This window comes from Sulfitobacter sp. HGT1, assembly GCF_013282155.1.
GTDB lineage: Bacteria > Pseudomonadota > Alphaproteobacteria > Rhodobacterales > Rhodobacteraceae > Sulfitobacter.
In genome coordinates this window covers 628,438-685,786 of record NZ_BLWI01000008.1, presented here as the reverse complement: position 1 = coordinate 685,786, position 57,349 = coordinate 628,438, and the positions used below count along the sequence as shown (strand labels likewise).

At 58.4% G+C, this 57,349-nt stretch carries 50 protein-coding genes, 1 tRNA gene and 1 pseudogene (2 of these 52 running past the window's edge); 32 read left to right on the top strand and 20 right to left on the bottom strand.

Annotated elements, in window-relative coordinates:
- On the top strand, positions 1-813 hold the 3' portion of the coding sequence (locus HGT1_RS09510) for a SulP family inorganic anion transporter (protein ID WP_176249667.1). It extends 849 nt beyond the left edge of the window; the window shows 813 of its 1,662 coding nt (coding positions 850-1,662); its start codon lies beyond the left edge, outside the window; its stop codon occupies positions 811-813.
- 63 nt (positions 814-876) lie between these two features.
- On the opposite strand, the gene HGT1_RS09505 is transcribed toward HGT1_RS09510, so the two are convergent.
- Positions 877-1,482 (bottom strand): flavin reductase family protein, encoded by a 606-nt coding sequence (locus HGT1_RS09505; protein WP_176249666.1) that lies wholly within the window; start codon positions 1,480-1,482, stop codon positions 877-879.
- A gap of 93 nt (positions 1,483-1,575) precedes the next feature.
- Between HGT1_RS09505 and HGT1_RS09500 the strand changes: the two genes are divergently transcribed.
- Both HGT1_RS09500 and HGT1_RS09495 read left to right on the top strand, forming a co-directional pair.
- Complete coding sequence (locus tag HGT1_RS09500) at positions 1,576-2,055, top strand: GNAT family N-acetyltransferase (protein ID WP_176249754.1); 480 nt, start codon at positions 1,576-1,578, stop codon at positions 2,053-2,055.
- Between the two features lie 50 nt (positions 2,056-2,105).
- Complete coding sequence (locus HGT1_RS09495; RefSeq protein WP_176249665.1) at positions 2,106-2,885, top strand: EcsC family protein; 780 nt, start codon at positions 2,106-2,108, stop codon at positions 2,883-2,885.
- An 11-nt stretch (positions 2,886-2,896) separates the two neighbouring features.
- Here the strand turns inward: HGT1_RS09495 and modC are convergent, their stop codons facing one another.
- From modC to modA, 3 genes are read right to left on the bottom strand one after another with little or no spacing between them, the layout of a single operon-like run.
- A complete protein-coding gene (modC, locus tag HGT1_RS09490; protein WP_176249664.1) occupies positions 2,897-3,985 on the bottom strand; it encodes a molybdenum ABC transporter ATP-binding protein in 1,089 nt (362 codons plus the stop codon).
- Positions 3,982-4,671: a molybdate ABC transporter permease subunit gene (gene modB, locus HGT1_RS09485; protein WP_176249663.1), complete on the bottom strand. Its 690-nt coding sequence runs from the start codon at positions 4,669-4,671 to the stop codon at positions 3,982-3,984. Before modB ends, modC begins: the two co-directional genes overlap by 4 nt.
- Positions 4,668-5,399 (bottom strand): molybdate ABC transporter substrate-binding protein, encoded by a 732-nt coding sequence (gene modA, locus HGT1_RS09480; protein ID WP_176249662.1) that lies wholly within the window; start codon positions 5,397-5,399, stop codon positions 4,668-4,670. The genes modB and modA overlap by 4 nt, the downstream gene beginning before the upstream one ends.
- A gap of 107 nt (positions 5,400-5,506) precedes the next feature.
- Between modA and HGT1_RS09475 the strand changes: the two genes are divergently transcribed.
- The 12 genes from HGT1_RS09475 to HGT1_RS09420 all read left to right on the top strand — a co-directional run bounded on the left by HGT1_RS09475 (position 5,507) and on the right by HGT1_RS09420 (position 19,947).
- Positions 5,507-5,977 carry an NUDIX hydrolase gene (locus HGT1_RS09475; RefSeq protein WP_176249661.1) on the top strand — a complete coding sequence of 157 codons (471 nt, stop codon included), beginning with the start codon at positions 5,507-5,509 and terminating at the stop codon, positions 5,975-5,977.
- Positions 5,978-6,054: 77 nt separating this feature from the next.
- On the top strand, positions 6,055-6,510 hold the full coding sequence (locus HGT1_RS09470) for a DUF1178 family protein (RefSeq protein WP_176249660.1): 456 nt from the start codon (positions 6,055-6,057) through the stop codon (positions 6,508-6,510).
- Between the two features lie 46 nt (positions 6,511-6,556).
- Entirely contained in the window at positions 6,557-7,201 is a 645-nt protein-coding gene (locus tag HGT1_RS09465; protein ID WP_176249659.1) for an SDR family oxidoreductase, read from the top strand.
- 152 nt (positions 7,202-7,353) lie between these two features.
- Positions 7,354-8,592, top strand: coding sequence for an aspartate kinase (locus HGT1_RS09460; protein WP_176249658.1), 1,239 nt, complete (start codon positions 7,354-7,356; stop codon positions 8,590-8,592).
- Positions 8,593-8,753: 161 nt separating this feature from the next.
- Entirely contained in the window at positions 8,754-11,015 is a 2,262-nt protein-coding gene (ptsP, locus tag HGT1_RS09455) for a phosphoenolpyruvate--protein phosphotransferase (RefSeq protein ID WP_176249657.1), read from the top strand.
- A 298-nt stretch (positions 11,016-11,313) separates the two neighbouring features.
- Positions 11,314-12,354 carry an aromatic ring-hydroxylating dioxygenase subunit alpha gene (locus HGT1_RS09450; protein WP_176249656.1) on the top strand — a complete coding sequence of 347 codons (1,041 nt, stop codon included), beginning with the start codon at positions 11,314-11,316 and terminating at the stop codon, positions 12,352-12,354.
- 88 nt (positions 12,355-12,442) lie between these two features.
- A complete protein-coding gene (locus tag HGT1_RS09445) occupies positions 12,443-13,609 on the top strand; it encodes an efflux RND transporter periplasmic adaptor subunit (protein WP_176249655.1) in 1,167 nt (388 codons plus the stop codon).
- Positions 13,606-16,668, top strand: a complete 3,063-nt coding sequence (locus HGT1_RS09440; protein WP_176249654.1) for an efflux RND transporter permease subunit — start codon at positions 13,606-13,608, stop codon at positions 16,666-16,668. Before HGT1_RS09445 ends, HGT1_RS09440 begins: the two co-directional genes overlap by 4 nt.
- Before the next feature lie 135 nt (positions 16,669-16,803).
- Positions 16,804-17,964, top strand: a complete 1,161-nt coding sequence (locus tag HGT1_RS09435) for an iron-containing alcohol dehydrogenase (RefSeq protein WP_176249653.1) — start codon at positions 16,804-16,806, stop codon at positions 17,962-17,964.
- Entirely contained in the window at positions 17,964-18,398 is a 435-nt protein-coding gene (locus HGT1_RS09430) for a thioesterase family protein (protein ID WP_176249652.1), read from the top strand. The genes HGT1_RS09435 and HGT1_RS09430 overlap by 1 nt, the downstream gene beginning before the upstream one ends.
- A gap of 166 nt (positions 18,399-18,564) precedes the next feature.
- Positions 18,565-19,725 (top strand): glutamate 5-kinase, encoded by a 1,161-nt coding sequence (proB, locus tag HGT1_RS09425; protein ID WP_176249651.1) that lies wholly within the window; start codon positions 18,565-18,567, stop codon positions 19,723-19,725.
- A 148-nt stretch (positions 19,726-19,873) separates the two neighbouring features.
- Positions 19,874-19,947, top strand: a tRNA-Cys gene (locus tag HGT1_RS09420).
- 408 nt (positions 19,948-20,355) lie between these two features.
- Here HGT1_RS09420 and HGT1_RS09415 read toward each other — a convergent pair.
- Both HGT1_RS09415 and HGT1_RS09410 read right to left on the bottom strand, forming a co-directional pair.
- Positions 20,356-21,366, bottom strand: coding sequence for a tyrosine-type recombinase/integrase (locus tag HGT1_RS09415; RefSeq protein WP_176249650.1), 1,011 nt, complete (start codon positions 21,364-21,366; stop codon positions 20,356-20,358).
- Positions 21,353-21,526 carry a hypothetical protein gene (locus HGT1_RS09410; RefSeq protein ID WP_176249649.1) on the bottom strand — a complete coding sequence of 58 codons (174 nt, stop codon included), beginning with the start codon at positions 21,524-21,526 and terminating at the stop codon, positions 21,353-21,355. The genes HGT1_RS09415 and HGT1_RS09410 overlap by 14 nt, the downstream gene beginning before the upstream one ends.
- 771 nt (positions 21,527-22,297) lie before the next feature.
- On the opposite strand from HGT1_RS09410, the gene HGT1_RS09405 reads away from it, so the two are divergent.
- Together HGT1_RS09405 and HGT1_RS09400 are read left to right on the top strand one after the other, a co-directional pair.
- Complete coding sequence (locus HGT1_RS09405) at positions 22,298-24,409, top strand: AAA family ATPase (RefSeq protein ID WP_176249648.1); 2,112 nt, start codon at positions 22,298-22,300, stop codon at positions 24,407-24,409.
- Positions 24,410-24,838: 429 nt separating this feature from the next.
- Positions 24,839-25,138 carry a hypothetical protein gene (locus tag HGT1_RS09400; RefSeq protein WP_176249647.1) on the top strand — a complete coding sequence of 100 codons (300 nt, stop codon included), beginning with the start codon at positions 24,839-24,841 and terminating at the stop codon, positions 25,136-25,138.
- A gap of 233 nt (positions 25,139-25,371) precedes the next feature.
- Here HGT1_RS09400 and HGT1_RS09395 read toward each other — a convergent pair.
- A pseudogene (locus HGT1_RS09395) lies at positions 25,372-25,715 on the bottom strand (transposase); the annotation flags it as partial.
- A gap of 165 nt (positions 25,716-25,880) precedes the next feature.
- On the opposite strand from HGT1_RS09395, the gene HGT1_RS09390 reads away from it, so the two are divergent.
- From HGT1_RS09390 to HGT1_RS09375, 4 genes are all read left to right on the top strand, one after another.
- Positions 25,881-26,570: an FkbM family methyltransferase gene (locus HGT1_RS09390; protein ID WP_176249646.1), complete on the top strand. Its 690-nt coding sequence runs from the start codon at positions 25,881-25,883 to the stop codon at positions 26,568-26,570.
- Positions 26,571-26,757: 187 nt separating this feature from the next.
- The gene (locus HGT1_RS09385) at positions 26,758-27,411 is read left to right on the top strand and encodes a protein-L-isoaspartate O-methyltransferase (protein ID WP_176249645.1); all 654 of its coding nucleotides are present in this window, start codon (positions 26,758-26,760) and stop codon (positions 27,409-27,411) included.
- Between the two features lie 55 nt (positions 27,412-27,466).
- Entirely contained in the window at positions 27,467-28,906 is a 1,440-nt protein-coding gene (locus HGT1_RS09380; RefSeq protein ID WP_176249644.1) for a TolC family outer membrane protein, read from the top strand.
- A 75-nt stretch (positions 28,907-28,981) separates the two neighbouring features.
- Positions 28,982-29,992 carry a hypothetical protein gene (locus HGT1_RS09375; RefSeq protein ID WP_176249643.1) on the top strand — a complete coding sequence of 337 codons (1,011 nt, stop codon included), beginning with the start codon at positions 28,982-28,984 and terminating at the stop codon, positions 29,990-29,992.
- A 193-nt stretch (positions 29,993-30,185) separates the two neighbouring features.
- Here the strand turns inward: HGT1_RS09375 and HGT1_RS09370 are convergent, their stop codons facing one another.
- Entirely contained in the window at positions 30,186-30,506 is a 321-nt protein-coding gene (locus HGT1_RS09370; RefSeq protein ID WP_093915679.1) for a DUF6280 family protein, read from the bottom strand.
- A 220-nt stretch (positions 30,507-30,726) separates the two neighbouring features.
- On the opposite strand from HGT1_RS09370, the gene efp reads away from it, so the two are divergent.
- Positions 30,727-31,290, top strand: a complete 564-nt coding sequence (gene efp, locus HGT1_RS09365; RefSeq protein ID WP_176249642.1) for an elongation factor P — start codon at positions 30,727-30,729, stop codon at positions 31,288-31,290.
- A gap of 87 nt (positions 31,291-31,377) precedes the next feature.
- On the opposite strand, the gene HGT1_RS09360 is transcribed toward efp, so the two are convergent.
- Both HGT1_RS09360 and HGT1_RS09355 read right to left on the bottom strand, forming a co-directional pair.
- Positions 31,378-31,569, bottom strand: coding sequence for an oligopeptide/dipeptide ABC transporter ATP-binding protein (locus HGT1_RS09360; protein ID WP_255200158.1), 192 nt, complete (start codon positions 31,567-31,569; stop codon positions 31,378-31,380).
- 468 nt (positions 31,570-32,037) lie between these two features.
- Complete coding sequence (locus HGT1_RS09355) at positions 32,038-32,973, bottom strand: LysR family transcriptional regulator (protein ID WP_176249641.1); 936 nt, start codon at positions 32,971-32,973, stop codon at positions 32,038-32,040.
- Positions 32,974-33,071: 98 nt separating this feature from the next.
- On the opposite strand from HGT1_RS09355, the gene HGT1_RS09350 reads away from it, so the two are divergent.
- Positions 33,072-34,697, top strand: coding sequence for an amidohydrolase (locus HGT1_RS09350; protein ID WP_176249640.1), 1,626 nt, complete (start codon positions 33,072-33,074; stop codon positions 34,695-34,697).
- Positions 34,694-35,569, top strand: coding sequence for a GTP-binding protein (locus HGT1_RS09345; RefSeq protein ID WP_176249639.1), 876 nt, complete (start codon positions 34,694-34,696; stop codon positions 35,567-35,569). The genes HGT1_RS09350 and HGT1_RS09345 overlap by 4 nt, the downstream gene beginning before the upstream one ends.
- Before the next feature lie 62 nt (positions 35,570-35,631).
- Here HGT1_RS09345 and HGT1_RS09340 read toward each other — a convergent pair whose 3' ends face one another.
- A complete protein-coding gene (locus HGT1_RS09340) occupies positions 35,632-36,375 on the bottom strand; it encodes a folate-binding protein YgfZ (RefSeq protein WP_176249638.1) in 744 nt (247 codons plus the stop codon).
- A gap of 66 nt (positions 36,376-36,441) precedes the next feature.
- On the opposite strand from HGT1_RS09340, the gene HGT1_RS09335 reads away from it, so the two are divergent.
- Positions 36,442-37,116, top strand: a complete 675-nt coding sequence (locus HGT1_RS09335) for a TIGR04283 family arsenosugar biosynthesis glycosyltransferase (RefSeq protein WP_176249637.1) — start codon at positions 36,442-36,444, stop codon at positions 37,114-37,116.
- A gap of 29 nt (positions 37,117-37,145) precedes the next feature.
- Here the strand turns inward: HGT1_RS09335 and HGT1_RS09330 are convergent, their stop codons facing one another.
- Complete coding sequence (locus HGT1_RS09330) at positions 37,146-39,002, bottom strand: ABC transporter ATP-binding protein (protein WP_176249636.1); 1,857 nt, start codon at positions 39,000-39,002, stop codon at positions 37,146-37,148.
- A 163-nt stretch (positions 39,003-39,165) separates the two neighbouring features.
- On the opposite strand from HGT1_RS09330, the gene HGT1_RS09325 reads away from it, so the two are divergent.
- Positions 39,166-40,374, top strand: coding sequence for an alanine--glyoxylate aminotransferase family protein (locus HGT1_RS09325; RefSeq protein ID WP_176249635.1), 1,209 nt, complete (start codon positions 39,166-39,168; stop codon positions 40,372-40,374).
- Between the two features lie 43 nt (positions 40,375-40,417).
- Here HGT1_RS09325 and HGT1_RS09320 read toward each other — a convergent pair whose 3' ends face one another.
- Positions 40,418-41,521, bottom strand: coding sequence for a pyridoxal phosphate-dependent aminotransferase (locus HGT1_RS09320; RefSeq protein ID WP_176249634.1), 1,104 nt, complete (start codon positions 41,519-41,521; stop codon positions 40,418-40,420).
- A gap of 94 nt (positions 41,522-41,615) precedes the next feature.
- On the opposite strand from HGT1_RS09320, the gene HGT1_RS09315 reads away from it, so the two are divergent.
- Both HGT1_RS09315 and HGT1_RS09310 read left to right on the top strand, forming a co-directional pair.
- Entirely contained in the window at positions 41,616-41,783 is a 168-nt protein-coding gene (locus tag HGT1_RS09315; RefSeq protein WP_255200157.1) for a Tat pathway signal protein, read from the top strand.
- A 61-nt stretch (positions 41,784-41,844) separates the two neighbouring features.
- Positions 41,845-42,636, top strand: coding sequence for a crotonase/enoyl-CoA hydratase family protein (locus HGT1_RS09310; protein ID WP_176249633.1), 792 nt, complete (start codon positions 41,845-41,847; stop codon positions 42,634-42,636).
- A 227-nt stretch (positions 42,637-42,863) separates the two neighbouring features.
- Here the strand turns inward: HGT1_RS09310 and HGT1_RS09305 are convergent, their stop codons facing one another.
- Positions 42,864-45,785: a valine--tRNA ligase gene (locus HGT1_RS09305; protein ID WP_176249632.1), complete on the bottom strand. Its 2,922-nt coding sequence runs from the start codon at positions 45,783-45,785 to the stop codon at positions 42,864-42,866.
- Positions 45,786-45,971: 186 nt separating this feature from the next.
- Between HGT1_RS09305 and HGT1_RS09300 the strand changes: the two genes are divergently transcribed.
- On the top strand, positions 45,972-48,269 hold the full coding sequence (locus HGT1_RS09300) for a xanthine dehydrogenase family protein molybdopterin-binding subunit (protein ID WP_176249631.1): 2,298 nt from the start codon (positions 45,972-45,974) through the stop codon (positions 48,267-48,269).
- Positions 48,270-48,363: 94 nt separating this feature from the next.
- Here HGT1_RS09300 and HGT1_RS09295 read toward each other — a convergent pair whose 3' ends face one another.
- Both HGT1_RS09295 and metF read right to left on the bottom strand, forming a co-directional pair.
- Positions 48,364-48,849, bottom strand: a complete 486-nt coding sequence (locus tag HGT1_RS09295) for a PaaI family thioesterase (protein ID WP_176249630.1) — start codon at positions 48,847-48,849, stop codon at positions 48,364-48,366.
- Between the two features lie 72 nt (positions 48,850-48,921).
- Positions 48,922-49,788 carry a methylenetetrahydrofolate reductase [NAD(P)H] gene (metF, locus tag HGT1_RS09290; protein ID WP_176249629.1) on the bottom strand — a complete coding sequence of 289 codons (867 nt, stop codon included), beginning with the start codon at positions 49,786-49,788 and terminating at the stop codon, positions 48,922-48,924.
- 95 nt (positions 49,789-49,883) lie between these two features.
- Between metF and HGT1_RS09285 the strand changes: the two genes are divergently transcribed.
- The gene (locus HGT1_RS09285; protein WP_176249628.1) at positions 49,884-50,789 is read left to right on the top strand and encodes a LysR family transcriptional regulator; all 906 of its coding nucleotides are present in this window, start codon (positions 49,884-49,886) and stop codon (positions 50,787-50,789) included.
- A 74-nt stretch (positions 50,790-50,863) separates the two neighbouring features.
- On the opposite strand, the gene HGT1_RS09280 is transcribed toward HGT1_RS09285, so the two are convergent.
- A complete protein-coding gene (locus HGT1_RS09280; RefSeq protein ID WP_255200156.1) occupies positions 50,864-52,399 on the bottom strand; it encodes an MHYT domain-containing protein in 1,536 nt (511 codons plus the stop codon).
- 225 nt (positions 52,400-52,624) lie between these two features.
- Positions 52,625-53,665 (bottom strand): NADP-dependent oxidoreductase, encoded by a 1,041-nt coding sequence (locus HGT1_RS09275; protein WP_176249627.1) that lies wholly within the window; start codon positions 53,663-53,665, stop codon positions 52,625-52,627.
- Between the two features lie 184 nt (positions 53,666-53,849).
- Between HGT1_RS09275 and HGT1_RS09270 the strand changes: the two genes are divergently transcribed.
- Positions 53,850-54,635 (top strand): inositol monophosphatase family protein, encoded by a 786-nt coding sequence (locus tag HGT1_RS09270; protein WP_176249626.1) that lies wholly within the window; start codon positions 53,850-53,852, stop codon positions 54,633-54,635.
- 105 nt (positions 54,636-54,740) lie between these two features.
- On the opposite strand, the gene HGT1_RS09265 is transcribed toward HGT1_RS09270, so the two are convergent.
- Entirely contained in the window at positions 54,741-55,484 is a 744-nt protein-coding gene (locus HGT1_RS09265; RefSeq protein ID WP_176249625.1) for a rhomboid family intramembrane serine protease, read from the bottom strand.
- 60 nt (positions 55,485-55,544) lie between these two features.
- Between HGT1_RS09265 and HGT1_RS09260 the strand changes: the two genes are divergently transcribed.
- Positions 55,545-56,168, top strand: a complete 624-nt coding sequence (locus HGT1_RS09260; RefSeq protein ID WP_255200155.1) for a hypothetical protein — start codon at positions 55,545-55,547, stop codon at positions 56,166-56,168.
- Positions 56,169-56,174: 6 nt separating this feature from the next.
- Here the strand turns inward: HGT1_RS09260 and putA are convergent, their stop codons facing one another.
- Positions 56,175-57,349, bottom strand: the 3' end of a protein-coding gene (gene putA / locus HGT1_RS09255) for a bifunctional proline dehydrogenase/L-glutamate gamma-semialdehyde dehydrogenase PutA (protein WP_176249624.1). Its footprint extends 2,245 nt past the window's final position; only the last 1,175 of its 3,420 coding nucleotides appear in the window; the start codon falls outside the window, past its right edge; it ends in the stop codon at positions 56,175-56,177.

Below are 57,349 nucleotides of genomic sequence, written 5' to 3'. Positions count from 1 at the left end.
CTGCTGACCCTGAACCTGGTCAGCGACATGACCAACACCCGTGGCGGTGCCAGCCAGGAATGTATTGCCCAAGGTGTGGCAAACACCGTGACCGGCTTTTTCGGCGGTATGGGCGGGTGTGCGATGATCGGTCAGTCGATGATCAACGTGAAATCCGGGGGCCGGACGCGGGTGGCGGGGATCGCTGCCGCGATCTTCCTGTTGCTGTTCATTCTGGTCGGATCGTCTGTGATCGAACTGATCCCGCTGGCCGCATTGGTGGGCGTGATGTTCATGGTCGTGATCGGGACCTTCGCGTGGAACTCGCTGACCATCCTGCGCAAGGTGCCGCTGATGGATGCGTTTGTCATTCTGCTGGTGACAGTTGTGACCGTGTACAAAGACCTTGCGGTGGCGGTTGTGGTCGGGGTGATCGTATCGGCACTGGCCTATGCCTGGACCAACGCGCGGCGCATTCATGCAAAAACCTATCTGACGCCCGAAGGGGCCAAGGTCTATCAGGTGCAAGGCCCGCTGTTCTTTGGTTCATCCGAAGGCTTCGCCGAATTGTTCGACGTCCAGCAGGACCCGTCCGAAGTGATCGTGGATTTTGCCGACAGCCGCGTGGCGGACCAATCCGCCCTACAGGCGATTGAAACGATTGCCGCAAAATACGAGGAGGCCGGAAAACGCGTTCAACTGCGCCACCTGAGCCGCGATTGTCACCGCCTGCTGCAAAAGGCCGGCCACCTGATGATCGACAGCGACGACGATCCCGAATACGAAGTCGCCGCCAACTATCAGGTGCGCACAGGTATCCTGGGCGGCCACTAATCCGGCGTCGCCGTTTTCTTTCAAAGAAAACGGACCGGAATTTTGAAAAATTCCGCCCGTGCGTTAGTCGTCCGGGCGGATAATCTCGAACACCTCTGTGACGCGGGCGTAGTCGCGATAGCCCAGCCGTGAAAGCGGTTGATAGGTGGTCACGTCAAAGCGGCCGTCCTTGATGCAATCGTCGCGCATGTGCACGCCGATGACTTCGCCAAACACCACATAATTGCTTTCGCCTTCGATCTTGACCATCTGGGTCATGCGGCATTCGAGGCTCGCGGGGGCATTTGCAACGCGGGCACATGCGATTTCATCACATTCCGCTTTTTCCACACCTGCATGGCCAAATTCATCTGCACCATGTGGCAGTGTCGCCGAAGACGCGTTCATCGCATCGCGCATCGCATATTCCACGATGTTCACGCAAAACACGCCGGTTTCACGGATATTGGCCATGCTGTCCTTGGTCCCGTCCACATCCGCTTTGGTGCCGGTGGACGCAAACATCACTTGCGGCGGGACATAGGCCACGCCATTAAAAAACGAATAGGGGGCCAGATTGTCACGCCCTTGGGCATCGCGGGTGGATATCCACCCGATCGGGCGCGGGGTGACAATGGCATTGAACGGATTGTGGGGCAGGGAATGGCCGTCTTTTGGGCGATAGAACATCAAATTCTCCTCAAGGTTTGCACCTATGGCTAGCGTCATGTTAGAGGCTTTGCTACCTCAAAACCGCCGACAGGGCCGCGTTACGTGTATCAAATGAGACCAGAGACCAAGGCTGACCATTGGGAAGTCGAAGCGCTTTATGACACTTGTTTCGCCCCGGGCCGCGAGGCGTTGTCGTCCTACCGCTTGCGTGACGGCATTCCGCCTGTTGCGGGGCTGAGCTATGTCGCACGGGATGCGGATGGCATTCTTGCCGGTGCGATCCGGTATTGGCCGATACATATCGGGGCGGTTGACGCCTTGTTGCTGGGGCCTGTGGCCGTGCACCCGACGCGTCAGGGCGAAGGATTGGGCGGTATGCTGATTGAAAGCAGCCTGTCCCAAGCCTTGCCATTGGGGTGGACGCGGGTGATGCTGGTGGGCGACGCGCCCTATTACGAACGCTTTGGTTTTACGCTGCTGGAACATGTCGTGATGCCGCCGCCGACCAACCCCGCCCGCGTCTTGGGCCGCGCCTTGGTCGAGGGAGCCTGGGACGGCATCGAGGGTGACGTCAGGCGCTGGACGGATTGAAACGGCGCGCCAATAGCACCACATCTATAGCGAACAGCCGGAGAGACCCTATGCAAATCGAAAGCGACCTGCCAGCGACCGTGGATGTTGAGGTGCGGCTTGACCAGCTTGCGGCCCGCTATAAGGGCGCAGGGGGGGTGGGCATCAATGTGCTGAACCTGATCGGCGGCAGTGCCGAAGGGTTGATCGACAAACTGCCCGGTGCCGTGCGGCGTAATCTGGAAACCGCCACGATCAAGGCATTGGGTCAGGCGATGAAGGCGGCCACTTCGTCGCGGTCCATGGTGCCGGACCAGAAAAGCTGGCTGAACCAGGCGGTGAGTGCCGCGATGGGGGCGGCTGGCGGTGCAGGTGGTTTGCCCACCGCCCTGGCAGAGCTGCCTGTGACCACGACATTGCTGTTGCGGGTGATCCAGGGGGTTGCCGTGGACCACGGGTTTGATCCGCTGGCCGAGAATGTGCAGTTCGATTGCGTGCAGGTCTTTGCTGCTGCGGGGCCTTTATCAGATGATGACGGGGCCGATCTGGGCTTTTTGTCAGCCCGCATCGCGCTGAGCGGTCGGGCCATGCAGGCCGTGATTGCCAAGGTCGCGCCAAAGCTGGCTGTGGTGCTGGGCCAAAAGCTGGCCGCGCAGGCGGTGCCGGTGCTGGGGGCCGTTGCAGGGGCCGCGACGAATTATGCCTATACCAGTTATTACGAAGACATGGCGCATGTGCATTTCGGTCTGCGCAAGTTGGCGATCGACGCGGATGTCCCGCATGAAGAGCTGATTAGCATGTTCCGCGACAAGGTTGGCCGCAAGCGGTTATCGCAACGCGCCAAAGTCTAACGCGCCAGAGCCTAGCGTCCGATGCTGCCGGGGGCCACGGTCGTGGCCTTGAGGATGGCAAAACACTGCATTCCGCGTGAAAGCCCCAATTCCACCACCGCCCGTGCGGTGACGCGGGCCAGCAGCCTGTCGTTTCCTGCGCGCAGTGCAATGGCCGCACCGGGGCCGTCACCGGGGTGGATATCCTCGATCCGTACGGGCAGGACATTGACCGAACTCAGCCCCTCTGGGCGGGTCAGGGACAAGATCACATCCTGAGCCAACACCCGCAGCCGCACCCGCGCGCCGATGGGGGCCTGTACGCCGGGCAGTTCGATCTCTCCGGCGCTGATCCGCAGGGTGGATATTCCATCTGCACCGTGGGCGATCACATCGGCCTCGATGACAGCACCGGCCTCGCGCACACCCAGCAGGGGAACGGCGGCGGGGTTGGACATCACTTCGAACAGCGGACCTTGGGCCTGGATCTGGCCGTTTTGGATCAGCACCAGCCGGTCGGCAAGGCGGGCGATTTCATCGACGGCATGGCTGACATACAAGATGGGCAAGCCAAGCGGCCCGTCGCGCAGCCGTTCAAGAAAGGGCAAAATCTCTTGTTTGCGGGGGGCGTCAAGACTGGCAAGCGGTTCATCCATCAACAACATGCGCGGATGGCTGAGCAGCGCGCGCCCCAAGGCCACCCGTTGCTTTTGACCGCCCGACAGGGTGGCGGGGGCACGGGTTTGCAGGTCCTCAAGGCCGAGCAGGGTCACGACATCGGATAATTCAGGCCCGACGCTGCCCTTGGGCGCATAGCGTGCCCCGAACATCAGGTTTTGCGCGACGTTCAGATGCGGGAACAGGCGGGCGTCCTGAAACACGGTTCCCAGACGGCGCTTGTGGGGCGGGATGAATATGCCACGGGCCGTGTCCAAAAGGACTTCGCCATCGACTGAAATGATGCCGCTGTCGGGGCGGAGCAGGCCGCCGACTGCGTTGATCACAGTGGTTTTTCCCGCGCCGGAGCGCCCGAACAAGGCTGTGATGCCCGGCCCGGCTTCAAGCGCGATATCCAGCGCGAAATCCGCAAAGCGGTGCGAAAGGGACAGTGACAGGGTCATGCGCCTGCGATCCTTGCAGCAACGCGGCGGGCAAGCAGTTCGGACAGCAGCACCGCCGCGATGGCCACGGTGCTGGCCATCACCACCATGATCACGGCCTGACCTTCGCCGCCGGGAATTTGCAGGGCCGACCAGATGGCGCTGGGCAGGGTCTGGGTCTGACCGGGGATATTTGCAACAAAGGTGATCGTGGCCCCGAATTCGCCCATCGCCTTGGCAAAGCCCATGACGGTGCCCGCCAGAATACCCGGCAGGATCAGGGGAAGGGTGACGCGGCCAAAGACCGATGCGCGCGAGGCCCCCAGTGAGGCGGCGGCGTCCTCGAGCTTGGGGTCAACGGCCTCGATCGCAAGGCGCATGGCCCGCACCATCAACGGAAACCCCATGATCATCGCCGCCAGCACCGCGCCTGACCAGTGAAACGCCAGTTGCAGGCCGATTGCGTCCAGCGCGCGGCCCAGCGGTGCGGTGCGTCCGAATGCCATCAGCAGCAGATAACCTGTGACCACAGGCGGCAGAACCAGCGGCAGATGCACGGCGGCATTCAGCAGCGATTTGCCCCAAAACTCGCGCCGGGCCAGCAGCCACGCCACCCACAGCGCCAGCGGAATGGCAAGAACGGTCGCCCAGACCGCCACCCAAAGCGACAGGCGCAGCGCGTCCCATGCAGCGGCGTCTGGGGTCATTGGGCGGTCACGGGCGCAAAACCGAAGCTTGCGAACACAGCGCTGCTGTCCGGGCTTTGCAGGTGCGCCAGAAAGGCGGCTCCGGCCTTGGTCAGGGCGGCGGCGGGATAGGTGATCGGGCTGTGCTGATCTGCGGGCACATCAAAGACCACGCGGACATCAGGTTCGGCCAGCGCATCGGTGCGATAGACTATTCCCAAAGGCGCATCGCCCCGCGCCACAAGTGCCAAGGCACTGCGCACATTGTCGGTTTCTGCAAGACGGGGCTGCAAGGCATCCCATTGACCGGTGGCCTTTAACCATTGGGCGGCGTAAATTCCGGCGGGCACGGCATCGCGTTGCCCCATCGCCAACCGCCCGTCGCCGAGGAAACCTGCAAGGTGAAACGGGTCGGGGTTTGACGAGGTGGCATTGGGGGCGATCAGCACCAGACTGTTGCCCAGCAAATCAACCGGCGCGCCTTGGGCCACGGGGCCGTTTTCAACCAGCCAGCCCATCCAGACGGCATTGGCAAGGATCACCACATCGGCAGGGGCACCGGCGGCAATCTGGCGTGCCATCGTGCCCGAACCGCCAAAAGACAGCGCAACCGGCGCGCCGTATCCTGCGGCCACCTGATCCAGCGCGCCGCGCAGGCTGGCGGCGGCGAAGACCGTGACCGGCGCAGGCTGCGCCTGTGCCGCGACAGGCAGCAAAGCCGCCAGAATGATGAGCAGTCTTGAAATCATGTCACCACTATCCGACAAGCGTATATCGCACGCAAGGGGATCACTGGCCTTAGACAACGCAAGGCGCTAAACAATTCCCTAACGGCTGTATCCTTTTCGAGACCCAGATGATCAAACAACTGCCCATATCGCTGCAAGGTGCCCGCAAAGGCGAAGCCCGTTCGCAATTTGCCGCACTGTGCTACCGGATCAGGCAGGGCAAGCTTCAGATATTAGTGGTCACTTCGCGCAAATCAAAACGCTGGATCATGCCCAAAGGCTGGCCGATGCACGCCAAAACCCCCGAGGCCGCAGTCTTGCAGGAAGCCTGGGAGGAAGCGGGCGTGCGCGGGCGTGTCACCGGGGGCTGTCTGGGGGTATATTCCTATGCGAAGGAAGTGGGCGAGGATTCAGTCCTGCCGGTGCTCGCGTTGCTGTATCCTGTTGAGGTGAAGGCAAAAGCCAAGAAGTATCCCGAAGCCGGGCAGCGGCGGCGCAAATGGGTGTCGCGCAAAAAGGCGATGAAAATGGTGAGAGAACCCGAGCTGCGCCGGATGATCCGCGATTTTGATCCGCGTCCGGGCCTGCCTGACGCTTGAACCTGCGGGCAGGCGCACCATTTTTTATGTAAGAGTTGATTGTTTACACTGATCGAAAAGGGCAAGCTGCGGGTAGGATGATCCAATTTACCTTGAAATGTGACCAGGACCACCGCTTTGACAGCTGGTTCAAATCGGCAGCCGCCTTTGATGCGCTGGCGCAGGCGGGCCATATCAGCTGTGCTGTTTGCGGGTCGTCGCAGGTCACTAAAGGCATGATGGCACCGCGTGTTTCCACAGGAAAATCGGCAGCTCTGGCAGAGCCTCAAGCGACGGGCGATCCGGCGGTGCCGGTGTTGTCCGAACCCAAAAGCGAGATCGAAAAAGCCATCAGCGCCCTGCGCAAAAAGGTCGAAGCCTCGTCGGATTATGTGGGGGCCGATTTCGTCAAGGAAGCCCGCGCGATGCATGCGGGCGAAAAGCCCGAGCGGTCGATTTATGGCGAAGCGCGGCTGGATCAGGCGAAAGAACTGGTCGAGGAAGGCGTGCAACTGATGGCGCTGCCGTTCCGGCCCAAAAGATCAACGCAATAGGCCGGCCCGTCCGGGCAGGCGTTGCGCGACAAAAGGAAGCCGAGACATGACAATTCTGATCACAGGTGCGAGCCGCGGCATCGGCGCGGGGCTGGCCGCGCAGTACAGGGCCAAGGGCGAAGAGGTGTTTGGCACCGGACGTTCGCCCATGGCCGATATCCAGCTGGATGTGACGCATCCCGAAGATCACAGCGCCATGGCCGCAAAACTGGGCGACCGTGCGTTGGACCTGCTGGTGTGCAATGCCGGGGTGTATCTGGACAAGGGCGACAGCTTTGACGACGGATATGGTGCGGATGTCTGGGCGCATAGTTTTGCGACCAATGTGACAGGGGTGTTCCTGAGCATTCAGGCGATGCTGCCACATCTGCGCCGCGCCAAATCACCCAAGATCGCGATTATTTCATCGCAGATGGCGTCCTCGGAACTGGCCCCGGGCGGCAGCTATATCTACCGCGCCTCGAAGGCGGCGGTGTTGAATCTGGGCCGCAATATCGCGACCGATCTGAAAGCCGAAGGGATCGCCGTCGGGATATACCACCCCGGTTGGGTGCAGACCGATATGGGGGGAAATTCGGCCACGATCACCGTGGATGAGGCGGTGCACGGTCTTGTCCAGCGGTTTGAGGCGCTGTCGATCGGGACGACGGGTTGTTTCGAAACTTGGGACGGGCGTGCGCATCCGTTTTAGGCCAATTTGACGGTTTGGTGTTTCTGGCAGAGCGCCGGGGCGTTGCCCCGGACCCCAGGATATTTAAAAGCCAGAGAACGAGGGGTCTGCGTGGGCTTGCTAAGGCTGGCGCTTGCGCGTAAACCGCGCCGGAGTTTTGCAACGGGGGACCTATGCCTGTTCTGGTGATGAAATTTGGTGGCACATCCGTGGCCACATTGGACCGTATCCGCCGCGCCGCCAAGCGCGTGGGGGTCGAAGTCTCCAAGGGCTATGATGTGATTGTGATCGTATCGGCCATGTCTGGCAAGACGAACGAGCTTGTCGGGTGGGTGAACGAGACGTCGCCACTATATGATGCGCGCGAATATGACGCGGTTGTATCGAGCGGCGAGAATGTCACTGCCGGTCTGATGGCGCTGACCTTGCAAGAGATGGATATCCCTGCGCGCAGTTGGCAAGGGTGGCAGGTGCCGGTCAAGACGACCTCGGCGCATTCGTCGGCCCGCATCGAAGAAATTCCGCCTGCCAATATCATGGCGAAGTTCGGCGAAGGCATGAAGGTCGCGGTGGTTGCCGGTTTCCAGGGGGTCAGCCCCGAAGGCCGGATCACCACGCTGGGCCGTGGCGGGTCTGATACCACTGCTGTTGCCTTTGCGGCGGCGTTCGAGGCCGAGCGTTGCGATATTTATACCGATGTGGACGGGGTATACACCACCGACCCGCGCGTCAGCGCCAAGGCCCGCAAGCTGGACAAGATCGCGTTCGAAGAGATGCTGGAGCTTGCATCGCTTGGCGCGAAGGTTTTGCAGACGCGGTCGGTCGAGTTGGCCATGCGCTATAAGGTCAAGCTGCGGGTGTTGAGCAGTTTTGAGGAACAATCGGACGAAGCTGGAACGCTGGTCTGTGATGAGGAGGAAATCATGGAAAGTAATGTTGTATCGGGAATCGCGTTTTCGCGTGACGAAGCCAAGATGACCCTTGTGTCTGTGGCGGACCGCCCGGGCATCGCTGCTGCGATCTTTACCGCGCTGAGCGAGGGTGGGGTGAACGTGGACATGATCGTTCAGAACATCTCGGAGGAAGGGCGCACCGATATGACCTGGTCCTGCCCCGTCGATCAGACCAAGCGCGCTGAAAAAGCAATGGACGACGCCAAGGCTGCCGGCACCATCAATTTCAACGAATTGATCGCCGACACGGATGTGGCCAAGGTGTCGGTCGTTGGCATCGGCATGCGCAGCCACACCGGCGTTGCGGCCAAGATGTTCCAGGTGCTGTCCAACGAGGGCATCAACATCAAGGTTATCACCACATCCGAGATCAAGATTTCGGTGCTGATCGACCGCAAATACATGGAACTGGCCGTTCAGGCGCTGCATGATGCGTTCGAGCTGGACAAAGCTGCCTAAATCCCGTGCAACCTGTTGGTCTGGAGCGCAATTGAGGCAGCCTTTTGGAAGGGTGCTTCTTTTCGTGGCATGAACGCTGGCGGATAAGTGTTTATGACAACAGGCGTTTCATTTTCGAGGGGCCTGTGATCTAAGCTGGCCTTGCGGAGGAGAAATTTACCATGGCCGACGGGTTTGAAACAGAAAGTCGCAAACTGCTTGGGCGGTTGCGCGACGCGATGGCAAGCGACGAAGCCGGTCAGGCGCGGCTGGACAGGATTACCCATCTGATCGCGACGTCGATGGGTTGCGAAGTCTGTTCGATCTATCTGTTTCGCGACGTGGACACGCTTGAGCTCTGTGCCACCGAAGGTTTGAAGCCCGGTGCGGTGCATGAAACGCGCATGAAGCTGGGCGAAGGTCTGGTGGGGCGCGTGGCCAAGCGCAAGCAGATCGTGAATACCCCCAACGCCCCGCAGGCACCCGGTTTCCGGTTCATGCCAGAAACGGGCGAAGAAATTTATTCGAGCTTTTTGGGTATTCCGGTGCAGCGGCTTGGCGAAATGCTGGGCGTGCTGGTTGTGCAATCCAAAGCCGCTCGCGAATTTTCCGCCGATGAGGTTTATGCGCTTGAGGTCGTCGCCATGGTTTTGGCCGAGATGACCGAATTGGGCGCGTTTGTCGGCGAAGGGGCTGCAATGTCGGCCCGTCACAGCCAGCCGGTCTTGCTGCGCGGTACGGTGGGCCAGGAGGGCGTTGCTGACGGCCATGTCTGGCTGCACGAGCCGCGCGTCGTGGTCTCGAACCCTGTTGCAGATGATCCGGTGCGCGAAAAAGAGCGCTTGAACGAGGCAGTTGATGAACTGCGCGTGAGCGTGGACCAGATGATGTCGATGGCGGGCGGGGACAAGGACCAGCGGCAGGTGCTGGAAGCCTACCGGATGTTCGCCAATTCCAAAGGCTGGATGCGGCGCATGGAAGAAGACATCGACCGTGGTCTGTCAGCCGAGGCCGCCGTCGAGAAAGAGCAATCCCTGGCGCGGTCGCGCATGGGGCAGGCAAGCGACGCCTATCTGCGCGAACGCCTGTCGGATCTGGATGACCTGAGCAACAGGTTGCTGCGTATTCTGACCGGGCAAGGGTCTGATACGGGGGCGGAAATGCCTGTGGACCCGATCTTGGTTGCGCGCAATATCGGCCCGGCCGAGCTGCTGGAATATGGCCGTTCCCTGCGCGGTATCGTTCTTGAGGGCGGGTCGGTTGGCAGCCATGCGGCGATCGTTGCCCGCGCTTTGGCGATCCCCTTGATCGTGCATGCCGCGCATATCACCAATGATGCGTTGAATGGCGACCGGATCATGGTGGACGGTGAACAGGGGATCGTGCATCTGCGCCCCGACGAAAACGTGGCATCCGCTTTCCGCGATAAAATCGCGATGCAGGCCGAGGCGCAGGAGCGCTATGCCTCGATCCGCGACAAGCCGGCGGAAACGCTGTGCGGGACGGTTGTGGGTTTGCACATGAACGCGGGCTTGATGGCTGATCTGCCGTCGCTGGACGGGTCGGGTGCCGAAGGTGTCGGGTTGTTCCGGACCGAGCTGCAATTCCTTGTGCGCAGCAAGATGCCAAGAAGGTCAGAGTTATCAGCACTTTACAACCGTGTCCTGGATGCGGCGAATGGCAAGCGTGTGGTGTTCCGGACGCTTGATATCGGGTCTGACAAAGTGCTGCCCTATATGAAACCCAACGACGAGCCGAACCCCGCATTGGGCTGGCGCGCCATTCGGGTAGGCCTGGATAAACCCGGTATCATGCGGATGCAGTTGCAGGCGTTGATCCGTGCGGCAAACGGGCGGCCCTTGTCGGTGATGTTCCCCTTTGTGGCGCAATTCGAAGAATACCGTGCGGCCCGCGCCGAGATGGATAAGACCTTGGCCCGCGAGGCGCGTCTGGGTCACAAGCTGCCGTCGCACCTTGAAATAGGCGCGATGCTCGAGACACCTTCGCTGGCGTTCGCGCCCAAGAAGTTTTTCGAAGAGGTCGAGTTTCTGTCCATCGGTGGCAATGACTTGAAGCAGTTCTTCTTTGCGGCTGACCGCGAGAACGAATTGGTCCGGCGGCGCTATGACACGTTGAACGTCAGCTTTTTGACCTTCCTTGAGGGCATTGTGGCGCGCTGTCGCGAAACCGGCACGCCGCTGTCATTCTGCGGGGAAGACGCAGGTCGCCCCGTAGAGGCGCTTTGTTTTGCGGCGATCGGGATCACGACCCTGTCGATGCGGCCAGCGTCGATCGGGCCGGTCAAGAACCTGCTGCGGCGGTCCAATCTGAATGAAGTCCGCGCGGTGATTTACGAGGCGCGCGACCGTGGCGATCAATCCGTTCGCGCAGCCGTCATGGAGTATCTGCGCCACCAGACAGCCGAAGTGCGCAAGCTGCCCTAGGGTCTGGGGATAAGCCGGATTATCCGTTTTCCGCATTTTACATGAGGTCTGGCCGCAAGTGTTTTGAAAACGCTCGGGATTTTCGATTTGCGTTCAGGGTATGCGTCATGCAGTGATCGGATTGGATTATTTCACTCAGCAGGCCAAGTGGCGCTCGCCTCACATTGTTGCTCCGCTAAATCTTGCAATTTTCGAACTATTTAGGGCGTTTATCAACATCGCGCCGGATTTCGGTCGCCCGCCTTGACGAAAGCCCGTCGAAAAGGGTCTGGTGTCCTCACACTCTGGGGATCGCGATATGTTTTTAAAGAACGCTTGGTATGTGGCCGCTTGGGATCATGAAATCAGCCATGCGCTGACACAGGTCACCGTGCTTGAGAAAAACATCTGCATGTTTCGCACCCAAGCCGGCGATGTTGTCGCGCTGGATGATGCCTGCCCGCACCGCAAGCTGCCGCTGTCGATGGGGCGCTTGCAGGGGGACAGCGTCGAATGCGGCTATCACGGGCTGACGTTTGATTGCGTGGGGCAATGCGTTTGGGCCCCCGGCGGGCGCATTCCGTCAGAGGCACGGGTTCATGCCTATCCGACCCATGAAAAATACGGTCTGGTCTGGATCTGGATGGGCAATCCGGTGCTGGCAGACCCCGAAGAGATTTTCGAGATCGAGAATTTTGACAATCCCGATTGGGGGATGAACCGTGGTGCGGCGATGGAGCTAGACTGCAACTATCTGTTGATGTGCGACAATCTGCTGGATCCGACCCATGTGGCGTGGGTGCATGGCGGCAGCTTTGGGCAGGCCGCTACCAAGGACACCCCGCTGCGGGTCAAGAAAACCGATAACGGTGTGATCGTGCACCGCTGGATGATGGATGTCGAACCGGCACCGTTTTATAAAAAGGTGATTGGTTTCAAGGGCAACTGCGACAGGCTTCAGCATTACGAGGTGCGCTATCCGTCCCATGCGCTGATCCGTGCGGTGTTCACACCTGCGGGGACGGGCGGGCCAGACGGGCCGCTGCACCCCGATACATTCATCATGGACAGCATGAATTTCATGACGCCGACCACCGCTGGCAAAACCCGTTATTACTGGTTCCAGCTGCGCAATATCCGACCCGAGGATGAGGCGCTGTCGCAGATGATGAGCGAGGACGTGCAGCACGCCTTTGAAGAAGATCGCGCGGTGTTGAACGCGGTGCAAAACGGGATGGCAGCCAAGACCAGCCCGCATATTGACCTGCCCATTGATGCGGGGCAACTTCGGTTCCGCCGCCAGCTTGAGGCGATGATTGCCCAAGAAGTGCTCGTTGACGCAAAGATGCAGGGGAACTGAGCCCTTTTGCACCGATTATCCGGTGCTTCGCCATTGCATTTCGATTTGGAAGGCGCAGATGTACACGACCTAAAAGGCGGAGCTTGCAATGAAATTGGTATTGGCACGACACTTGGGGGCTGCGCTTTTGCTTGCCGTCACGGCGCAGACCGTACTGGCCCAAGAGGCTGATTTGAAACGGGTCCCAAGTGTCACCGTTGCCACTGCAACCGTGACGGAGGTGGTGAACCGCATCCCGATTTCGGGCACGTTGGAACCCTACCGCGAGGTTCTGGTCTATCCGCAGGTGACCGGTTACCCGATAGAGGAATTGATGGTGGACATCGGGGCCAAGGTCGCAAAGGGCGACACGTTGGCCCAGTTGAACACCGACACGCTGAAAGCACAATTGTCACAGGCCAATGCCGAATTCGTGCGGGCTCAGGCCGGTGTGCGCCAGGCACAAAGCCAGATCGCATCGACCAAGGCATCGGCAGCGCAGGCACGCAGTGTTCTTGAACGTACCCAACAGCTTGACCGGTCCGGCAACGTGACCCAGGCCGCGCTGGATCAGGCCGTGGCGAACAGCCAGACAGCAGATGCCGCAGCAGCATCGGCAGAAGACGGGCTCGAGGTTGCCAAGGCGCAGGTGTTGCAGGCGCAGGCGCAGTTGGACATTGCCCAGCTTAATCTGGATCACGCCACCATCAAGGCACCCACCGCCGGCATCGTTTCGGCACGCAATGCGCAGGTGGGGGCGATTGCCACCAGTGGGGCGGACCCGTTGTTTCGGATGATTCAGGACGGCGTGATCGAGGTAAAGGCCGACGTCGTCGAAACGGCGCTGGCCCAGATCGGCATCGGTGATCCGGCGCAGGTCGATATCCCCGGTGCCGGTACGGTTCAGGGTGCTGTCCGTCTTGTTGCCCCGACTGTGGATGCCACAAACCGGCTGGGGGATGTGCGCGTGTCGCTTGAGGGCAGCAACGCGCTGCGCACGGGGATATTCGCGGGCGGGTGGATCATCACGGACCGCCACGAAGGCTTGACCGTGCCCACGACGGCGATCCTGACCGATGCCAAGGGCGATTACCTGCTGGAGGTGCAAGACAACACGCTGATCCGGCGCGCTATCACGGCGGGGCTGATCTGGAATGATGTCCGCGAAGTCATATCCGGTCTGGACGACGGGGCGGTTGTGGTGGCCCGTGCCAGCGCCTTCTTTTCGGACGGGGACAAGGTTAACCCGATCCCGCAGAAGGTTGTTTCAGAATGAATATGTCAACTTGGGCGATCCGGTCGCCGGTGCCGTCGCTGGCGCTGTTTCTGGTACTGTGTCTGATCGGTATCGTTGGGTTCTTCCGGCTGCCGGTCACGCAATTCCCCAACATAGACATTCCGATTGTCACCGTGACGATCGGGCAGTCGGGGGCCGCGCCGACTGAAATCGCGACCCAGATCGTCAAGCCTGTCGAAAGCGCTGTTTCTGATGTCACGGGGGTCAAACATGTGACGGCCGTTGCGTCTGACGGCACCGCGACTTTGACCATTGAATTCGAACTGGAAACCGACAGCGCCACGGCCCTGACCGATATCAAGGACGCGGTTGCGGGGGTGCAGGGCGATTTGCCTGAAAATTCGACCGAGCCGGTCATCAAACGTCTGGATGTGACGGGGCAGGCGATCCTGACCTATGCGGTGTCGGACCCGACGCAATCCATTCAGGAACTATCTTATTTTGTGGATGAGATCGTCGCACGCGAATTGCAGGTCGAAAATGGTGTGGGCAAGGTGACCCGCATCGGCGGTGGTGACCGCGCGATCGAGGTTGAGCTGGACGTTGACCGCTTGCTGTCCTTGGGCCTGACCGCGTCCGAAGTGAACAACCAGCTGCGCCAGAACAACATTGATCTGGGCGGCGGGTCCGGTGATCTGGGCGGGCAGGAATATTCGATCCGCGCGCTTGGCAGTGCCGACACCGTGGCGCAACTGGCCGCGACACCGATCACCACGTCGCCGGGGCGTACCGTGCGGCTGGACGATCTGGGCAAGGTCTTTGACGGCTCCACCGAGGCGAGCAGCTTTGCCATGCTGGACGGCCAGCCTGTTGTTGCTTTCGGGATTTTCCGGTCCACCGGTGCCAGCGATCTGGCCGCAGGGGACAATGCCAAGGAACGGCTGGCCGAGCTGGGCGAGGAATATCCCAACGCCAGTTTCTCGCTGATTGATGACGCCACCACCTATACCGAAGGCAACTACCATTCCGCGATGGATACGCTGTATGAAGGGGCCGCTTTGGCGATCATCGTGGTGTTCTTGTTTTTGCGCAACTGGCGGGCCACGATCATCACGGCGGTCGCATTGCCGTTGTCGATCATTCCGACCTTCATGGTCATGCAGTACCTTGGGTTTTCGCTGAACACGGTCAGTTTGCTGGGGATCACGCTGGTCACGGGTATTCTGGTCGATGACGCAATCGTCGAGATTGAAAACATCGTCCGGCATATCCAGATGGGCAAACCGGCCTATGAGGCCTCCGAGGAAGCGGCCTCGGAGATCGGTCTGACCGTTATCGCGATCAGTTTTACCATCGTGGCCGTGTTTGCGCCGGTCAGCTTTATGTCGGGTATCGCGGGGCAGTATTTCAAGCAGTTCGGCCTGACGGTCGCTGTTGCGGTGCTGTTTTCGCTGCTGGTTGCACGGTTGATCACGCCGATGATGGCGGCCTATTTCCTGCGCGACGGGATCGCCCCCGAAGAGGAAAAGGACGGCTTTCTGATGCGCCGCTATATGGCGGTGCTGGGGTGGACCCTGCGCAACCGGACAGCGACCTTGTTGTTGGGTTTGGGCATCTTTGCCGGATCGATCTATTCGGCCACGCTGTTGCCGTCCGAATTTGTGCCTGCCGCAGACCGGGGCCGGTCGGCGGTTTCGCTGGAATTGCCACCCGGTTCGACCCTTGAACAAACCCGTGCAAGCGGGCGCGAGGTGTCGGCGATCCTTGGCCAGATCCCCGAAGTGACAAATGTCTTTGTCGAAGGCGGCACATCGTCTGATACCAAGGCGAATGTCATTGTGAACTACGGCCAGAAAAACACCCGCGACCGGTCTTCTTTTGTCATCGAAGACGATATGAAAGCGCTGTTGCAGGACTTGCCCGACGTCAAGATCAACGTGTTGAAAGACAACGGTCAGCGGGATGTGCAGCTGAACGTGTTGGGCGATACCGAAGCGGCGGCCTCGGCTGCGGCGATTGAACTGTCCAATCAGATGAATGATCTGCCTGACATCGTGAACGCTGCGACAACCGCGTCTCTGGTGCGCCCTGAAATCCAGATCACCCCGCGCCCGCAACTGGCGGCCGAAATGGGGGTCACGTCAGCGGCGCTGGCCAGCACGATCCGGATTGCGACCTTGGGGGATACCGACAGTAACGTGGCAAAATTCAATGCAGGCGACCGGCAAATCCCGATCCTTGTGCGCGTGAAAAAAGACGTGCGCGATGATCTGAGCCGTCTGGCAGGATTGCGGGTGCCGTCCTCTACGGGCAGCCCTGTGCCGATCAGCGTTGTGGCCGATGTGGCGCTGTCATCGGGGCCCAGCAAGATCGAACGTTATGACCGTCAGTACCGCACCAGCGTAGAAGCAGACCTAGCCCCTGACGGGTTGCTGGGGCCTGCGACCCAAGCCGTGATGGCGCTGCCGATTGCGCAAGCCATGCCCGAAGGCACGTCGATCCAAAGTGCGGGCGACGCCGAAGTGATGGGCGAGGTGTTCACCCAGTTCGGCCTTGCGATGGGGGCGGGTATCTTGCTGGTCTATGTCGTGTTGGTCTTGCTGTTTCACAGCTTTGTCACCCCTGTCACGATCCTGTTGTCGCTGCCTTTGGCCATCGGCGGGGCGATCTTTGCGCTGTATCTGAACGGGTCGGCCATCGGGTTGTCTGTTGTCATCGGTTTTCTGATGTTGATGGGGATCGTGACCAAGAACGCCATCATGCTGGTCGAATTTGCCATCGAGGCGATGAAGGACGGGGCCACGCGGTCAGAGGCGATGCTGGAAGCGGGTCACAAGCGCGCGCGTCCCATCATCATGACCACAGTCGCTATGACGGCGGGGATGGTGCCATCGGCGATGGCCGTCGGGGCGGGCGGCGAATTTCGTGCGCCAATGGCGGTGGCGGTGATCGGGGGGCTGTTGTTATCCACCATGCTGTCGCTGCTGTTCGTGCCATCCCTGTTCAGCGTGATGGACGGCCTGAAGGAGCGTATCCGCTGGGCGATGATCGCAGTGTTGGGGGCAAACAGGCCGCGTGACGCAACGTCTGATCGCTAATTCGCGGCGCGTTTCGCTGTGTGAAAGAACTAATCGAACAAACGGCTAGGCGAAGCGGGTAATATTGCCTTTAATGACGGGTGTCTTTGCATGAATGCGCAAAGGCACCCTTTTTTCTGGCAAAGGTGATATCCCGTGACCCCATTCGTGTTCAACACCACCAAATCCGTCGTTTTTGAGAACGGGGCCGCCGTGCGTCTGGCAGAGCTTGCCGGCGGGCTGTTGGGGCGCAATTGCCTGTTGATTACCGATCCGGGCCTGCGCGCCTTGGGCCTGTGCGATCCGGCGATTGCCGCGTTGCAAGCGGCGGGCCACACGGTCACGATATTCGATGCGGTCGAAGCCGACCCGTCGCGCGAGACCTTGATGCAGGCGGTCGAGGCGGGCAGGGCGGCTGGCACCACCGGGGTTATCGGATTTGGCGGCGGGTCGTCGCAGGACGTGGCCAAGCTGGTGGCGCTGCTGCTGGGGTCAGGCGAGGATCTGGACAGCGCATGGGGCGTCGCACAGGCCAAGGGGCCGCGCCTGCCGCTGGTGCTGATCCCCACAACCGCGGGCACAGGGTCAGAGGTGACACCGGTGTCGATCATCACCGTCGGGGCCGAGGAAAAGCGCGGCGTGTCCTCGCCCGTGATTTTGCCCGACATGGCGATCCTTGATGCCGAACTGACGCTGGGCTTGCCCGCACATATCACTGCCGCAACCGGCGTCGATGCGATGGTACACGCGATCGAGGCCTATGCGTCGAAAAATGCGAATAACAATCCGGTGTCCAAGCTGCTGGCCCGCGAGGCATTGCGCCTGCTGGGGGCCAATATCGAGGGGGTCGTGGCGGATGGGTCAAACCTCGAGGCGCGCGGTGCGATGTTGCTGGGGTCGATGCTGGCCGGTCAGGCTTTTGCCAATTCACCGGTCGCGGCGGTGCACGCGCTGGCCTATCCGATTGGCGGCACGTTCCATATTCCGCACGGGCTGTCCAATGCCTTGGTGCTGCCCCATGTGCTGCGCTTCAACGCCCCCGACGCCAGCACGCTTTATGCCGAGATCGCGGCTGATGCCTTTCCCGAACTGGCTGCGGTCGACGGCACACAGGCCCGCACAGCGGCCTTTATCGACGCGCTGGCAGACCTGTCGGCGCGTGTCGGCTTGCAAACCCGTCTGCGTGATGTCGGCATCCCCAAAGACGCGATCGGCAAGATGGCGGCGGATGCCATGCTACAGGCGCGATTGCTGGTGAATAACCCCCGCGACGTCACCCAGGCCGACGCCCATACAATCTATACGGCGGCGTGGTAATGTCAGATCGCCCCGTCGCCCCATCCCGCGCCGATTTCAAGGATTTCTACCCGCTGCAAACCCGCTGGAACGACAATGACGCTTACGGGCACATGAACAATGTCGTCCACTATGCGCTGTTTGATACGGCGGTGAACGGCTGGCTGATCGAACGCGGGCTGCTTGACCCATTAACCAGCCCCGTGTTCGGTCTGGTCGTTGAAACCGGCTGCCGCTATTTCGGCGAGATGCAGTTCCCCGACCGTGTAACGGCCGGGTTGCGCGTTGCCAATCTGGGCCGCAGTTCGGTCAGGATGGAACTGGGGCTATTTCGCAACGATGACGACATCGCATCCGCCGAAGGGTTCTTTGTGCATGTCTATGTCGACCGCAAGGACCACCGCCCGGCGGCCTTGCCATCGGCCACCCGCGAGGCGCTGGAAGCCCTGCAATAAGATAGGCAAAACAGCGCGTGTTGGCCCCTGATCTGGGCTGCCCTGTTGCATCTTGTACTTGTCCACATGTTATACCCCCTCGAATCACCGCGAATTTCTGCTGTGCGGCAAATCATGCTGCGCGTGCATATTGCGCCAACTTTTGAACAACCGGAGCATACTCCCCGTGGCCAAGAAAAAACGTATTGTCGTTAAAATCGGATCAAGTCTGCTGGCAAACGAAGAAAAACTAACATTGCGTTTCGCGTTCATGAACGGTCTGCTGGCCGATCTCGCTGAACTCCAGTCGGAAGGGTACGAAATCATTCTGACCTCCTCCGGCTCCGTTGCATTGGGTCTGAACATGATCGGCAAACGCCCCGAAGATGCGGGCATTCTGGACAAACAGGCCGCCGCTGCCTGTGGTCAGCCCTTGCTGATGAACGCCTACCGTCAGGTGGCGTCCGAATATGGCATGGACGTGGCGCAAATGCTGGTCACCGTCGAAGACATGGAAGAACGCCGCCGGTTCCTGAACATCAAGAACACGATGCTGCGGTTGTTTGAAAACAACATCCTGCCAATCATCAACGAGAACGATTCAATCGCGACGACGGACCTGAAGGTCGGCGATAACGACCGTTTGTCCGCAAAGGTCGCGCAGATGATCGAAGCCGACCAGCTGATCATCCTGACCAGTGTCGAGGGGCTTTATGACCGCGACCCGTCCGAGCCGGGCGCGCAATTCATCGAAGAGATCGAGGATGTCAGCGAACATCTGGAATCCACCAAAAGCGTGAGCGAGCTGGGCAGTGGCGGCATGATGACCAAAATGCTGGCCGCGAACATGGCGCAAAACGCAGGCGTGGAGACGATCATCGCCGAAGGTGTGATCGAGGCACCCGTGTCATCGGTCTTGCGCCGCGAACGCCGTCACACGCGCTGTCTGGCCCGTGACAAGACCGGGTCGCCCCTGATGATCTGGCTAAGCAACCGTTTGCAGGTGGCGGGAACGCTGGTCGTTTCCAACGCCGCCGTTGCCGCGATTTCGGCCAAGGAGCGCGGTCTTGCGCGCAACGATCTTGTGTCGATCCAGGGCGAGTTTTCCAAGGGCGACGTGCTGCATGTCTATGACGAAGAGGGCAACGAGTTCGCCCGCGGTCTGACCAATTTCTCGTCCGAGGAGACGATCCTGATGGCGCGCAATCCGGACATGAGTGTTGAAGACGTGATCGGATATAAAACGAAAAGCGACATCATCGGGTCCGAGAACATTCTCATCCTCGAAGATCACCACCTGCAGCTTGATGCCCCCGAGGAGAATGATCAGCGGGTTGTGTCTGTCTGAAACCGGTTCGGGATCGGCGACAAACCTGGGCTTTTCAAATCGTCACGGGTTTGTCGTAAACTGGGCTAGACAAAGCCCGAAAAAGTCGGGATAAGCCGACACGCATCATGGCATTAGCCCTGCTGCACCACCGCGGAAACGCGGTCGAGGCGAGTTGGCGGAGTGGTTACGCAGCGGATTGCAAATCCGTGTACAGGAGTTCGATTCTCCTACTCGCCTCCATTTAATTTCAAAGAGTTAGCGGATTTTAGGACAGCACGCTTAGTAGGCGTCTAAGCAAATGTCTAAACATTCTGTTTTTGTTCTGTTCACTGTTTCCGTGTACGCGGTTACCGAAAAACGGAACTGGAACCACCAGTTATGACTCTCGCATTCTTAGGGAAGACCAATGATTTTTGTAAAGCTCGGCAAGCTACTCGCTTGGACATTACTTGTTCTGGGAATTTTTCGAGCGGGAACCGCTTGGTATGTGGCCTTTGCCTTACATGATGACCCTGTAGCCCTAGCGGCCGCGACGAGCCGTTACATCGGGTCCGGTGCACCCGGCCAAGCCGCTGATCAGGGGCTAATGTGGGTAGCAATGGGCATAGTAGTTGGACTTTTAGTCCACATTGCGGAACGAGAACCAAGCTAAAGCTTCTTCTTGACCTCGTGCCGCTTTTGTTGCGCCTGCATGGCCCTTATCTTCTGCCTCACCTTCTTGGTGTAGTGCAGGACCATGGCGGGGCTCTGACCTGTAACAGAGGCGACGAGGTCATCGCTACAGCCAGCTTCAACAAGCTCACAGGCCGCGTTGTAGCGCCAGCTGTGAATATCGTAATCTAGCGCGCCAATGGCCTCCCTGACTTTTCTCACCGCTTGCGATGCTCCGCGATAAGACCAGCGATTAATTCCGCGCTCATTTGTAAGGATAAACACCGAATGCCGACTAGCGTCGTCCAACGCCGCTTGCAGCTCGGGCAGAACCGGCACCCAGAGTTCTTTGCCGGTCTTATTTTGCCGAACGACGAAACCGCCGTCCTGAATATCGGACCAGCGCATTTCGAGAACGTCTCCGATCCTCTGCCCAGTGCCAACGCAAAGTTCCATCACCAGTCTCTCGCGTGTCCCAAGCGGACATTCCGCCCGATAGAGCGTCAGTAGATCAGACGGCCACGGTTCGCGCTCCGACTTAGTAGTCTTGAGCTCAGAAACGCCGCGTACCGGGTTGGTTTCGCGCCAACCTAAGTCAACGCAGTGCTCCATAAGAACGCGAAGAACCCGCAATGAGTAATTCGCAAAATACGCCTTTGCCGCGTTCGCATCTCGCAGCCTAATTACGTCTTTCCTTTTAAGGTGGACCGGGTTTCGGTCCCCCATAATCTCTTGAAAGAAATCGAGATATTTGTCGTAGTCCTTACCTGTCCGAGGTTTCAAATTGCGATATCTCGGATTGGCACGATAGCTTTTGATCAAAGCCGCAAATGAACGAGTGGTGACTCTTGGCGCTTGATCCTTGTCGGCAAGGATATCTGCATACTCGCGCCAGAACTCAGCCGTTCCAAACTCATTTTCGATTTTACGGGTCGGCCAACCACGCCTTTGAAAGTACAGGCCATTTCTTTGGCGATATATATACTTTGGAAGCTCACGCTTTGCCATGGGTCATATCTATCCTGTCGTATTCATCAATCTGGCCATGCTCAATCAAGACAAGCTCAATTTTCTTTCCATCAATAGTGACACGTCCAACTGACTTTCCGGCGCGCTCAAACGCAGCAAGAAAACGCAACGCTTTGTCTTCTATTTTTGCTTGCGCCATACCATCCCCCCTGAGGACCCTTTGTTCCAATCTCATTCGCGCATACTGTGTCTGAACGGATATTGATCCGTGCAAAATCGCTTGGAAAAAAGGTAGTGGGTTAGACGGCACCCTACAACATACCAAAGAATTTTCTAAATGTTACAGTTTTGTCTGTCAGTACGGGCCTCGATGTTCGCTGTTTATTCGCCACAGCAACCAGTTGCTTTGAAAGCGACGTCAAACAAGCGCCCCTGTTCACGCGAAATGTTACAGTTTTTCCTGTCACTAGTTGTATACAGGAACAAGGGGAGTGTATCTGGCCCGCCGCCCCAATCCCCCTCCGATACATAAAGTCTCCGGGGGATTGGCACAGCTACCGCTTCGCAAGTCAAGTCAAGTCAGACCAGCCTCAATTCGGTCATTAGCGCCACGCTCGCTAAGCGCGCGCCTGATGCCTATCAGCTCTTTTTGCGCCACCCACACTAGCGGGAAAGCCGATCTGCACGATCTAAGCAGGTCTGAGGTGGGCTGCTAGCCGGCCAGTGACCAACTTAGGTCCTCAGATCGAGAAGAGTGTACTGCCGAAGAACTCCGGTGGGCTCGCATGGTCATCGTGGGCGGAGAGCCACCATTCGCTGCGTCTGCTCTGACTTTGCTGGAAATGTAGAAAGACGGTCATTCAAAATGCCCTCAATTACCGGCTCACCGAACGCACGCCATGGTTGACATTAAGCAATTATAGTTGAACTAGTGGTTGCGTTTTTAACGTCAAATTTTGAGGGCACCCAGTTGGATATTACAATTAAGAACTGCAACAACATCGATGAGGCAAATATTTCAATTAAAGAGAGTTTCCTGAACATCAAGTTCGCTGCAAACGGTACGGGCAAGAGTACAATAGCTAAAGCAATTTCACTAAATGCCACTGATCCCGCAAAGCTGAACAGTCTGACGCCATTCAAATATTTAGATGACGGTAAGATGCTTGGTGATTTCCAACCATCTATATCTGGAGGTGACGAGATTAAATCGGTCGCAGTATTTGATAGCGCCTATATTGATGAAATCTTGTTCAAACCAGATGAGCTGCTAACCAACAGCTTCGAAATCTTCATCAAGAATGACGAATATGATGAGAAATTTTCCGAGATTGAGATGCATTTGGCCGAACTGAAATCCGTTTTTACCAACGATCCGAATATCGAAAAAATGCTTGAGGACCTGAACGGGTTACTCAAAGCTTTTGGCAAAGCGACGAAGACATCAAGTTACTCAGCAGCGTCAGCTATCGGAAAATCGACATCAAAGGGGAACAAGATTTCTAATGTTCCCGCTGGGTTAGAAGCGTACTCTCCATTTCTTCAATCAGACGAAAACGTGACTTGGCTAAAGTGGCAAATGGACGGTAAGAAATTTCTAGATTTGTCCGATGATTGCCCATACTGCACTCAGCCAGCAGTAGAAAAACGTGAAACAATTTTACGGATCGACCAAGAGTACGATGCGAAAACAGTCGAACATTTGAATGCGCTAGTCGACATTTTGAAAAATCTGTCCACCTATTTTTCTGACGACGCAAACTCCAGTTTGACCGATATTACGCATAGTAAGACCGCGTTGACAGATGAGGAAAAGCTATTCTTAGGAGCGATCAAAAATCAAATCGAATTGCTTAAGTCGAAAATTTCAGCACTACGTGAAATTGATTTCTATAGCTTAAAAGATGTGACTGATTATGACGCCAAGATTATTGACCTGAAAATTAATATGGATCTTTTGAAGGAAGTTTCGTCAGCTTCCACTCGAGCTGTTGTCGACGAGTTTAATCGAAAGCTACATTTAATTGGCCAAAAGATTGGCCTTTTGAAAGGAAGTGTTGCCAAGCACAAAAAGCAAGTAGCAACTCTTATAAAATCCAATGAAGATAGTATCAATGAATTTTTACAAAACGCCGGTTACCATTACAGAGTATCTGTTGAAACGGTTGATAAAACCTATAAAATGCGACTAATGCACAATGATTCAAAATCTTTTGTGCAGCAAGGTTCGCAACATCTCAGCTTTGGTGAAAAGAATGCATTTGCCCTAATTTTATTCATGCATGACGTATTGAAAAAAAATCCGGACCTAATCGTACTTGATGATCCGATCTCTTCCTTTGATAAAAACAAGAAGTTTGCGATTATTAAGCGCCTTTTCGTGTCAGCTGATAGTTTTCAAAATAGGACCGTTCTTTTAATGACGCACGATTTCGAACCTGTCATTGACATGATCTACACTTTGCGGAATCACTTTGAGAAAGTTGCCGCACACTTTGTCTTTAACAACGCTTCAACGATTTCTGAATGCGCAATAGAAAAATCAGATATTGTATCAGCATCTCAAGCCTGCATGTCCGCTGTCAACTCCAACGCACACTTCTTGGTAAAATTGATCCATTTGCGTCGCTACTTTGAAATTACGGCAAATAAGGGGAATTCATACAATGTCTTGGCAAGTTTGATTCACAAGAAGGATGAGCCGGAAGAGTTTGATGATAATGGAGGGCTAGTAAAAATGATGGTGGATGACATTCAATCCGCTAGATTGGAGATATTGGGATTATTTCCACAATTCGATTATGATGTTTATCTGAAATTTATTAGAGATGATGCAGAGCTGCGGAAACTCTATTTCGAATTGGAAAACGGATACTCGAAGCTTCAAATTTTTCGAATGATGGGTTTGATCAGCAAGAGTAATTCGACCACTGCCAAGTTTGTAAATGAAGCTTATCACATTGAAAACGATTACATTATGCAGTTGGATCCGACGAAATTTCAGACAATACCAGATCATATTTTGTCTGCTTGCGATAAAATAGTAGATGAGGAGTTTTCTGCGCCCGTGCAAAACGCCTAAAACACGCGGGCATTTGAAGTTTTTCGACTGGTTGGCTTTACGTTGGTAATAAGCGATCCGTGACGTCAATCAGTCTACCTGCTTTTAGGGCCTTTTCTAAGGTTTCCAACGTTATGGGATTAGTCACTTAAACATCTGGCTCATGAACCGGAATTGACAACAGTTACTGGTCGATCCGTAACGTGAAAAAACACATGCACTTGTGAAGTTTGAGGGCTGACCTCAGCGGCCATGAAGTCCGCCGATCAGATTTTGGCATTCCATTAATGCCGGACTGTGAGTGAATGCCCGCTTTTCGGAAGCTGCACCGCAGTGCAGGTCGAAGGTGCGAACGGCAGCTCTGGGCCGAGAGGTTCCCTTTTTTTTAGCCTCGACAGACGAAATAGAGCTAGAAACAAGACTCCCGACTCAACGAAAAGAGATGATTAAATGCCTCTTCCATACAAGATTAACCTGATCGATCACGACCGCTGGCTCTCTTCAGGCTACAAGCGTGCCTTTTCATGGGGGTTAGTACTTGACGCGGCGGCGAAAGAATTGGGTTTTTGGCGGGTCGCCCGGTACAACCCCAACTTGGATACAGAGGGTGGATGCTACGAATTCTCCTTGGAAAAAACTGGGCCAGCAATTGTTTCGGAAGAGTTCGCTTTCCTAGATTCACGGATCAGCAGAGGCATCGCTCTATCTGACTTTGTAGCTAAGATTTCAGACTGGCTAAAGGACCAGTAACTTTAGCGGGCGCGGAGTACTTATTCTAGAACTGCACGTCTAAACATTCGCTCATTGTTCCGCCCTAATTTGGAAGGTGTCTAATCACTTTACCTATACTTTTCAGTAACATGCTTACTCTTGCAAATCCGTGTACAGGAGTTCGATTCTCCTACTCGCCTCCATTTTATTCTAAATCAAAGGGTTGGCGGCTGAACGCTCGAGTGTGACCCAAAGTGGGACACACCTTCTATGATGCTGAGGCAACGGAACATCCTACGCACCGAAAAGACGGGGCGATGCTTTGCCACAAACGCGTCCTTCATCTTGCATCTTGGGCGAAGTACGCGGCTGCCTTGCTTAAGAAATCGCGCTCCTCGGTCATCCGCGCCAGTTCCCGTTCGAGCCGTCGGTTCTCGGCTTCATGATCCACCGACACAGCCTGTGACGTGGCCTTCGCGTACAGCTTCATCCATTTTTACAGCGAATGTGTGCTGACACCCAAACGCTCTGAGACCTCACGAACGCCATACCCCCGCACCGTGATCTGATGCACAGCATCACGCTTGGAATCTTCACTGAAATTTGGCTTCCCCATAACGGCCTCCTTGCCTCAAAATTAGGAAAAAAAGCGTCTACAACGCTAGGGGCTATTCAGTATCTCATTGCCATTGCCGCCATTCATTTATTGCGTCACGGAGTTTGTTAGGGTCTATTTGACCAAAACAAGCCCGTTCAGGGCAAATACGGGATAGGGCAGGGCATGAACACGAAGAACAAGGTCGTTGCGACCTATCACGGGGTCGAGGTTTTGGATGCACCGCATCTGGGGCCGACCATGATCAACAATATGATCGAGGGCAGCTATGAACGCCGCGAGGTCTTGTCTGCGCTGGCGTTCATCAAGAAAGGCGATGTTGTCATCGAAATGGGCGCGGGGGCAGGGGTTGTAGGAGCCGTTGCCGCGAAAAACTGCGCGCCCGCCAAGATCGTGTCCTTCGAGGCGAACCACAAGCTGATAGACCCGATCAAAGCGCTTTATGCCCATAACGGCATCAAGAACAAAATCGAGGTGCGCAACAAGATCGTCATCTCTGATCCTGATGCGCCAAAATCGGTTGATTTCTATATCCGGGGCAACTTTCTGGGGTCCGGCATGACGATCACAAAGGGGATCGAGCGGGCCGAAAAGGTCGCCGTACCCGTCGTGAAATGGGCAACAATCAAGAAACAGATCAAACCGACGGTGTTGCTAATGGATATCGAAGGGGCCGAGCTGGAGTTCTTTCGTCACGCGGATTTAAGCGGGATCAGAGTCATTATCGCCGAGCTGCACCGCCATATCTATCACCGCCCCGGCATGCGCGAAATCAGGGACGGCATCGCTGCCAAAGGCTTTGTCGAGGACAAGGAAGCGTCGGGTGGTGGGGTGTTTGTGTTCACCGCAGTTTGATGTCTGTCAATTCTGAACTGTTAAAATCTGCTAAGGTGTCCAAATTCAACATTGAAGACACTGTGCGATAATACATCATTCGCGGGCGAAATTGCCTCAGTTCAAGGTAAACGGGCATCTTGGCGTTGCTGGAAGGCTTGTGGTGTGGCATTGCAGAGAAAAATATCTGAACGAAAGAGTTTCGCGAATGTCCGACTTTTCCGCCCGCCGCACGATGATGGTTGATACCCAAGTTCGCCCGTCTGATGTGACAAAATTCCCCATTATCGACGCGATGCTGCATGTCGCCCGCGAAGATTTTGTGCCCGCCGCACAGCGCGAGGCCGCATATCTGGGCGAAAACCTGAACCTGGGGGAGGGACGTATCCTGCTTGAGCCGCGGACCTTGGCGAAAATGCTGGATGTGCTGGCGATCAACAATGGTGATCTGGTTCTCGATATCGGCTGCGCTTACGGATATTCGTCCGCTGTCATTGCCCATATCGCCGAAGCGGTGGTTGCTGTCGAAGAAGACGAAGCCATGGCGAAAGAAGCACAGGAAATTCTGATGACTTCGGGGGCCGACAATGCGATCGTTCAGGCTGGCGCGTTGGTCGAGGGTGCCCCGCAGCACGGTCCCTATGATGTGATCCTGATTCAAGGCGGCGTAGAGACGGTGCCGGAGGCAATTCTGAGCCAGTTGAAAACAGGCGGCCGGATCGCGTGTATCTTCATGGACGGTGCCTTGGGTGAAGTGCGGGTCGGATATAAAGACGACCATGGCGTCAGCTGGCGCGCAGATTTCAATGCCGGTGCGCCGGTACTTAAGGGGTTTGCCCGCGAAAAGGCATTCCAACTTTAAAACTTATTAGCCTTATCTCCGGTGAAACGGGGCCCGGCTTGACGGAGTGGATTAGATGGATCTGAAAAAACAAACCCAAGGGTTGCGCCGTACGGTCGTGGCCGCTGTTCTGGGCTTTACCATGTTGGTTCCGGTCGCTTCCGCTGCCGAGACATTGGCCGATGCTTTGGTGGGGGCGTATAACAACTCCGGTTTGCTGGATCAGAACCGCGCCGTACTGCGTGCCGCTGACGAAGATGTTGGCATCGCGAAAGCGGCGTTGAAGCCAGTGGTGCAATGGACAGGCAGCCTGTCGCAGAACGTTAACCGTTCTGTCAGTGCCGGATCGACATTCGTTCCTGCGGGGACGCGCACAAGCACGAATTCGCTCTCTACCACGGTGAACCTGATTGCATCGCTTCTGGTCTATGATTTCGGCGCGACGCGCTATGCGGTCGAGGCCACCAAGGAAACCGTTCTGGCAACCCGCGAAAGCCTTGTCAGCGTGGAGCAGCAAATTCTGTTGCGCGCTGTTGATGCCTATATGACGGTGATCCAGACGCGCGACATCGTGGCGTTGCGCGAAAACAACGTACGGCTTTTGATCCAGGAATTGCGTGCTGCCCGTGACCGTTTCGAGGTGGGCGAAGTGACACGCACTGACGTCGCTCTGGCCGAGGCGCAACTGGCGCAAGCCCGCAGTGGTCTGGCCGGAGCGCAAGGGAACCTGATTTCGGCGAAAGCCTATTACAAGGTTGCCGTCGGCCGCGAGCCGGGAAATCTGAGCAAGCCACCGCGTTTGCCCGCCGTGTCAAATTCTATCAAAACAGCCAAAGCGCTGGCCGTGCGCAGCCACCCTGATATCCGGGCTGTCCAGCATCAGGTCGCCGCTGCCGAACTTCTGATCCGCCGCAGCGAAGCCGCCATGCAGCCGCAGGTTTCTGTTCAGGGGTCTGTGGGTATTTCCGATACGTTCCGCTCAGAAGCCTCAACCCGCAGCGGCGCGGTTGGTGTGCAGATCGGCCAGACATTGTATCAGGGCGGTGCCTTGTCTGCCGGGGTGCGCAAGAACCGTGCGCAGCGCGACGCACAACGCGGCAACCTGCATGTCGTGGTCAAAGATGTCGAACGCGCGGTCAGTGATGCCTATGCTGGGCTTGCCTCGGCACGTGCGCAGATCGAAGCGTCGCAACGCCAGGTGCGTGCCGCCAGAATCGCGTTTCAGGGTGTCCGCGAAGAAGCGGCATTGGGCGCGCGTACGACACTTGACGTGTTGGATGCCGAACAATCCTTGCTGGATGCGCAATCTGCCAGCGTGAACGCGCAGACCCAGATCTATGTCGCGGCCTATTCGGTGTTGCAGGCAACCGGCCAGCTGACGGCCAGTAAGCTGAAGCTGCCCGTGCAGATTTATGACCCTGCTGCCTATTACAATCTGGTAAAAGAAAGCCCGGCCAAGCTGTCGAAAGAGGGCAAGAAACTGGACCGTGTGTTGCGGGCACTGCAAAAAGACTGACAATTTTCACGGCACCATTGTGAGAATCTTTTGTGTCGTCTAGGTTTTGTTTGAGGAACGAGTGGTGGTTGAATTATGTCTGACGCTGTAACCAACGCAGAAGTTGAAGATGTTCTGTCTTCGATCCGTCGATTGGTGTCCGAGGACAGACGTCCCGTAAGCCGGCCCAAGGCCGATGCACCTTCGGAGGATAAACTGGTCCTGACACCGTCTTTGCGGGTGTCCAATGACGCACCTTTGGTCGATGCCTATCGCAAGCCCGAGCCTGTAAAACCGACAGAATGGGACGATGAACAGGCCGCCGTGGAGGATGATCTGGTCGGCGGCGATGCCCTTGATACAGGTTTTGGCGCTGCGGATGATGACAGCATGCACAATCCTTCGGTTGATGGCGGGCAAGACGATCAGGCGCTGTTCCACGATCTTGATGAATTGGAGGACGAGGGCCTGATCCGCGACGCAATGTCAGACCGTTCTGCGGATCGTGACGCGGTTGACCGCCAGACTGAAACGCTTCGGGATACAGATCGCCCCAACACCGTAAGCAGCATCACTGCGCGCGCAGGGATGTTGAACCTTGGCGCATCCGAATTGGTTGAAAGCAAGTCAGCGCCCGGCGGGTCGGATCTGCTTAGCGCCAAGATTGCGGCGCTTGAAACGGCCATCGGGCGTATCCCCGGCGGCTGGGACGCCGAAGAACCCGAAACGCCGAAATTTTCTGTGCCCGAGCCTTTGGCGATGGCATGGGAGGACGATGTGGAACGGGATGCAACCGGTGCGCCGATCCTTGCATCCAGGAAACCAGACCCCAAGCAGCCCCCCCTGAGACAGGTTGAAGCCCCGGTTGAAACTGCGTCTTACGCTGATGCGGATGCCTTTGAGGACGAGGACGCATCCGAGGTTCAGGAGGATCTCAAGGCTTTGGGCGGGGAAGAGTATTTCGACGAGGAAATGCTGCGTGATCTGGTCGGAGAGATCGTACGCGCAGAATTGCAGGGCGCATTGGGCGAACGGATCACGCGCAACGTGCGCAAGTTGGTCCGCCGTGAAATTCACCGTGCGCTCACGTCACAAGAGCTGGAATAAAACGTCGGTTCAGATGATTTAAGGTCGGTTGAAAAGGCATCTGCGCGGGCAGGTGCTTTTTTTTCTGGGGTAACCCCCCGTCCGTGTGGGCCAGTGAAACCGGAACCGGCCGACCCCAACGCCCAATCCCGAAACGGCACAAAAAAACGCGGCCCGAAGACCGCGTTATTTAATTCTGGAACCTTGGGCTGACTTAGGCAGCTTCGGCTTGCTGTGCCGCATGGCGACGCTCTGACTCTTCACGAGACAGGGCAACGGATGTACGGACACCTTTGCCAACAAAATCCATCAGGCCGGATACAACGCGCTCGTTCGGGTCGATACCCGCGCAGCTCAGGACCTCACGACCGTCGCGCGACCGCGCCCAGCGTGCAATCTGTTCAGGGCCATTACCGTATTTCTTATCGTCTGCAATTGCATCGTCCAATGCTGCCAGTACCACGGCGGCAAAAAGTTTCCGGGCACGGTTGCCTTGTTCATTGTTAAAGGCAGTGCCATCAACGAAATCTTTCATCTCGTCGTCCTTTCTATTATTCTTGCTCTTGTCATTTAGGCGTGGAGTTCCTTATGACTGAAAGAGCGCGATTCGGATACACATTTATTGCATATCACCTATGCATTTTACGCATGGCTCTTTGCAGCTGCAGCAGGGGCTAGCCCGCCTTGCGTGACCACGTCGTAGTAGATATAGGTCGCGCTAGTTAATCTTCAACATTTTGCCATGGTGCCACCCTATGCCTAAGATCAATGGAAACGAAATTCGTCCCGGAAACGTGCTGGAACATAACGGCGGGCTTTGGGCCGCGGTCAAGGTCGATCACGTGAAGCCGGGCAAGGGCGGTGCCTTTGCGCAAGTCGAGATGCGCAACCTGCGCAACGGATCAAAACTGAACGAACGCTTCCGCAGCGCCGATAAGGTTGAAAAGGTCCGTCTTGTACAAAAAGACCAACAATTCCTGTATGAAGACGCAGGAATGCTGGTTCTGATGGACACCGAAACCTATGATCAGGTGCAACTGTCCGCCGAACTTTTGGGCGAACGCCGCCCGTTCTTGCAAGACGGTATGATGGTCGTGGTCGAGTATCACGAGGACGAGGCGCTGAACGCATCCTTGCCGCAAAAAGTGACCTGCAAGATCGTCGAGACAGAGCCGGTCGTCAAAGGCCAGACTGCCGCCAACTCCTTCAAGCCGGCGATCCTAGATAATGGTGTCAAAGTGATGGTGCCGCCTTTCGTCGGACCAGACGAAGATATCATCGTAAACACCGAAACGATGGAATATTCCGAACGCGCATAAGGCCCAGCATTGACGTATCGTCATGCCTTTGCTGCAGCGCAGAGCCCCGGGATAACCGGGGCTTTTTGCGTTCTGGGATAGGCGTCCCTAGCCGAGGTAAGAACAGGTGCCCCCGTGATCGTTGCGATTTTGCAACGCCGGCTTTTCCTGACGGCACCTGTCGCGCGCCTTTGGGCAGCGCGTGGCAAAGGCACTGCCCTTGAGCGGGTTGATCGGGCTGGGCGGGTTGCCCTTGACCTGCATGGCGCGGGCGGACCCCTGGCTTTTGCGCCGGTTCAACGATCTGCCCCAGATACATCACCGCCTCGCCCCGGCAGGGGCAGGCCACCAGCCCATCCAAAGCTGGTGGCGGGGTGCCCAACCCAAAAAAGGACTGGCCTGCCTCGAACAGGATCGCAACACCGATGGTCAGGGTCGCCGAGACGATCAAGGGCGGGGCGGCAGTTGGCAGGATCACCTTTCAGATAATGCGCCTGTTCGCTCGGCACCACGGCGTCAAAATTCGGATATTTCACGCCTGTCCTCCTTCATTTTGCCAAATAAACTCCGGGGGTTTGGGGGCTGGCCCCCAAGGGCCGTTTTGTCTGGGTACCGCCCCCCAATCAATGTCCCGTCCGGATACCGGCCTCAACGCCCCCTTCATCTGGGTTCCGCCCAACGATCGCTCAGGTCGGTGATGATATTGACCACGACCACCATAGCCGCCGCGAAAAACAGCACGCCCAGAACCAAGTGGATCTGAGGCACTTAACCCGCGATGCCTGGCCGCAGCTCCAGACTGTCGAATTGTCCTTCGCGCACCAAGTCGTCCGAGATTTTCAGCACCGCTTGCAGCACGGCAGATTTCTCGTTTCCGGCACGATAGGCAAGGCCAAAGTCGGGTTCTTCGAGGTCGCCCAACAAAGGTCTCGTGACATAGCCCGACAGATATTCGGCATCCCCACGGTTGTGAATATTCATCAACGTATAACCCAACCCCGCTGCCACCATGCCGCGCAAGACCGAAGATGATTTTGAGGTATGCACGATTTTCGGGCGCAGGCCCTGACTGGTGAACAGCCGGTTGAAATAGCTTTGCGAGGCGGGCAGATCCAGCATCAGCATGGGCAGGTCGGCCAAATCGTCTAGGGTCAGGCCGGGTTTGGCGGCCAAGGGCCAGTCCGCGGGCAGCAACGCAAAGGGCCGGGCAAAGAACAAGGACCGGAACGGCTGATCCGCCGCCAGCCCGACGTTATAGGTCAATGCCATATCCACCCCGCCATCTTTCAACAGCTGCGAAATTTCCTGCATGTCGCCTTCTTTCAGGTCGATGCGGATAGACGGGTAAAGCGCCGAGATCCGTTTCAGGATCGGCGGCAGGACATAGGGGGCGGAGGGTTCGAAACAGGCCACGCGCAAGGTGCCGGTGGGGCTGCCTTGCAGGCTCATCAGCTCGCTTTCGAAATGGCGGCAGTGCTCAAGAAAGGCGACGACCCGCTTGCCCACTTCGCGCCCCGCATCTGTGGCAACGATGCCTTTGGCGGGGATACGGCGGAACAGGGCGGTGCCGATATTGCCCTCCATCAGGTCAATCGCCGCGGTGATGGATGATTGCGAGATATTCATTTCCTCGGCCGCCCGCGCGATGGAGCCATAGCGCAGCGCCGCATCGAAGTAGCGCAATTGTTTGAAGGTAAAGCGCATCGGTCATTCCCCTAAAATTGTGGGCTTTTCTAGACAGTAAATCTATTTTTCCGCTGAACCAAGCTGCGATAGCTGTGGAACGGAACATAGGGGGCATCATGTCGGATATCGTTGTTTTTTCAGCCAAAAAGATCATCACAATGGACATCAACCGGATGGAGGCGACCCATGTCGCGGTTCGAGATGGGGAGATTTTGGCCGTGGGTGATGCGACCTGTGCGGATCAATGGGGGGTGGTCACCCATGATGACGCCTTCAAAGGTGCCGTGCTGATGCCCGGTTTCATCGAAGGCCACGCGCATATGATGGCGGGCGCGATGTGGGAATATGCCTATGCCGGTTTTCACGACCGGATCGACCCGGATGGCAAGCTGTGGCCGGGGTTAACGGATATTGACGCGGTGATTGGCGGGCTTGCGGCATATGCCGAAACGCTGGAGGACGGCGCACCGCTGGTCGGCTGGGGGTTTGACCCGATCTTTCTGACCTCCGAACGGCTGAGCAAAAAGCATCTGGACCAGATCAGCCCCACGCGGCCCATCGCGATCATGTTCTCGAATTTTCATCTGATGTGCGTCAACTCGGCAGCGCTTGAACTGGCCGGGTTCGACCAGACCACCAATGCCGAAGGGGTGATCAAAGGCCCAGACGGCCTGCCCACGGGCGAGTTGCAGGAAATGGCCGCGATGTTCCCGGTCATGCGGCGTCTGGGGATCGATTTTCGCGGTCTCAGCCAGAAAGAAGCATCCATTCGCGCCTATGCCGATGTGTCGCGCCGGGCGGGGGTGACCACGGTGACCGACTTGTATTCCCAGATGGAGGAAGACGACGTGGCCACCATGTTGCGGGTCACGGGGGCGGATGATTTCCCCTTGCGTGTGGTGCCTGCCTTGGGGGCGATGGACGGGCCGAAAGCCATTGCCGACAAGGCGCAAGCGCTGGCCAAACGCAGCACCGACAAGCTGCGACTGGGCGCGGTCAAGCTGATGACCGACGGGTCGATCCAAGGGTGGACGGCTCGGGTGAAATCGCCCGGTTATGTGGGCGGCCAACCCAATGGCATCTGGAACACCCCGCCCGAAACGATCTTTGCGCTGGTTGACGAATTGCACAGCCGTGGCATCCAGATGCATATCCATGTCAATGGCGACGAGGCCGCCGAGGTGTCGCTGAACGCGATCGAGGCAGCCCTGCGCAAGCATCCGTGGACCGGCCACCGCCATGTCTTGCAGCACTGCCAGATGATGGGCCGCGATCTGTTCACGCGGGCCGCTGATATGGGGGTGTGCTGCAATATCTTTGCCAACCACATCTACTATTTCGGGGATCAGCACGCCGCCTTGACCATCGGCACTGACCGCGCTGAACGCATGGACGGTTCGCGCAGCGCGATTGATGCGGGCGCAAATATCGCGATCCATTCGGATGCGCCGGTAACGCCGATGGCCCCGCTGTTCACTGCGTGGTGTGCCGTGAACCGGCAGACCATGTCGGGGCGCACCTTGGGGGCCGCGCAATGCATCGACGTCGAAGAAGCGCTGTTCGCGATTACCATGGGGGCGGCCTATACGTTGAAGCTGGACAGCGAGATCGGCAGCATCGAGACAGGCAAACGCGCGGATTTCGTCGCCTTGGGTGATGATCCCTTGGCCGTTGACCCGATGGCGTTGAAAGACGTGCCGGTCCTTGGGACGGTGTTCGGGGGGCGTGTGCACCTGCTATGAGATCACGGCTGCCACTGACCGTGATCTCGGGCTATTTGGGGGCCGGTAAAACCACCCTGATCAACCGTTTGCTGGCCGAGGACCACGGGCTAAAGCTGATGGTCATGGTCAATGATTTCGGCGCAATCAACATTGATGCCGCCCTGATTGCCGATGCGGGCGACGATACGATGACCCTGACCAATGGCTGCGTGTGCTGCACCATGGGGGCGGATCTGTTCATGGCCATCGGGGATGTTCTGGACCGCCCGCAGCGCCCCGACCATCTGGTGATCGAAGCGTCCGGCATTGCGGACCCTGCCCGGATTGCCCAAGTGGCGCAGGCGGAACCGGAACTGGTCTATGGCGGCATTGCGACCGTGGTGGACGGCCAAAGCTATGATCGTTTGCTGCGCGATGGCCAGATCGGGGCGCAGGTGGCGGGGCAGGTCAGTGCTGCCGATCTGGTGTTGATCAGCAAGCAGGATGCGCCCGATCCGGGGCTGGCATTGCGGCTGGGGGTGCAGTCGCGGGCGCTGGTGGTTGATCTGGCGCAGGTCGATGATGTGGCACCGGTTGTTTTCGGGGTCACGGAACGCTCTGTCCCCGCTGTAACGCTGGCCCGGCACGCGGCCTATGTGGGGTGGAGCGATCACAGTGATCTGGCGCTGGACCATGCGACCTTGCGGGCGAAACTGGAAAGCCGCCCAAAAGGGGTGTTTCGTTTCAAAGGGTTCGTCGGTCACGATGGGGTCAGCAGCTGGGAAGTGCACTGCGTCGGGCCCAGCGTGAACATCAAGCCGGTCAAGACAGCGCAAGCCACCAGGGTCGTAGCGATCGGACTAAAGGCCGACACCAGCGCAGCAGAGATTTCAGCGTGGTGGCACGGCTGAGGCGCGGGCGGAATTTTTCAAAAATTCCGGTCCAAAATTTTTGGAAAATTTTGATCCCCGCCTCAGCCGTCTGTTACCATCGTCACCGTGGCACCCTCGGCCTGCATTGCCGCTGTGGCCCGGTCATAGCGCAGATAGGCCAGCGCATGGTCCCCCGCTTGGGTGAACACGGTGCCCGCCGGTTTGCCATCCGCCGAGATTTCGGTGCCTGCCTCGACCGGCGCGCTGATCTTGACCTTGGCCAGCCCTTTGCGCAGTTCTGTCTTGTGCTTCATCCGCGCTGTGACCTCTTGGCCCACATAGCAGCCTTTGCGGAAATCAACGCCATTCAGGCGTTCGAATCCCATCTCTAGGATGAAGCTGTCGGGGGTCAGTTCGGCACCTGTTTCTGGGATCATATATGCCACGCGCAAGGCATCCCAATCTGTCGTGTCATCGGTCTGTGGCGCATCGCGGTAGGCACGCCAGCCCATATTCGCATCGCGCGGATCGGCATAGCCGTCGGCGGGCGCTTCGCCCAATCCGCGGTGCAGATGCAGGCCGCTGGCCTCGATCTTCACGTCGGCGCGCAGTTTGTACATGCTCAGCCGTTGCACCAGCGCATCGGCGCTGTCGCCCGCGACATCCAAAAGCACATCATCGCCTTGCGCGGACAAAAAGAAATCGACGATGAACTTGCCTTGCGGCGTCAGGATCGCGGCATAGATCGGCCCTTGATCCAGTTTGTTCACGTCATTGGTGACCAGACCCTGCAAAAAGCTGCGGGTATCTGCGCCAGAGAGTTTCAGGATGCGGCGGTCGTTCATATCGCTTTTCCTTGCGTTTGATGGCATGACATATATCAGGCCGACCAAAAGCCGAAAGGGGCAACCATGCCTGCGCCAATAACCGTGATCATTCCGACGCTGAATGCGGAGCACAGTCTGACGGACTGTCTGACCGCTTTGATGGAAGGGGTCGATGCGGGGTTGATCTGCGAATTGATCGTGTCGGATGGCGGGTCAGAGGATGCCACGCGGATCGTCGCCGACGCTTGGGGGGCGCAGATCATCGAAGGGGCGGCATCGCGGGGCGGGCAGTTGCGCCGCGGCTGCGCCAAGGCCAAGGGCGAGTGGTTGTTGATCCTGCATGCCGACACGCAGTTGGCGCAAGGCTGGACAGGCCCGGTGATTGCCCATCTCAAGGGGCGCAAGGCCGGATGGTTTCAACTGCGTTTTGACAGCACCGGATTTGCCGCGCGGTTTGTGGCGGGCTGGGCGAATCTGCGCAGCCGCTTGGGGCTGCCTTATGGCGATCAGGGGCTTTTGCTGCCGCGCACGCTCTACCAGTCGCTGGGTGGCTATCCCGATCAACCCTTGATGGAGGATGTGGCCATGGCCCGCCTGCTAAAAGGGCATCTGACGCGCATCGACTGCGCTGCGATCACCTCGGCCGACAAATATCACAAGGCGGGGTGGCTGCGCCGCGGGGGGCGCAACTTGTGGAGCTTGATCCGGTATTTTGCAGGGGTATCCCCGCAAGACCTGGCAAAGGCCTATAGCAAATAAACCCGCGCCGATTTACCCGCAGCCCCGATTTACCCGAACAGACGCAGGCCAATCCGTTGCAGAAGGTTTGGCTCAGTCGGCTTGAGCCCCTTTTCCAACGCGCGCAAGGCATTCGAATTGCGCCGGTCCGAAATGGTTTTGCCATCCTCGAATTGCAGCCGGTACAGATCGGCATAGATGCCGCCGCGTGCCAGCAGTTCTTCGTGTTTGCCTTCGTCCATGATGCGGCCACGGTCCATCACCACGATCTTGTCCGCGCCGCGAATGGTGGACAGGCGGTGCGCGATGACGATTGTGGTGCGCCCTTGGGACAGACGGTCCAGCGCTTGTTGCACAACTTGTTCCGACTGGGCGTCCAATGCGCTGGTGGCTTCGTCCAGCAGCAGGATCGGCGTGTTGCGCAGCAGCGCGCGGGCGATCACGACCCGTTGACGTTGCCCGCCAGACAGCGCGGAGCCACGCGGGCCGACGCGGGTGTCCAGCCCGTGTTCCAGCTTGGGAATGAAATCGGCAACATGGGCCGCCTCAAGCACCGATTGCAATTCTTCCTCCGACACGTTTTCACGGCCCAACACGATGTTTTCGCGCAGGGTTTCATCGAACAACAACGCCTCTTGGGTCACGACAGAGAAAAGGCCGCGCAGGTCTGAAATGTTCATGTCCTTTAGGGCGACGCCGCCAATGGTAACGGTCCCCGATTGCGGATCAATCAGCCGTGTCAGCAGGTTAAAGATCGTGGATTTACCGGCACCCGATGCCCCCACCAGCGCCGTGGTCTGGCCCGCAATAGCGGTCAAGGACAGATCGTCCAGCACCTTTGCCTCGCCATAAGACAGGCTGACCCCGTCCAGCACGATGTCAGACGATCCCGCAGGAAGCGCCACCGGCTTTTTCGGGGATTTCAGTGTAACCGGCGCATCCATCAATTCCTTGATCCGCTCAAGGGCTGCCGCCGCCGTTTGCCACAAGCCGCTGATGCCGCCCAGGCGGCGCAACGGGCTAAAGGTGAAACCCATCGCGGTAAAGAAAGTCATGAACTGGCCGATGGTCTTGTCGCCGGAAATGATCTCGGAACCGCCGTACAGGATCACGGCCATGAAACCGATGCCCGACATGATGTCGATCATCCCCGGAATGGCGGAGTTGCCAAAGGCGGCGCGGACTTCGGTTTTCACATAGGTCTTTGTCAGGTCGCGGTATTGGTCGGATTGATAGCGTTCCAGCGCGTTCAGTTTGATCTGCACGATGCCGTGGAACACCTCGTCCAGACGGGTTGACAGATGCGCCCCCAGATCGCGCGCCTCGCGCGAGCGTGCGCGCACAAACCGTTGCGCAAGGGCGGCAGGCATCACCATCAACGGCACGCCGACGCACGCCAGCAAGGCCCAGACCGGATCAATGGAAATCGCGACGCCCAGCAAGACAAACAACCCGATCAGGTCGCGCCCCGTGCCTGTGATGATCGCACGCCACACGTCATTGACCGCGTTCACATCCGATTGCACCCGCTGGATCAGAAACCCCGGCGGGTGGGCCTGATGAAAGGCCCCGTCCTGCATCATCATACGGTTCAGCATATCAATCCGCATATCCGCAGCCGAGGTCTGGGCGATCCGCGTCAAAAGCACCTTTTGACCAATGCCAGCCGCAGCGCGTAGAACAAAAATTCCCACCAGCACCAGCCCGACCCATAGAAGCGCTGATTCATTGCCGGCGACAAAAACCTGATCGAACATGGGCTGCATCAGTTTGGCCAATGCCCCAAGGGTCGACCCTTCGACCGACATGAAAACAACGGCCAAAGCCAGCAGCCACAAGTGCTTTTTCAGGTAGTCGTGCCAAAGCCACGTAAGCAGCTCTTTGGAAGTATAGGTTACATCACTCATAAAAGCGGCCACGGTCCTTTGGGCTAGGTCCTGTATGGTTTACGCAGCCCGGCGGCGCAGGGCAAGCGTGCGGGCCTGAATTGGGGATCGGATTGTCCGATTGACCTCGCGGCGCACAGGGATAAGTTGCCAGTTAACACAGTCCCTGAAAGGCGCATTCCTGATGTCATCCCACCCCAATCTGTCGCATGGGCGCGGCTATCTTGCCATTCCCGGCCCCTCGATCATGCCAGAGGCCGTGTTGAACGCGATGCACCGGCCCGCGCCGAACATCTATGCGGGTGAATTGGTGGATATGATGCCGCCCCTGATGCAGGATTTGCGCGCGATTGCGAAGACGAAACACAACGTTGCCATGTATATCGGCAATGGCCACGCAGCTTGGGAGGCATCGCTGGCCAATGTGATAAGTCCCGGTGACAAGGTGCTGGTGCCTGCGACGGGCCGCTTTGGCCTTGGCTGGGGGGAAATGGCCACCGCTTTGGGTGCAGATGTCGAGGTGATGGATTTCGGCAAGCAATCCCCGATGGATCTGGCCCGCATCGCGGAACGCCTGAAAGCCGATACTGCTCACGAGATCAAGGCCGTGCTGGCCGTGCATGTCGATACCTCGACCTCTGTTCTGAACGATGTGGCCGGGGTGCGCGCTGCCCTGGACGCCGCCGGACACCCGGCGCTTTTGATGGCCGATTGCATCGCCTCCTTTGCCTGCGACCGTTTTGAAATGGACGCATGGGGTGTCGATATCATGGTGACGGGCTGCCAAAAGGGGCTGATGGTGCCCCCCGGCGTCAGCTTTGTGTTTTTCAATGACCGCGCCGCACAGGTGCGCGCCAAGATGCCACGCGTCAGCATGTTCTGGGATTGGGCCCCGCGCGCCAACCCGCAAGAGTTCTATCAATACCACTGCGGCACCGCCCCCACGCACCACATTTACGGCTTGCGGGCCGCACTTGATATGATCCATGCCGAAACGATCGAAGGGGTCTGGGACCGTCACACCGTTCTGGCGCGCGCCGTCTGGGCCGCCTGCGAGGCATGGGGCACCGACGGCACGCTTGCCTTGAATATCAGCGATCCGGCCCTGCGCAGCCATGCGGTAACGGCCCTGCGTCTTGAGGCCCCCCAAGCCACGCAATTGCGTGAATGGGTGCAGGCAAACATCGGTCTGACCTTGGGCATCGGCCTTGGCATGGCCGCGCCGGGCAGTGCGGAAAGCCACGGGTTCTTCCGGCTGGGCCACATGGGCCATGTGAATGGCCAGATGATCATGGGCCTGCTCGGCGGGATGGAGGCCGGAATGGCATCGCTTGGCATCAAGCGGGGCTCAGGCGCGCTGGATGCAGCGGCCAGGGTGATCGGCGGGGCATAACCCCGCCGCCGCGCGATCCGGCAGGTCTGCGGGTGCAGGCTGCTCAGGCCTTGCCCGCGTCCGCCAAGGCAAGGGGCAGGGCAGCGGCAAAGGCATCCAGATTTTCAGGTGTGCCACAGCTGACGCGGATGCAGCGGTTTTGCGGGGCGGCAAAGGGCATGCGCACAAAGATGCCCCGCGCAACCAACCCGTCAAGAACAGCCTTGGCAAAGACCCCGTCGCGCCCGCAGTCAATCGCCACAAAATTCGCGGCAGAGGGCAGCGGCACCAGGCCGTTGTCACGCGCGATCTCGGCAATCCGGGCGCGCGATGTGGCAATCTGCGCTTTCACATGCTCCAGCCAACCGCCATCTTCCAGGGCTGCCAGCGCGCCAGCCTGGGCCGCGCGGTTCATGCCAAAGTGATTGCGCACTTTGCCAAAGGCGGTGATCAGATCAGGGGCCGCAATCGCATAGCCGACCCTTGCACCCGCCAGCCCGTATGCCTTGGAAAATGTGCGCATCCGGATCAGTCGCGGGTCATCTGCCTCCAACACCGGCGCAGTCCCCTCCGGCGCGCAGTCCACATAGGCTTCGTCCAGCACCAGCAGACAGCCATCGGGCAGCGCGTCCATCGCCTCGACCAGATCGCTGCCGGAATGCCAACTGCCCATTGGATTGTCGGGGTTTGCCAGATAGACCAGCTTTGCATCGACCTCGGCTGCTTTGGCAAACAGCGCGGCAGGGTCCTCAAGGTCGCCGCGATACGGCACCTTGTGCAGCACGCCGCCAAATCCGGCCACATGATAGTTGAACGTCGGGTATGCCCCATCCGAGGTGACCACAGCATCGCCCTGCGCCACCATCAACCGCACCAGATAGCCCAGCAAACCGTCAATGCCTTCGCCCACGATAATATGGTCGGGTGTCACCGCGTGATGGGCCGCCAGCGCCTGGCGCAAATCAAAGCTTTCGGGGTCACCGTACATCCATTGCTGGGCCGCGGCCATTGCCTCGACCGCGCGGGGCGAGGGGCCGAATACGTTTTCATTGGCACCCAGCCGCGCGACAAAGGCACTGCCACGGGCACGCTCCTGCGTTTCAGGGCCCACAAACGGCACGGTCGAGGGCAGGGATTGGGCAAGCGGGGTAAGGCGAACATGTGTCATGCCACCCGATTACTGCATCCCTGGCCGCTTGGGCAAGCATTGAAAAACCGGCGCGAGACGCTTAGCTTCTCACCATTCGGAATTGGAGGGCTAGATGATGGCCAAACTCACCCGTCGCGGTTTTGTCGTGACAGCGCTGGCCGCCGGTGCCATCCGGACGGTCCCCCTTGCCGGGGCCAAGCTGGGCGGACGGCGTATCCTCACATTGGTCTACGATAAATCGCTTGGCATGATGCGCGCGGTCGAACGCTGGGTGCCGTAGCGTTTTGCTTTGCACGCCGGCTGATATAGGGCCAGATGCTGAAAAACCTCCGGAGGAACCTATGGCCCGCGTAACAGTCACTTATGTAAACCACATTGCCCATGTGCGCCTGACCCGCGCCGACAAGATGAATGCCGTGGATCAGGATATGATCGACGCCATCATCGCGGCAGGAACCGAAGTCGCCGCGTCTGATGCACGGGTTGTTGTGCTGTCGGGCGAGGGCAAGGCATTTTGCGCCGGCATCGACATCAGCGCGATGGGCGGCCTGGCCGGGGGCGATCCGTCCGAAAAGATGATGCCGCGCACCCATGGCAACGGGACCACCAACCAATGGCAAGAAGTCCCGATGATCTGGACCCGCGTGGGTATTCCGGTGATTGCTGCGCTGCATGGCAAGGTCTACGGCGCAGGGCTGCAATTGGCCCTCGGGGCCGATATCCGCATCGCGGGCCCCGATGCCGAAATGGCAGTGATGGAAATGAAATGGGGCATCGTGCCCGACATGGGCGGCATGGTGCTGCTGCCCAAACTGGTGCGCGGCGATGTCTTGCGGCTGATGAGCTATACCGCACAGCCGATTGACGCCGCACAAGCCGAACGCTGGGGGCTGGTCACCCAGCTTGCCGATGACCCGCTGGCCGCCGCAATGGAACTGGCCGCGACCATCGCCGGCAAAAGCCCGAGCGCCATCAAAGCGGCAAAACGCCTGACGGCTTTTGCCGAAACAAACGGTGCCGACGAGGTCCTGCTGGAGGAATCCCGCGAACAGGCAGATCTGCTGGGCCGTCCACACCAATTGGAAGTCATCGCCGCCGAATTCGGCAAACGCCCCGCGGTTTTCAAAGACTAGAAAACATTCAAAGACCAAAAAACGGGCAGCCCCGCCTGAACGAACAGACGGGGCCTTCCAAATGGACGATCTTCGCTTCCCAGCTAGGACCGCAGATCAAAGATCACTGATCTTGGTTTCCAAATGGTAAAAAATCCTCGCCGAAGGCAAAAAATCTCTTTTGGGGCTCCAGAAGAGAAAAATGCCTTCGGCGAGGATTTAAGTCCATTTGGAATTAAGACCGGTTCCTATCCCAATTCGGCCAGACGATCCAAAGCGGCCTGAAGCTGGTCTGCTTCTTCCTGGCGCGCATCCAGATTTCCTTGGGCTTCGGCGACGACATCGGCAGGGGCCGAGGCGGCGAATTTGGGGTTGTTCAGACGTCCCTTGAGGCCGCCGATTTCCTTGCCCAGTTTGTCCAGTGATTTTTGCAGGCGGGCTTTTTCCGCGTCGATGTCGATCAGCCCGGCCAGGGGCAGGCCAAAGGTCGCGCCGGGGGTCCCGATGGAGACGGTGCCTTTTGGGAAGTCATCTGTGCTTTCAAGGCTTTCAACGCGGGCGAGGCGTTTGATCATGGCCTCGTTACCATCCCATGCCGCTTTGGCAGCGGCGTCCATCGCGGTGCAGAGCATGGGCACTTTGAGGCCTGCAGGCACGTGCATTTGCGCCCGCGCCGAGCGGATCGATTCAATCAGTCCGATCACCCAGTTCAATTCGCGGTCGGCATCTGCGTCCAGCATGTCGGCCACGGTATAGGTTGGCCAATCGCCGTGGATCAGCATTTTGCCGCGCGCATCGGTATTTTGCCACAGCTCTTCGGTGACGAAGGGCATGATCGGGTGCAGCAGGGTCAGGCATTGGTCCAGCACCCATTTCAGGGTCTGGCGGGTTTCGGCCCCTTCCGGTGCATCGTCTTGCAGCAGGGGTTTGGAAAGTTCCACGTACCAGTCGCAGACCTTGCCCCAGACAAAGGCATAAAGCGCGTTGGCGGCATCATTGAAGCGGTAGTTTTCCAGCGCCGCATCGACTTCCTCGCGCACGCGGGCGGTTTCGCCGATGATCCATTTGTTCAGGGTGTGGCTGACCTGGGTGTGGCTGGTGTAGTTCACCGCTGGCACGTTGTCTTCGAACACGCCGTTCATTTCCGCAAAGCGGTGCGCGTTCCAGATTTTGGTGCCGAAGTTGCGGTAGCCTGCGATGCGCGCGGTATCGAGTTTGAGCGCGCCGCCCAGGGATGCCATCGCCGCATTGGTAAAGCGCAGGGCATCGGCCCCGTATTCATCAATGATTTCAAGTGGGTCGATCACGTTGCCCACGGATTTCGACATTTTCTTGCCCTTGGCATCGCGCACGAGGCCGTGGAGGTAGACGGTGTTGAAGGGGATCTGTTTCACCACGTCAAGCTGCATCATCATCATGCGGGCAACCCAGAAGAACAGGATGTCCTGACCCGTGATCAGATCGGAGGTGGGGAAGTACTTTTTCAGTTCCGGCGTGTCTTCGGGCCAGCCAAGCGTGCCGATCGGCCAGAGGCCGGAGGAGAACCACGTGTCCAGCACATCGGGGTCGCGGGTCAGCGACTTGTTCGGAGCCATTGCTTGTGCGTCGGCCTCGGATTCAGCGCAATATTCATTGCCTTCATCGTCAAACCAGACCGGAATCTGGTGACCCCACCACAGCTGGCGCGAGATGCACCAGGGTTCGATGTTGTCGAGCCAGTTGTAGTACACTTTCTCGCCGCTTTCGGGCATGATCTTGACGTCGCCATTGCGGACGGCGTCGAGCGCGGGGCCGACGATCTGGTCGGTGTCGACGAACCACTGATCCGTCAGCATCGGTTCGATCACCACTTTCGAGCGGTCGCCGAAGGGCTGCATGATCGGTTTGTTTTCGACGTAGGGAACGGTTTCGGTGACTTCGGATTTGTTGCCGTCTTCGTCCTTCACCGTGCGCGTCACGTCGTGCATGACCGCGAGGCCTTCGGCATTGATTTCGGCGACAACTTTGTCGCGGGCCTCGAACCGGTCGAGGCCACGATAGTCGTCGGGAACAAGGTTCATCGCGGCGATCATGGCCTCGTCGAATTCCAGTTCTCCGTTCGCGATTTTTTGGGCGGTTGCGGCTTCTTCGGCATAGGGTTTGCCATCGGTGCGCAGGGCGGCGCGTGTGTCCATGAGGTTGTACATGGGGATGCCGTTGCGCTTGGCGACCTGATAGTCGTTGAAATCATGCGCGCCGGTGATCTTGACCGCACCCGAGCCGAAATTCTTGTCGGGGTATTCGTCGGTGATGATCGGGATCAGGCGGCGGTGTTCTTTGGGGCCAACCGGAATTTCGCACAGTTTCCCGATGATGGGCGCATAGCGTTCGTCCGAGGGGTGCACAGCCACGGCACCGTCACCCAGCATGGTTTCGGGGCGGGTTGTGGCGATGGCGATATAGTCGCGGGTTTCGCGCAGGGTCTCGTTGCCGCCTTCGTCTTTTTCGACGTATTCATAGGTCGCACCGCCCGCGAGGGGGTATTTGAAGTGCCACATGTGGCCGGGCACTTCGGTGTTTTCGACCTCGAGGTCAGAAATCGCAGTTTCAAAGCGCGGGTCCCAGTTGACCAGACGTTTGCCGCGATAGATTTTGCCTTCGTTGTACATTTGCACAAAGACTTTGATGACGGCGTCATGGAAGTTTGGCGAATTCTCGTGGCCCACGCGGGTGTCGCCGGGGGCACCGGACATGGTAAAGGCGTTGCGCGACCAGTCACAGGACGACCCCAGACGTTTCAGCTGGCCCACGATGGTGTCAGCGGTGCTTTCCTTGTAGGCCCAAGCGTGTTTCAGGAATTCTTCGCGCGACAGGTCTGTGCGTTTGATGCCGCTTTCGGCCAGCTTGTTTTCGACGGCCAGTTGCAAGGCGATGCCTGCGTGATCCTGTCCGGGCTGCCAGAGGGTGTCAAAGCCGCGCATACGGTGCCAGCGCACCAGAATGTCCTGAAGCGTGTTGTTGAAGGCGTGACCGACGTGCAGCGACCCGTTGACGTTGGGGGGCGGGATCATCACGCAATAGGTCTCGTCGCGGCTGGCGTTTGCGCCGGCTTTGAAGGCACCTGCGGCCTCCCATGCTTTGTACAAACGGGTTTCGGCCTGGGCGGCGTCAAAATTCTTGTCGAGTGCCATGATCAGCGTCCTTCTTTAAACTTGAGGATGATCTAGCCGAGCAAGGCGCAAAGGGGAAGGCTGGCGCGTGGAAAACTTGGGCGCGCGCACAGGACGCGGGGTTTTGCCTGTGGTCGTCTGGACATCGCGGGTTTCAGGGCTAATGTCGGGCGCAACACTAGATGAATTTCCAAAGGATGCGCGCAAATGGATAAGTTCGGTAAAAGCCAGGCGGTCAAACGGGTCGAAGATGTGCGGTTTTTGACGGGCGAAGGGCGCTATGTCGATGACATCACGCCTGAAAATTCGCTGCACGCTTATTTCTTTCGCTCGCCTGTCGGGCATGGGGTGATTACATCTCTTGATGTATCTGACGCGCGCGAAGCCGATGGCGTGCACGCGGTGCTGACTGTTGAGGATCTGGAAGCGGCAGGCATGGATATTTCCATGTCCGGTGCGATTTTGAAAAACCGTGACGGAACAGACGGGGCCAAGCCGTTGCGTCCGTTGTTGGCCAAGGGGCGCGTGCGTTATGTGGGCGAACCGGTGGCGGCCGTGATTGCCGATACGCTGGAACAGGCCCGCGATGCGGCCGAACTGATCCTGCTCGAGGTCGAAGACCTGCCCACCCACATGGCGCTGGAACGGGGCGGAGAGGCGCTGCACCCCGAGGCACCGGATAATCTGGCGTTTGACTGGGGCATGGGCGACGAAGCCGCGACGCAAAAAGCGTTCGATGCGGCGGCCAAGACCATCAGCCTTGATGTGGGTGACAACCGGATCATCGTCAATTCACTGGAGCCGCGCGGCTGCTATGCCGAATGGACGAAGGACAAGCTGCATGTGGCCAACAACGCCCAAGGTGTCTGGGTGCACAAGGGGCACCTGAAACGTGCGTTTGGTCTGGATGACGACCATGTGAAGGTTACCAACCCCGATACCGGCGGCGGTTTCGGGATGAAGGCAGCGGCATATCCCGAATATTTCGCGGTCGCGCAGGCGTCGCGGGCCCTGGGGCGTCCGGTGCGCTGGATGTCCGATCGCACCGAAGCCATGCTGAGCGATAATGGCGGGCGCGATCTGACCTCGCTGGCCGAATTTGCCTTTGACGAGAACAACAAGATCACCGCCTATCGGGTGCGCACCAAATGCAACCTCGGGGCCTATAACAGCCAGTTCGGCCAGCCCATTCAGGCAACCCTGTTCAGCAAGGTCTTGATGGGGGTTTATGACGTGCAGACCACGTGGTTGCAGGTCGAGGGCTATTATACCAACACGGTGCAGGTTGACGCCTATCGCGGTGCGGGCCGTCCCGAAGCGATCTATGTGCTGGAACGCCTGATGGACCGTGCGGCGCGTGAATTGGGTGTGGACCCGTGGGAGCTGCGCCGGATCAACTTTATCAAACCCGAACAGTTTCCCTATACCTCTGCCACGGGCGAATTGTATGACGTCGGTGAGTTCGACCGCCTGCTGACCCGCGCTGCGCTTGAGGCCGACAACAACGGTTTTGCCGCGCGCAAGGCTGCGGATGCGGCCAAGGGGCTGCTGCGGGGGCAGGGGCTGTGTTATTACATCGAGAGCATTCTGGGCGATCCGTCCGAGGGGGCCAAGGTCGCGTTCAACGAAGACGGCACCGTGTTTATCTATGTCGGCACACAATCGAACGGGCAGGGCCACGAGACGGTCTATGCGCAGTTCCTGTCCGACATGACGGGCATTCCGGCTGATCTGATCCACGTGATCCAGGGAGACAGCGACCTGATCGCCCAAGGTGGCGGGACAGGCGGATCACGGTCTGTGACAACGCAGAGCACGGCGACACTGGCCACGGTGGCCAAGATGACCGAAGCCTTTACCGCGTTTCTGGCCGATGAAATGGGGGTGCCTGCCTCCGAGATCAGCTTTGACGATGAACGGTTCCGCGCCGAAGGGTCGAACATGACCCCCACCATGCTGGAGGTCGCTGATATGGCCCGTGAAAAGGGCCGCAACGATCTGCTGGTCCATCACGAACGCGCGACCTTGCCAGGGCGCAGCTATCCCAATGGCGCGCATGTATCCGAGGTGGTGATCGACCCTGAAACCGGCGTTGTCGTGGTGGACCGCTATACGGTGGTGGATGATTTCGGCAATCTGATCAACCCGATGCTGGCCGAGGGCCAGGTGCATGGCGGGGTTGTGCAGGGCATCGGACAGGCGATTCAGGAGCATGTGGTCTATGACGAGGATGGCCAGCTTTTGACGGCATCCTTTATGGATTACGCGATCCCGCGTGCGGCGGATGTGCCGTTTATCACGTTCAATTCGGAGCCGGTGCCCTCGACCGCGAACCTGATGGGGATGAAGGGCTGTGGCGAGGCCGGCACTGTTGGTGCCCTGGCCGCGATTTCGAATGCGGTACAGGACGCGCTGTGGGATCAGGGGGTGCGTCAGGCCGATATGCCATTCACACCGCATAAGGTCTGGGAATTGCTGAACAATCAGGCGATTGCTGCTGAATAGCTGTTGGTCTGTCCGAGTGTAGGCGGGGAGGGGGCGCTGCCCCCGGCCCTGACGGGCCACCCCCGGGATATTTTCGAGCCAGAGAAGCTGCGGGTTATTTCACGATCTGCATAACGATGCAGGTGGTGGAGCCTGTGGCGTAAAGGCGGCCGTCTTCGACACCGCGTATTTCGCCATGGGCGACACCTGTGGATCGGCCAACGTGGTCGGTGGTGCCGATGCATTCGATCTGGGTGCCCAGGGGAATGCCGCGCAGGATGTTGATTTTATATTCCAGCGTTGTGTAGATCGAGCCGCGCGGAACCTTTGTTTGCACAGCGCAGGCCATCGCGGAATCGAGCAGCGTGCCGTACCAGCCGCCGTGGACTGTGCCCAAGGGGTTGGTCACGTTGAATTCAGGAGCACCGCGAAAGACGGCGCGCCCTTCGGAGACGTCGTGAAGCACGTAGCCCATGGTTTGACCGATGGGCGGGCCGGGGTTGGTGCCGTCGAGAATTTTCTGCATGAATTCAAGGCCTGAAAGCTTTAGCGCTTCGGCTTGGGGCAGCAGGTCTTGGGGGCCTTGGGCGACACGTGGCATAAAAAATCTCCGGCAATTGCGTGCCGGAGAAGCTTGTTGAATTTGCCGCCCGAGGGCAAGGCGAGTTTGGTCTTACGCCACGTCCGAAAGCGCGGTCTGTGCTGTGACGCCAAGGGCGCGGCAGACGCTGCGGGTCAGTTCGGGGCGGTTGAGCGTGTAGAAATGCAGGTTCTCGACGCCTTCATCGACCAGTTTGCTGCACATTTCGGTGCACAGGGCGGTGGAGAGCAGATCGTGGCGGTCATCGCGGATTGCGGTTTCAAAGGCGTCATCCAGCCATGCGGGAACCGAGGTGCCGCAGCGCGTTGCAAAGCCGCGGGCGGATTTCCAGTTGGTGATGGGCATGATGCCTGGGGTGATCGTCTTGGTGATGCCAGCCGCCGCGCAGTCATCGCGGAACCGCAGGAAGGTATCGGCGTCAAAAAAGAACTGGGTGATCGCTTCGTCTGCGCCGGCGTCGAACTTGCGCTTGAGCCATTCGATGTTTTGCGCCTGATCCGCGCTTTCGGGGTGCGGTTCGGGATAGGCACCGATGCGCAGGGTGAATTTACCGGTGGCGGCCAGCGCCTCGATCAGTTCGACGCTGTTGGCAAAACCTTCGGGGTGCGGGGTGAACACCTTGGCACCGTTTTCGGGATCGCCGCGCAGGGCAACAATATCGGTCACGCCGATCTCGGCAAAGCTGTTGGCGACTTCCATGGTTTCGGCCTTGCTGGCCCCGACGCAGGTCAGATGGGCCGCCACGGGCAGGCCCGAGGTGCGGCGCAGCACATGGGCGGAATCATGGGTCAGATCGCGGGTCGTGCCGCCAGCGCCATAGGTGACCGAGAAGAAGCGTGGTGCCAGAGGGGCCAACGCCTGTGCTGTATCCCAAAGACGGAAAGACGCATCGACAGATTTGGGTGGGAACACTTCGAAGGAGACGGCGGGGCTGGTCATTTTTAAGATCCTATTCTGGCTTTCATCTCTTGTCGCACAGATGGAGTTGTGAAACAAACTCATAACTTTCATCTTCAACATGAGGAGCGCCTCATATGCATATTGAGTTCCGTCACCTGCGTACCATTCAGGCCATCCACGAGGCGGGCGGGTTGGCCCGTGCTGCCGAGCAGATGAACATCACGCAATCCGCGCTGTCGCATCAGGTCAAGGGGCTTGAGGATCAGGCGGGGGTCGAGCTGTTTGTGCGCCGGTCCAAGCCGCTGAAATTGTCGCCTGCGGGGCTGCGTTTGCTGAAGCTGGCGCAGCAGGTCTTGCCACAGCTTGAGGCCGCGCAGGCCGAGTTTATGGGGTTGCGGGCGGGCAGCACCGGGCGGATGCACATCGCAATCGAATGCCACGCCTGTTTTGAATGGCTGTTTCCGGTGTTGGAGCAGTTTCGCAAATCGTGGCCGGATGTGGATGTGGATATTCGCCCCGGTCTTGCGTTCGATGCCCTGCCTGCCTTGTTGCGCGAAGAGGTCGATCTGGTGGTGTCGTCTGACCCCGAAGAGTTGCCGGGCGTCGAATTTGTCGAACTTTTCGACTATCAGGCGGTGTTTGTTGCAGCCAGCAGCCATCCTTTGGCCAAGAAGAAATTCATCGAGGCCAAGGATTTCAGGACAGAGACCTTGATCACCTATCCGGTGGAACGGACGCGGCTGGATGTGTTCAGCCAGTTGCTGATACCGGCCAAGGTCGAGCCCTTGGCGATCCGGCAGGTGGAATTGACGGCGGTGATCTTGCTGCTTGTTGCATCCAATCGTGGGGTGGCGGTGCTGCCCGACTGGGTGGTGCGCGAGGTCAAATACAGCAATGATTACGTTACCCGGCCGCTGACCGAGAAGGGGATCACCCGCAGGCTTTATGCAGCGGTGCGGCAGGACGATCTGGGCAAGCCCTATATGGACAAGCTGCTCAAGCTGGCGGGGCAAGAAGCGCGCAAGCTCCAGCAAAGCTGACCTGTCGGTTGCGGGGAGGCGCGGCCATGTTGCCCTAAGATCGTCGGGGCAACTGGTTGCGGCGGCGGGGTCGTTCAGGCGGTTGCCTTTAGCGGTGTGGGATCAACCGCGCTTTGGGGCATGGCGACGGTGAATTTTGCGCCAGCGCCGGGGCTGCTTTGGACCGTCAATTCGGCCCCATGAGCGGCGGCCAGGCTTTTGCACATGGCAAGGCCAAGGCCTGTGCCGCCTTCAAGCCGGTTGTCTTGCGGTTCGAGCTGCTGGAATGCGCCGAAAATCAGGGCCTGAGCGTCTTGAGAGATGCCGCAGCCATTGTCTTGGACTTCGATATTGAAACCGTTTTCCGTCACATAGGCGCGCAGAATGATTTCATCCGCCTTTGAAAACTTGAATGCGTTCCCGACGAGATTGACAAGTATCTGATGACAGCGCTGGTAATCTGCAAATGCGATGACGCCGTCACACTCGACCTTGATGGCGAAAGATTTTTCTGCGGCCATAATCGAGAACTGATCCCGGACCTTTTCCAAAAGCGACCCTATGGGGAATGATCGTTTCTCCAGTTTGAGATCGCCAAGCTCAAGACTGGTGTAGTCCAGAATCTCGTTTATCATCTTGAGAAGATGGCTTGCCGCGACTGAAATCTTTTCGCCGTAAAGTTCGGCTTGATCCCCCAATCGGTTGTCATTGAAAGAGACCACAGTTTCGATGGATGGCGATTTCTTGGCGTTCACCTCTTTGAGTTTGGCCAAGATGCCCGCATAGCCGATGATGATCGAAAGCGGTGTTCTGAGTTCATGGCTCAGGATACCCAAAAATTCGGATTTCGCGCGGCTGGCGCTTTCTGCTGCATTCCTGGCTTCGGTCAGTTCGGCGATATTTTCCGTAAAGGTGCGGTTTTCAATCACATAGCCCAGCAGCGCGCCCATAACGATGATCATGGCCGTGCCCGTGATGGCCAAAGCAAGGATCTTGAACGCCTCGGGATTGGTGAAGTCGCCGGTAATATTGATCGGGTCCACATTGAATGCCGTCATGCCGGTGAAATGCAGGCTGATGATGGCGCAGGTCAGTGCGATCACCATGAGGTATTCGCCGGATTGTTTTGCCCTTTGTCCGAACACAAGAGCAGCAGAGGCGAAAACCGTCGCAAGAATAACCGAGGCGACCAGATAGCCGTAATCCCAAAACACGATCCCCTGCACGCGGTATGCGATCATGCCCGCATAATGCATGCTGGCAATCGCAAGGCCCAGCACGGCACCGCCGATGGCTGGGGCAAAGCGGATCCGGGTGGTTGTGGAAAGGAATATCCCCGCCGCACTGCCCGCGACTGCGATCAGAAACGAGACAAGGGTGAGCGTCAGGTCGAAATCAACCGGCGCGTCGGGTTGAAACCCCAGCATGGCCACAAAATGCGTGCACCATATCGAAATGCCCGCCGTAAGGGCGGTCAAAAAATTCCATGATATCGCATGGTGATGCGATCTATGTCGCGCGTGCCGGTACAGTCTGGAGGTCACCCAGCTTCCGAACGCACATAAAATAGCGGCCAGAATGACCAGGCTGACATCATGTTGCATCGCAATGCATGAGATGATTGTCATCATTGTTAAAAACTTTCACTCGTCGGAATCGGCTATCTTCAATTCCCCTTATACGAGAAAATGGGGCGGAATTTGGGCTGATATCCGATTTCCGCCGCGATCCGCGCGTGACCATGGGTCAAGTGGGGGGTGATCTGACCCCTTATGTACTGGTTTTCCTGAAAAAATGATTAATTCTAGCGTATTAGCTAAAATTGTCGGGGGCCATTTGCCCCCGACCTTGAAGGTTTAGATGACCTTGACGATGGCCTTGCCGTTGTTGCCGCCAGTCAGCAAATCCATGAACGCTTGTGGCGCGTTTTCCAGACCTTCGGTGATGTCTTCCTGAACCGCAATCGACCCGTCTGCAACTTTGGGGGCGACCTCTTTCAGGAAGTTGGGGAAGTTCGCCCAGTGGTTCGAAATGATAAAACCGTTCACGCTGAGGAAGTTCACAAGAATGGTGCGCCACAGTTTCGGGGCGGTCAGCGCCTGTTCGGCTGCATTCGCGCCCAGACCACCGGCGTTATACCATGCGATCATGCCGCAGATCGGGATGCGGCCAAAGGGGTTCATCAACGGGATCACGGCTTCAAGCACCTTGCCGCCGACATTCTCGAAATAGATGTCGATGCCTTTGGGGCAGGCTTCTTTCAACGCGGCGCTCAGGGATTTGGCATCCGGATAGGCACGGTGGTCCAGACATTCGTCAAAGCCAAAGTGGTCCTTGGCCGTGGCGCATTTATCAGCGCCCCCCGCGATGCCGACCACACGCAAGCCATGGGCCTTGGCGATCTGGCCCACCATCGACCCGACCGGACCTGTGGCGGCGGCAACGACCAGCGTTTCGCCAGCTTTGGGGCGACCATATTCCATCAGACCCTGCCAGCCGGTAAAGCCGGGCATGCCCAATACGCCCAGCGACGTGGTGATCGGGGCCTGCGCGGGGTCGACCTTGCGCAGCATCTTGGCTGGTTGCACGCCATGGGTGGCCCAGCCGAACATGCCAAAGGCGAAATCGCCCGGTTTGAAATCCGGGCTGTTGGACGCGATGACCTCACCTACGGCCCCGCCTTCCATGGTGCCGCCGATGGGCACGGGGGCGGCATAGGATTTCGCATCATCCATGCGGCCGCGCATATAGGGGTCAAGTGACATGTAGTGGACGCGCACCAGCACTTCGCCGTCACCCGGCGTTGGGACGGCGGATTCCTCAAGGCGAAAGTTCGCGGCTGTAGGCGCGCCATCAGGGCGCGATGCCAAGACGATATGTTTCATTGTATCGGTCATTTCGGGGTCCTCCGGTTGTTTCCTTGGGGGCACCGTATCTGGAAAGCATTGGCGCGCAAGCGGCGTTCAGACGACACGTTGCGTCAGAGGCCGGGTTGCACCGATCGGGCTTTGGCAATCTGGCCCTTGGCAATCGGGGCTTGCGGGCTTAAAGGGAGGGCTGATTGAATGAAGGGCGCGGAAAATGGTTGGCAGTGCAAATCTAAACATCATGATCAAGGCAGCGCGGCGCGCAGGCCGCGGGCTGGTCAAGGATTTCCGTGAGGTAGAGAACCTTCAGGTGTCTATGAAAGGTGCAGGCGACTTTGTCAGCCGCGCCGATATACAGGCCGAAAAGACCATCAAGGAAGAATTAATGGGCGCCCGCCCCACCTATGGCTGGTTGGCCGAAGAAGGTGGCGGCGACGAGGGTCAGGACCCCACACGCCGCTGGATCGTGGACCCGCTGGATGGCACAACCAACTTCTTGCACGGTTTGCCCCATTGGGCGATTTCCATCGCGTTGGAACACAAAGGCCAGATCGTGGCCGGCGTGGTGTTTGACCCCGCCAAGGACGAGATGTTCTTTGCCGAAAAAGGGGCCGGTGCCTGGATGAACGACATGCGTTTGCGTGTTTCGGGCCGTCACCGGATGATCGAATCCATCTTTGCCACGGGCCTGCCTTTTGCCGGCCGTGCCGATTTGCCTGACACGCTGCGCGATCTTGGGCGCATTTTGCCGGTTTGTGCGGGCGTGCGGCGTTGGGGCTCTGCGGCGCTGGATTTGGCATATGTTGCGGCGGGCCGCTATGACGGATATTGGGAACGTCGCCTGAATTCATGGGATCTGGCGGCAGGCATGCTGATTGTGCGCGAAGCGGGTGGCATGGTTGAACCGATGAACCCGAATGGCGACATTCTGGCAGACGGCGAGATTGTCTGCGCGAACGAGGCGTTGTTCTCGGGCTTTGCGAAAATCGCACGCGGTTGAGTGCTTTGCCGGGGACGGGATGCCTTCGGCGAGGATTTTAGACCATTTGGAATTAAAACGTTGTATTGTGCAAGCCACTGACAGGCGTGTGGCGTTTATCCATGGTTACTTGCGCCGTACCTTTGGGATGCGGCTGCGCACCGTTGGATAGGTGGCATCTGGATGCGGTGGCCGGCCATGAGTTTGTGACCAGAACCGCGGGCCGCCCAAGCGCAGCCAGATCGGTATGGTCAGGATCATCCCCACGATAAACCCGCCCGTATGCGCCCAATAGGCCACGCCGCCCGTTTCGGGGTCGGTGCCGACGCTGCCGATGAATTGCATCCCCAGCCAAAGCCCCAGCATGATCCAGGCCGGGATCGGCAGGATGCGGAAAAACACGATAAAGATAATCAGGATGTCGACTTTGGCTTTGGGATAGAGCAGCAGATAGCCCCCCATTACCCCTGCAATCGCCCCTGATGCACCCACCGTGGGCACACCGGAATAGGGGGCCGATATCACATGTGCCGCGGCCGACAGGACACCACAGGCAAGGTAGAAGGCAAGATAGCCCAAATGGCCCATCTCGTCTTCGATATTGTCGCCGAAAATATACAAAAACAGCATGTTACCGGCCAGATGCATCCAGCCGCCATGCAGGAACATCGACGTGAAAATACCGGTATAGCCACCGCCTGTGGTGACCCTTTCAGGCAAAAGCGCCCAGTTGAAAAAGAACATGCCGATTGCGCGGTCATCACTCATCAGGCTGACATAGCTTAGAAACACGCCTATGTTCACCGCCATCAGCAGGTAAGTCACATAGGGCGTGCGCCCCGACGGGTTATGGTCGCGAATTGGAAACATGCCGTGACCCTTAGCCATCGCCGGGGCCGGGTCAATAGGCGTCAAAGGGCAGGGTTTCAGATGAAGATCACATGTTTGCACACGGCACAAAGCCATGTTGAGGGGATGACAGCCCTGTTTGCCAATCAGGGGTGGGATGGCGCGTTGGAACATGTCGTGCGTCCTGACCTTTTGGCACGGGCACAATCGGACGGGATTGATGCGGTTGCGCAGGATGTCGGCGCAGTGCTGGCGGACTGTGCGGATGCTAATGCGGTGCTCTGTACCTGCTCGACCTTGGGCGCGCTGGTCGAGGCGTCGGGCACAGGCAAGGCGGTGCGGATCGACCGGCCAGCGATGGAGCAAGCGGCATCCTATCGCAACGTTATGCTGGCGATTTGTCTGGAAAGCACCCGCGCCCCGACTGTCGCGTTGTTCGAGGACTGCGCCAAGGGGCGCGAACCCGTGGTCGTGTTATGTGACGGGGCATGGGCCCATTTCGAGGCAGGCGATATGTCCGGTTTCAACCGCGCTGTGGCGCAGTCGGTCGGGGCCGCGATGATCAGTGCCCCTGAAACGGCGTGTATCGTTCTGGCGCAGGCCTCCATGCAGGGGGCGGCCCCGTATCTGATGGATATGGGCATACCGGTGTTAACCACACCTATGTTGGCGGTGCGGCGGGCAATCCAGGTCGCCCGCCGATAGCCGCAGTTACCCCGCAGCGCCCAGCAACTGCGCGTTCCCGCCCGAGGCCGTGGTATCCACGCACAGGTGGCGTTCGGCGCGGACGTGGGCCATGTCAGGCAAGCCCCGGATCAGCGGCACAATCGGGCCTGTGCGTTTGGCGAGTGCTTGTTCGATGGCGCGGGCGGTTTCTTCGTCGCCCCACCACAGGATGCCGCCATAGCTGGGCCCCTCTGCCAGCGCTGCAACGTCGATCTGACCCGTCAGTTCCAGCGTGTCACCGCCAAGCGCCGATACGGCGCGGGCCTGTTCGGTGGCGGTGTCCTTGCCCGGCCCCATGCACAACAATGCAGGGCGCGGCATAGAGCTTAGGCGGTTTGTCTCGCCTGTTGGTCCGGGCAGGGTAACCGTGTCAATCACAACGCCGATGTGGTCCGGCAATTCGGGCAGATCGGATTGTGTGCCTTCCCATTTCTCATCGACCGATTTCATGTCCGGCACGTCAAAGCGGAGCAGATAGTTCGGGCCGCCCGCTTTCGGGCCGGTGCCTGACATCCCTTCGCCGCCAAAGGGTTGCGAGCCGACGATGGCCCCGATCTGGTTGCGGTTCACATAGATGTTGCCCGCTTCGATCCGTTCAGAAACGTGCTGCACGCGGTCGTCAATGCGCGATTGCAGGCCAAAGGTCAGCCCGTAGCCGGTGGCGTTGATGTCATCGATCACCTTGTCCAGCTGCGTCGCCTTGAAGGTCGCTATATGCAGCACCGGGCCGAAAATCTCGCGCTCGAGGTCCGAGATGCTGTTGATACGGATCATCGTGGGCGGAATGAACGTGCCTTGGGCGGGGGCGGTCATTTCCGCAATCACCCGTCCCTCACTGCGGGCTTTGTCGATGTGATCGGCGATACCTTTGCGGGCGGTTTCGTCAATGACGGGGCCAATATCGGTAGACAGATCCCACGGGTTGCCCATCACCATCACCTCTATCGCGCCTTCGATCATTTCGATGACTTCTTTGGCAATGTCTTCCTGCACATAAAGGCAGCGCAGGGCGGAACAGCGTTGGCCTGCAGATTGGAACGCGCTTTCCACGATGGCCTGAACGGCCTGCTCGGGCAGGGCGGTGCTGTCCACGATCATGGCGTTCAGGCCGCCGGTTTCGGCAATCAGCGGGGTGCCGGGGGCGCAGTGATCGGCCATGG

Coding starts and splice junctions, on each gene's coding strand:
- HGT1_RS09295 (WP_176249630.1), bottom strand. CDS start 48,849: ATGCCACGTGTCGCCCAAGGCCCCCAAGACCTGCTGCCCCAAGCCGAA.
- HGT1_RS09430 (WP_176249652.1), top strand. CDS start 17,964: ATGTCAGATCGCCCCGTCGCCCCATCCCGCGCCGATTTCAAGGATTTC.
- HGT1_RS09275 (WP_176249627.1), bottom strand. CDS start 53,665: ATGACCGATACAATGAAACATATCGTCTTGGCATCGCGCCCTGATGGC.
- HGT1_RS09315 (WP_255200157.1), top strand. CDS start 41,616: ATGATGGCCAAACTCACCCGTCGCGGTTTTGTCGTGACAGCGCTGGCC.
- HGT1_RS09470 (WP_176249660.1), top strand. CDS start 6,055: ATGATCCAATTTACCTTGAAATGTGACCAGGACCACCGCTTTGACAGC.
- HGT1_RS09475 (WP_176249661.1), top strand. CDS start 5,507: ATGATCAAACAACTGCCCATATCGCTGCAAGGTGCCCGCAAAGGCGAA.
- modC (WP_176249664.1), bottom strand. CDS start 3,985: ATGACCCTGTCACTGTCCCTTTCGCACCGCTTTGCGGATTTCGCGCTG.
- HGT1_RS09335 (WP_176249637.1), top strand. CDS start 36,442: ATGCCTGCGCCAATAACCGTGATCATTCCGACGCTGAATGCGGAGCAC.
- HGT1_RS09440 (WP_176249654.1), top strand. CDS start 13,606: ATGAATATGTCAACTTGGGCGATCCGGTCGCCGGTGCCGTCGCTGGCG.
- HGT1_RS09385 (WP_176249645.1), top strand. CDS start 26,758: ATGTCCGACTTTTCCGCCCGCCGCACGATGATGGTTGATACCCAAGTT.
- HGT1_RS09270 (WP_176249626.1), top strand. CDS start 53,850: ATGGTTGGCAGTGCAAATCTAAACATCATGATCAAGGCAGCGCGGCGC.
- HGT1_RS09350 (WP_176249640.1), top strand. CDS start 33,072: ATGTCGGATATCGTTGTTTTTTCAGCCAAAAAGATCATCACAATGGAC.
- modA (WP_176249662.1), bottom strand. CDS start 5,399: ATGATTTCAAGACTGCTCATCATTCTGGCGGCTTTGCTGCCTGTCGCG.
- ptsP (WP_176249657.1), top strand. CDS start 8,754: ATGGCCGACGGGTTTGAAACAGAAAGTCGCAAACTGCTTGGGCGGTTG.
- metF (WP_176249629.1), bottom strand. CDS start 49,788: ATGACCAGCCCCGCCGTCTCCTTCGAAGTGTTCCCACCCAAATCTGTC.
- HGT1_RS09305 (WP_176249632.1), bottom strand. CDS start 45,785: ATGGCACTCGACAAGAATTTTGACGCCGCCCAGGCCGAAACCCGTTTG.
- HGT1_RS09410 (WP_176249649.1), bottom strand. CDS start 21,526: ATGGCGCAAGCAAAAATAGAAGACAAAGCGTTGCGTTTTCTTGCTGCG.
- HGT1_RS09300 (WP_176249631.1), top strand. CDS start 45,972: ATGGATAAGTTCGGTAAAAGCCAGGCGGTCAAACGGGTCGAAGATGTG.
- HGT1_RS09400 (WP_176249647.1), top strand. CDS start 24,839: ATGCCTCTTCCATACAAGATTAACCTGATCGATCACGACCGCTGGCTC.
- HGT1_RS09320 (WP_176249634.1), bottom strand. CDS start 41,521: ATGACACATGTTCGCCTTACCCCGCTTGCCCAATCCCTGCCCTCGACC.
- HGT1_RS09450 (WP_176249656.1), top strand. CDS start 11,314: ATGTTTTTAAAGAACGCTTGGTATGTGGCCGCTTGGGATCATGAAATC.
- HGT1_RS09310 (WP_176249633.1), top strand. CDS start 41,845: ATGGCCCGCGTAACAGTCACTTATGTAAACCACATTGCCCATGTGCGC.
- HGT1_RS09260 (WP_255200155.1), top strand. CDS start 55,545: ATGAAGATCACATGTTTGCACACGGCACAAAGCCATGTTGAGGGGATG.
- HGT1_RS09505 (WP_176249666.1), bottom strand. CDS start 1,482: ATGTTCTATCGCCCAAAAGACGGCCATTCCCTGCCCCACAATCCGTTC.
- HGT1_RS09345 (WP_176249639.1), top strand. CDS start 34,694: ATGAGATCACGGCTGCCACTGACCGTGATCTCGGGCTATTTGGGGGCC.
- HGT1_RS09415 (WP_176249650.1), bottom strand. CDS start 21,366: ATGGCAAAGCGTGAGCTTCCAAAGTATATATATCGCCAAAGAAATGGC.
- HGT1_RS09390 (WP_176249646.1), top strand. CDS start 25,881: ATGAACACGAAGAACAAGGTCGTTGCGACCTATCACGGGGTCGAGGTT.
- HGT1_RS09500 (WP_176249754.1), top strand. CDS start 1,576: ATGAGACCAGAGACCAAGGCTGACCATTGGGAAGTCGAAGCGCTTTAT.
- HGT1_RS09495 (WP_176249665.1), top strand. CDS start 2,106: ATGCAAATCGAAAGCGACCTGCCAGCGACCGTGGATGTTGAGGTGCGG.
- HGT1_RS09375 (WP_176249643.1), top strand. CDS start 28,982: ATGTCTGACGCTGTAACCAACGCAGAAGTTGAAGATGTTCTGTCTTCG.
- HGT1_RS09460 (WP_176249658.1), top strand. CDS start 7,354: ATGCCTGTTCTGGTGATGAAATTTGGTGGCACATCCGTGGCCACATTG.
- efp (WP_176249642.1), top strand. CDS start 30,727: ATGCCTAAGATCAATGGAAACGAAATTCGTCCCGGAAACGTGCTGGAA.
- HGT1_RS09325 (WP_176249635.1), top strand. CDS start 39,166: ATGTCATCCCACCCCAATCTGTCGCATGGGCGCGGCTATCTTGCCATT.
- HGT1_RS09265 (WP_176249625.1), bottom strand. CDS start 55,484: ATGTTTCCAATTCGCGACCATAACCCGTCGGGGCGCACGCCCTATGTG.
- HGT1_RS09465 (WP_176249659.1), top strand. CDS start 6,557: ATGACAATTCTGATCACAGGTGCGAGCCGCGGCATCGGCGCGGGGCTG.
- HGT1_RS09340 (WP_176249638.1), bottom strand. CDS start 36,375: ATGAACGACCGCCGCATCCTGAAACTCTCTGGCGCAGATACCCGCAGC.
- HGT1_RS09380 (WP_176249644.1), top strand. CDS start 27,467: ATGGATCTGAAAAAACAAACCCAAGGGTTGCGCCGTACGGTCGTGGCC.
- HGT1_RS09370 (WP_093915679.1), bottom strand. CDS start 30,506: ATGAAAGATTTCGTTGATGGCACTGCCTTTAACAATGAACAAGGCAAC.
- HGT1_RS09445 (WP_176249655.1), top strand. CDS start 12,443: ATGAAATTGGTATTGGCACGACACTTGGGGGCTGCGCTTTTGCTTGCC.
- HGT1_RS09285 (WP_176249628.1), top strand. CDS start 49,884: ATGCATATTGAGTTCCGTCACCTGCGTACCATTCAGGCCATCCACGAG.
- modB (WP_176249663.1), bottom strand. CDS start 4,671: ATGACCCCAGACGCCGCTGCATGGGACGCGCTGCGCCTGTCGCTTTGG.
- HGT1_RS09280 (WP_255200156.1), bottom strand. CDS start 52,399: ATGATGACAATCATCTCATGCATTGCGATGCAACATGATGTCAGCCTG.
- HGT1_RS09355 (WP_176249641.1), bottom strand. CDS start 32,973: ATGCGCTTTACCTTCAAACAATTGCGCTACTTCGATGCGGCGCTGCGC.
- HGT1_RS09330 (WP_176249636.1), bottom strand. CDS start 39,002: ATGAGTGATGTAACCTATACTTCCAAAGAGCTGCTTACGTGGCTTTGG.